We start from the raw sequence: 55,749 nt of genomic DNA, 5'->3' as shown, positions 1-55,749 counted from the left end.
GCAGCTGATCTGCCAGGCGCTCGTTGCGCGACAGAATCGGCGACGCGATATCAATCGTTTTCTCAGCCATACTTAGCGCTCCTTACTTTGGCCCCTTTATACCCCATCACCAGATGGCTAGCGGGCTAATCGTCGGGGGTTTCGATTTCGATACTCGCGATATCGAGCTCGCGGCCGTGCAGTAGGCGCACGTTGGCACCACCACACTGGGGACAGCGACAGTGGAAGCGATCGTGGTCGAAGACCTCGCCGCAGTCCAGGCATTCACTTTGTGGGTGAATCTCCTCAACCGCGAGCTCGCAGCCCCGCGTGAGCGGGTCCTCATCGCGAAATGTCTCCCACGCAAAGTCGAGCGCCTCGCGCACAACTTCGGTCATATCCCCGATACGCAGCGTTACCAAAACGGCGCGCGAGGCCCCCGCCCCACGCGCCGCGCGAATCACTGTATCGAGTATGCCGTTGACAATGCCAACCTCGTGCATACCGATTTACTCCTCGTCGTCCTCATCGTCCGAGAACAGGTCCAGACGGCTCACAAACAAGCCCTCCTTGCCCTCGCGCGCGGTAATGACCACGCGGGCAATGGCGAGCGAAATCTCGTAGAGCGAGAGCAGGGCACCATACATGAGGCCCAGCGTAACGGGCGAGCCGTCGGGCGTAATCACAGCCGAGCCCACAAGCAGGCCCACGTACACGTAGCGCCAGGCGCCGCGGAAGGCCGCGTAGGACACGATGTGGAAGACGGACAGGTAGAAGATGATGAGCGGCAGCTCAAACGCCACGCCAAAGCCGATCATAAAGAGCAGCTCCATGTTGACGTAGTTCTCCAGGTCGGGCAGCGCCGTGGCGACGGCCGAGGTCTCGCCGATAAGCCACTCAAAGCCCGCCGGGATGATGATGAAATAGCAGAAGATGGCGCCCAGGAAGAACAGCACCGTCGAGGCGAGCACCGTGGGCACGACCCATTTGCGCTCGTTGGGACGCAGTGCCGGCAGGAAAAATGCCAGAATCTGCCAGATGATCATGGGCGTGCACATGACCACGGCCATCTTGATGGCCAGAGAGAAGCGCAGGCCAAAGCCGCCGAGCGTGGTGGTGATGTAGAACTTACCGTCCGGCACAAAGGAGCGGATGGGGTCTTCCAGGATGTCGAGCACCACGGGCGTGGCGAAATACAGCACGATGGCGGCGGCAAACACCGACACGACCACGATGGTCAGGCGGCGACGGAGCTCGCCCAGGTGATCGAAGAGCGGCATGCGCGCAGGTCCGATAGGCATTACTCATCGCCTCCCTTCGAGGCGTCGGCGGTGGCAGCCTCGGCAACGGCCTCGTCCTCGGCCTCGAGCTCGCGAGCGAGCTGGTCGACGACGGCCTTGCGCTTGCGGGGACGACGGGCGTAGAGGTCAGCCGTCGTGGGCTCTGCCGGCTCGGGCTCGGACTCTGGCTCTGCAGCAGGCTCGGGCTCGACGACAGGCTCGGCGGCAGCGGCAGGCTCGGCGCCCTCGGCCTCGGACTCCTCAGCAGCACCCTCGCCCTCGGCGGCAGCCTCGCTCGCGGCCTTCTCGGCGGCAAGGCGGGCACGGCGCTCGGCAAAGGTCTCCTTCTTTGCGGGCGCAGCCGTCTCGACGGCATCCTCGTCTGCATCGGAATCGTCATCGACGGCAGTCTTCTTGGGCTTGACCGGTGCCGAAGCGGCCTCACTTACCGGATCGATAATCTCGGACTGAACAACGGCCGTCATCTTTTCCTGCGTCTCGCGGAACTGACGGATGGCACGGCCGATCGTGCGGCCCATCTGTGGGAGCTTATCCGGGCCAAACAGCAAAAAGCCGAAGACCACGATGATCGCGAGCTCACCCTCTCCAATACCAAACACACATACCTCCAAGGCTCGATGTGAGTCGAGCCCGCACCGCGCCATTCGGCCGGAACTCGTCTATTCATTCGGTCAAGTATAGCGCCCGGACGCCAAAACGTCCGAGCGCATCACAAACATATGCCAAACGGCACGCCCTTTTGGGGGCAAAGATTATGCAGCGGTGATCGAAATCTCCTGGTCGACACCCAACAGCTGGACCACGCGCATCACCGGGGGCTGCACATTGGTGCAGCTAAAGCGCTTGCCGTGGTCGACCGCGTGGTGCGCGGCGCCCACGAGCACGCCAATGCCCGTCGAATCGATGTAGCTCACCTGGGCAAAATCGAGCTCAACGGCCTCAGTGGGCTGCTCGAGCGCCAGGTCGATGGCATTACGCAGGCTATCGGCGTTAGAGATATCGATCTCGCCGGTTACCTTAATGGTGTAGAGCTCTGGCGTGGGGTTGGTGGAAATACCCAAATCCATGTATACGCTCCTTTACGTATCGAAAGTGCGGATAGTACGGGAAGCCGCGCGTTAGGCGCGCTCGGCACGCGCAAGCTCGGCAGCGACGAGTTTGACGGCCAGCACCAGCACATCGAGCGCGGCCTCCAGGTCCTCGACCGTGGGATAGCTCGGCGCGATGCGGATGTTGGTGTCGCGCGGATCCTTGCCATAAGGCCAGGTGGCACCAGCCGGCGTGAGCTTGACGCCCAAGTCGGCGCAAAGCGCGGCGACCTTCTGGGCCGAGCCCTCGGGACCATCGAAGCTCACAAAATAGCCGCCGCGGGGATGCGTCCAGGTGGCGCAACTCGTGTCGCCCAGGCCCTCGGTGAGCTTGCGCTCGACGGCCTCAAAGCGCGGGCGCAGGAACTCGGCATGCTTTTTCATGTGCTCCTTGACCGCCTCGATGGTGGGAAGGAAACGCACGTGACGCAGCTGGTTGAGCTTGTCGGCGCTGATGAGGCCGGCCTTCAGGCGCTTGGAGAACTCGGCGATGACCGCGGGGCTCGCACCGATAAAGCCGATGCCGGCGCCCGGGAAGGTGATCTTGGACGTCGAGGCAAAGGCCACCACGCGGTCCTCGGTGCCCGCCGCGCGGGCAAGATCGAAGATGTTGGCGAGCTCGTCGGTCTCGTCGTACAGGTCGTGCACGCAGTAGGCGTTGTCCCAGAAGATGCGGAAATCGGGCGCGGCCGTGGGCATCTCGACCAGGCGGCGCACAGTGTCCTCGCTAAAGGTGATGCCCGTGGGGTTGGAATACTTGGGCACGCACCAGATACCCTTGATGGAGTCGTCGGCGGCAACCAAGCGCTCGATCTCGTCCATGTCGGGGCCGTTGTCGGTCATCGCGACGGGGACGTTCTCGATGCCCAGGTCGGCGGTGATGCCAAAGTGGCGGTCGTAGCCGGGAACCGGGCACAGGAACTTGACCTTCTTGCCGTCGTGCGCGGCCTCGTAAGCCTCCCAAGGTTCGCTGCCGCACGAGCCGCAACGCCAGAACATACCGGCGATGTCATGCTCGATCAAAAGGCTCGACGAGCCCAGCACGAGCGTCTGCTCGGCGGGGCAACCCAGGAACTCCCCTGCCAGCTTGCGCGCCGAGGGAATACCCTCAAAGCAGCCGTAGTTGGAACAGTCGACGTTGCCGTCGTGCAGATCGGCATCGGCATTGAGGATGTCGAGCATGGGTCGAGAGATGTCCACCTGGGAGGGCGACGGCTTGCCGCGGGCCATGTCGAGCGCCAGGCCCTTGGCCTTGACCTCGGCGACTTCGGCTTTGAGCGCCTCGATGGCGGCATCGAGTTCGGTGGTTTCCATCTTCTGGTAGATCGTCTGCATGGGTGCGACCTTTCACGAAGCGGTACGTTGCAGTTCGTCTAAGTATAGACCGCCACCGCCGCAACGGTATGAAGCCGTGATAGATTAAGTCCATCGCAATGAATTACAAATCGCCGCGCATGCCGGCGTGGAGCGCCCAAGGAGGCACTATGGAGTACGGATCGTTCCAGGCCGAGGAATTCGGCGACCTGCAGCGCCTGGTCGACGGGCTGTTTTACGACCGCCACGCCATCGACCGCCTGGATCTGATCGTACAGGCCGAAATCTTGGACCTGGCACCCGATCTCATGGAAATCGTGAACCTTTTGCCGCCCGGCTATTACGACCGCCAGTCACTTTGCGACCAGCTCAACTCCGCCTTGGCCGCCCACGGCTGGGGCGCCATCTACGGCACCGTGGAATAAACCCAGTCATTTAAGAACGCCCCCAATGACTAAAACGCCGCCTGTGATGGTGTTCACAGGCGGCGTTTTCAAACTTGTATATGCTCTTACTCGTCCTTGGGCGCGGGATGCTTGCAGATCACACTCATGTAGATCATGCCAAGTACGGCCGCGGTGACAGAGCCAGCGAGAATGGCGGCCTTGGCGGCCAGAACCTCAAACTCAGCCGTCGGGAAGGCAAGGCCGCTGATGAGAATCGACATGGTAAAGCCGATGCCGCCCAGAATGCCCACACCAGCAATCATGTGCCAGTTGACATTACGCGGCAACTGGCAAGCCTTGAGCTTGACCAGGGCAAACGTCATGCCAAAGATACCGATCGGCTTGCCCAGCAGCATGCCAAAGTACACGCCGAGCGTCACCGGGTCGGTGAGTAGCGTGCTCATGTCCACGCCCACTAGGCGAACCTGTGCGTTCACGAACGCAAAGATCGGCAGGATCACAAAGTTGACCGGCGTGGAGATCAGACGCTCTATGCGGATGAGCGGCGGAGTCACGCGGTGCATGACGCGCTCGACCTTGGTGGTCGAGACGGTAAAGTCATGCTGGCCCAGGATGTGTGCCTCGTCATCGTAGCGATCATCGAGCAGCGGCAGGCACTCGCCCAACCAATCGGTAAGGCTGTCGAGCTTGACGCCGCACTTGGCCGGGATGGTAAAGGCCAAGATGACGCCAGCAAGCGTAGCATGTACGCCGCTCTTGAACATGCAGAACCACAACAGCAGACCCAGTACCGAATACGGGGCAAGGCGGTAATGCTGAGTCTTGTTGAGCCACACGAGCGCGCAGGTCACAAGCGCGGCGGCGCCCAACCAAAACGGATTGGGGCTCTGACCGTAGAAGATAGCGATGGCGGCGATGGAGATGAGGTCGTCGGCGATGGCGAGCGTCGAGAAGAACACGCGCACGCCGTTGGGCACGCGATTACCCAAAAGCGACAGCACGCCCAGCGCAAAGGCAATATCGGTTGCCATGGGAATGGCCCAGCCGTTGTGCGCGCCGGCATGGTTAAAGATCAGATAGATGCAGGCGGGAACGACGACACCGCCCACGGCCGCCAGCATGGGAAGCATAGCCTGGCGCGGGTTTTTGAGCTCGCCGACCGTCATCTCGTACTTAAGCTCAATGCCCACCAGCAAAAAGAAAATCGCCATGAGGAAGTCGTTGACGAAAAGCTCAACGGTGAGACCGGCCGTAAGGTTGCCCAGGCCCACATACAGCGGGGTCTCCAAAAAGTGATGGATGGCCTCGTAGGCATCGGTATTGGCGCAAATGACGGCGGCGATGGCGGCGAAGACCATGACGGCGGCGGAAATCGTGCCGTTCTCGGCGATGCGCTCCCAGATGTCGTGGCGCTCAAAACGCTTGCGCTCACGAACGTTGAACAGCTGCTCAGTTGCTGCCATGGGCGGCTCCTTTCACGGGAAAGCTCCCGTCTTAAAAAAGCACGGCCCGCCCAAGTGGCGGCGCCGCGCTCTAACGTATTACGCTTGCATCTAGCCTACCCTGCACGACAAGCACGCAGGCGTGACCGAAAAGCGGAACCACAGGTTGAACATTATTTGCTCAACGGCACGGGCACGCCTGTCCAGGAGACGACGCGGCGACGTGCACAAAAAACGACCGGAGCGCGGGGCGTCCGCGATCCGGTCGTGGCGTTTGGTCAACTAAACCTAGCAGGCGGCCATGATGGGGGCTGCGACCTGCTTCTTACGGGAGAGGACGCCCGGCATCCAGACGCCGTCGTGCTCGTCGGCAATGCCCAGGCCCTTCTGAGCGGCCTCGGTCTCGCCCTCGAGCAAAACCTGCGAGCCCTCCTCCATGATGTCGGTAATGCACAGGACGATGCCGTCGGCACCCTTCTCGGCGGCGTAGGCGCGCATGGCCTCGCGAATCTCGTCGATCATGCCGAGTGCGCGGGTCTTGTCGACAGTCTCGTACTGGCCGATGAGCAGCTTCTTGCCGGCAGGCTCGAACATCTTGATGTCGTTGCCGACCATCTCGGCTGCGGTGAAGGAGCCGGACGGACGGGTGAGGAAGACTTCCATGCCAAACTTGACCGGGTCGACGCCCACCTGCTCGCCGAGCTTGGCGGCGACGGCGCGGTCGACATCGGTGGTGGTGGGGCTCTTGAGCATGAGCGTGTCGGTCATCATGGCCGAGAGCAGCAGCTTGGCCTGAACGTCGGAAAGCTCAACGCCGAGCACGCCGGCGAGCTTGGTGACGATGGTGCAGCTGGAGCCCCAGGGCAGGCAGATGTAGTGCAGCGGGCCGGCGGTCTCGAAGTCGCCGATGCGGTGATGGTCGACGACACCAAAGACTGTGGCGTCCTTAAGACCGGCAACGGACTGGGCGGACTCGTTGTGGTCAGTGAGGACGACGAGCTGACCGGCCTCGACGGACTCGATCACGCGGGGCTCGGCGATGCCGGCGTCGGCGAGCAGCTTGGCGGACTCGGCCGGAAGCTGGCCCAGGGCGCAGGCCTCATAGGTGTTGCCGGCATACTCAACCTGGTTGAGCAGCTGGGACAGAACGACGGCGCTCATGATGGCGTCGTTATCGGGGTTCTGGTGACCAAAGACAAGAACGTTTGCCATGGATATCCTCCACTTGATATGTGTACTTAGACGTAGCTATGGTAGCACGCCGATGCCGAGCCTTCGCAGACGGAAGAGCCACGGCATATTTTGGGGCAGGTATGGGGGCCAAGGCTGTCCCTTTTGCACCATGTTGGTGCAAAGTAACCCGCCCCCCTGCACCAGCTATTTGCCAGCGGCGCGCAGAGCTACGTAGGCGGCGCCGATGATGCCGGCGTCGTTGCCGAGCGAAGCGACCTTAATGGGCGTCTCGCGCGAGGCGGAAAGCGCGTAGCGCTGGAAGTACTCGCGAGCCTTGTCGAGGTAGACATCGGCCGAGGCGGAGGCGCCGCCGCCGATCAGGAACATCTCGGGGTCGACCACGTTGGCGATAAGCGCCAGGGCGCGACCGAGATAGTCGGCCATGGTATCGGCCGCGGCCAGCGCAAGCTTGTCGCCCTCGCGGCAGGCCTGGAACACGTCCTTGGAATCTGAGGGGCCGGTGAGCTCGATGGGCTCGACGCCCGCCTTCTTGCACTCGGCAAGGTAGTTGCTCACCACACCGGTGGCGCTGGAATACTGCTCCAGGTGGCCATGGCCGCCGCAGCCGCAGGTGCGCTCCTCAGCCGGATTCAGGCACATGTGGCCGATCTCGCCGCCGGCACCCACAACGCCCGACACCACGTCGCCGTTGACGATAACGCCGCCGCCCACGCCGGTACCGATGGTGACCATCACCACGTTCTGTACACCCTTGGCAGAGCCGAGCCAGGCCTCGCCCATGGCGGCGGCGTTGGCATCGTTCTCGTACTTAACGACCGCGTCGGGGCAGTGCTCCTGAATGGCGACTCTCAGCTCGGGCAGGTTAATGGCAATGTTGGCCTTGACCTTGGCATCGCCCGATGCCGGGATGGGGCACGGAACGGCCAGGCCAATACCCGCCACAAAGGCGCGCGGAATCTGGGCCTTGGCGACCACCTGGTCGATAGCCTCGGTCACCGCGGCAAAGCCCGCAGCGTCAACGATGGGAGGCGTGGGAACGCTGGCCTTGGCCAGCAGGTTGCCGTCCTCGTCGAACAGACCCTCCTTAACCGAAGTGCCGCCGACGTCAATGCCGATGTAGTACTGCTTAGGTTCCATGGGAGCCCACCTTTCTCGTTTAAACATTGCCTGTATGGTACCGCTCCCAAGGCAAAAACTTACCAAAAAGGGACAGGTTTGTTTTGGCAGGTTTTAACTGGGGAAACGCAAATGGCCGCTCAACAGGCCGCGCAAGACCATCCCCAAAAATAAAGGCGCCGGGAGGCGGAGACTCCCGGCGCCCGTCAAAGGGACTATGTTGTCTGTCGGACCGCACGGTCCTTCGCGGCGATAACGCCGACTAGGCCTTAAGTGCCTGCAGCTGCTTGTGAACCTCGATGAGCTCCGTCGCCATGACGCGCATGGTCTCGGTACCGGCCATCTGGTCCTCGGCATGCAGCAGAATCAACGGGGCCTCGCCGTTACGCTCGCCGTTGGCCTCTTTCTTCAGAAGCCCCATGTGAACATCGTGGCCACCGTTATAGGCCTCGTCGCCCTGCTTGATAAGCTCCTCGGCGGCGTCAAAATCGCCCTCCTTGGCCTTTTGCACGGCATTGATGTACATGCTCTTGGCGGTACCGACGTAGCTGATGATCTCGAAGCAGGTCATCTGCAGTTCGTTCATATCCTCCATGCGGAGCACCTAGCCCATCACGCTGACGCAGTGGTCAATGATGCCGGCAGCGTTCATGCGGCCGTAGTCGACCATGTTGATGACCTCGACCGGAAAACGGCCGGCGGCCTCCTTCTCAAAGTCACCCTTGGTGTAGCCGATCTGCGGGCCAAGCAGCAACATGTCGCACTCGTCCAGGTGATCGTGGGCCTCGTTCATGGGACGAGCCTCGATCTCGATATCCAGACCACGGTTTGCAACCTCGGCCTGCATCTTCTGGACCAGCAGGCTCGTGGACATACCGGCATTGCAGCAGAGCATGATCTTCTTCATGGTTTCCTCCTTATAACTGCGCGGCGCGCAGACGACGACTGGTTGTATTCCTTGCGGTTATTGTGCCCTCTTTCTGCGCCCTTACGCAGAAGAGAGATGCGGGCACTGACACCACGTACCGGTGCCCGCAAAGGTGAAAGGGACGAACGTTAGGCGTTCTACTCGGCGAGAGCCTCCTGCTTGGCGATTGCCTTCTCGGAAATCTTCATAAAGGGCAGGTAGACGGCCATGCCAATGACAATCTCGAGAGCCTGCCACACGCCGGCGCGCCAGTCAAAGCCCGTAGCGAGCAGGGCATTGATGACGGGAGGCATGGTCCAGGGCACCTGGGCGATGCAGGGGCTGATGATGCCTGCGCAGGTAAGGCCATAGGTGATGCCGATGAACAGGTCGGGAAGAAGAACAAACGGGATCATGAGCGGCAGGTTGTACACGATGGGGTAACCGTAGATAACCGGCTCGTTGATGTTGAACAGACCAGGCAGGATAGCCATCTTGGAAACGGTCTCGGAAGCCTTGTTCTTGGAGAACAGGAGCGTGTCGAGCAGAAGCATGAGGGTGCAGCCCGAGCCGCCGATGAGGGCGAAGCTGTTAACGATCTGCATGTTCATGTAGTGATCGGGCTGGATGGTGCCACCGGCGGCAAAGGTAGCCATGTTGTCGACGATGAGCATGGTCAGGATCGGCTCGACGGTAGCGCCAGAGATGGTGGACTGGTGAATACCGACGCAGAACAGCAGGTTGGCAAGGGTGTAGATGAGGATAACAGCCCACGGACCGGCGTTCATGATGTTCTTGAGCGGGTTGGAGATGCACGTGGAGATGATGGCGCACAGATCGGTGCCGGCGCACACGGCGAGCAGGGCTGCGGCAAGAGCGAAGATCGCGAGGTTGAGCAGCATCGGGATCATGACGTTGAAGGAGTTGGAGACCGCGGGAGGCACGCCCTCGCCCAGCTTAACCTTGAGCTTCTCGACGCCAGAGATCTTGATGAAGAGCGAGACGGAGAGCAGAGCGATGATAATGGCCGAGAACAGACCGTTAGTGCCGGTGTTGGCAGTCGAAAGGGCGCCCGTAACCTCGGCGGAGGTGATCTTGTCGGTGAGCAGCGGGCTCGTGGCGGCAAGCGAGGCGGTAATCTGCTGCGGCATCATGATGACGAAGGCAGAGATGGCGACGACCACGCAAGCGAGCGGGTTATCGAAACGCTTGTTCTTGGCGAGGCTGTAGCCAATCAATCCGGCCAAGATAATGGCAGAGACGTTGAGGGTGCCCAGCGTAATTGCCGAGCCCCACGTCTGAAGGTTGGCAAGGCCCGCCGCATCGAGCGGGAACAGAGGGAACACGACGTTGTTAATAAGAACCGCGATACCCGCAAGGATATAGAGCGGCGTGATGGTCGCGAAGGCGTCTCGCAGGGAACGCAGGTGAACCTGGTTTCCCACCTTCGCAGAGACCTCGGCAAACTTGTCGAGGAAGCTCTTTCCGTTGTCACTGGCCATGATTGCTCCTAACTTTCAAATCCGGCCTTTTCCTATGCGCACGGTGGTCTGTCGCCCTCTGCCACCAGATGTGCCATGTGTTGCGCGCGGCGGCGCGCGGTCTGGGCGTTCGCCCGGTCGCTAATCAACCACGTGGGTCGTGGCGACCTGTTTGAGCCAGGCCGCCGACTTCTTAAGACGGCGCTTGTAGCCATCCATCAGATCGACCTCGACAAAGCCATAGCGATTCTTAAAGGCATTGGCCCAAGACCAGTTATCGATGACGGCCCAATAATGGTATCCGCGACACTTGGCGCCCTCGGCGATTGCCTTGGCAACCCACTCCAGGTGCTGGCGTACAAAGTCGACGCGGTAGTCGTCCTGGATGGTTCCTTCGGCGTCACGGTTCTTGTATTCGTCCATGATGCCAATGCCGTTCTCGGAAACGAACCACTCAAGATCGGGGTAGTTCTTGGCGCAGTCCATGCCAAAGTCGTAGAGGCCCTGCGGGTAGATCTCCCAGCCGCGGCTCTCGTTCATAACGGCGTCGGGCCACACGTACTCGTCGGCAAAGTGCGGCAGGCCGTACTGGTCGACCTTGCTCGCCGGCGCCTGAACACGCGTGGGGTGGTAGTAGTTGCAGCCGAGCCAGTCGACAACACCCTGCTTGAGAATCTCTTGGTCGCCGGCACGGAACGGGAGCTTAACGCCGCCCTCGGCCAGGCTGTCGAGCACGTCGGCGGGAAGCTCGCCCTTGGTAATAAGGTCGAGCCACCAGCGATTGTTGATGCCGCTGGTCATACGCACGGCCTCGAGGTCTGCCTCGCTGGGGTTCTGTTTGGTGTAGACCGGGGTAAAGCAGTTGATCATGCCGATCTTGGCATCGGCGCGAATAGCGCCCTCGTCATAGGCGCGACGATAGTTGGCCACGGCCAGCGCGTGTGCCAGCGAGATGTGATACTGCACGGTGCGAGCGCGGTTGAAGTCGTGGAGTTGCGGGAACCACACGCCCTCTTGATAGCGCTGCTCGGGCTCGACGATGGGCTCGTTAAAGGTGAACCAGTACTTAATCTCCTGGCCAAACTCGTGGAAGGCGACGTCAGCGTAATGCGCGTAAGCCTCGACGACCTCACGGCTCTCCCAGCCGCCACGGTTAAAGAGATAGGTGGGCATGTCAAAGTGGTACAAGTTGACAAACGGCTCCAGGCCGGCCTCGCGAGAGGCGCGGAACAGCTCGTGATACCACGCAGCGCCCTCCTCATTAAGGTTGCCGTCGGCATCGAGCAGACGGCTCCACTGGATGGAAGTGCGATAGGTATTCAGGCCCAAGTCCTTCAAAATGCGAAAGTCTTCCTGGTACTTGGCCATAAAGTCATTGCCGGCATAAGAGCCAACACAGTTGTAGAACGAACCCAGATCCTGGATGGACCAGGTGTCCCACAGGTTCTCGAGCTTGCCGCCCTGGTTCCACTGACCCTCAGTCTGCGGGCCGGACATAGCAGCGCCAAAGAAGAAGTCGTTGGGCAGCTGATACTGTGCCATCAAAGTCCTCGCTTTCGTGTTCTAGAGCTTTCGGTTGGAGACGGGTTTGCTTTGGCAGGTTATCCGGCGCGGGCGCGCACCGGTCATACCGATATCCAACCCGCCAAAACAAAACCGTCCCCAAACGGTCGATCCTGTTCTGCGGAAGGATTCCGTTCGTTGCTTAAACTATAGCGCTCTAATTTTAAAAGTAAAGCGTCTTTTTCTTTTTTCTTTCTCGAACTTCTTAGATAAAAGTAATATGGGTGCCCTGTTGAGGGTTATACTTACTTTTGTATTCATATAAGTCGGAAAGGAGGTTCCATGATTCCCAAATACGAGGCGATAGCTGCAGATATTCGTCGAAGTATTGAGGATGGCGCTCTTAAACCGGGCGACAAGCTTCCCACCGTCGTTGAGTTCTGCGAGCTCTATAGCGTTTCAAAAATCACCGTCAAACGAGCTATTGAACAAATCACCGAGGAAGGTCTTATTACCAGCCGACGCGGATCGGGTACCTACGTTAAGGACACGGCGGGGCTTCCCGGCCAGGCGTTTTTCCAGGGCAAAAACGACCGTGCCCAAGGCTTTTCATATGAGCACCGCGGGGAGAAGGTGACCTCGGTGGTCTACGATTTCTCGATCGTTAATCCACCAGCGGACATCGCAGCCCAGCTGGGAATTGCCGAGGATGACTTTGCCTATCACGTCGTGCGCGTGCGTCAGGCCGATGAGAAGCCCATCGTTATCGAGTACACCTACATGCCCCTCGAGCTGATTCCAGGCCTTAAAAAGAAGGACCTGTACGGATCGGTCTACCGCTTCATCCGCGAGCAATGTGGGCTGAAGATTTCGAGCTTCCACCGTACCATTCGCGCCGTGGCAGCAACCGAGGAAGAAGCCGAGCGTCTGGACACCAAACCTGGCTCTCCCCTGCTCGAACTCACCCAGATTGGCTTTTTGGACAGCGGCGCCGCCTTTGAGTATTCGGTCTCGCGCAACGTTGGCGACCGCTTTGAGTTGCACAACGTAACGTTGGCATAGGTTTTTGTAGTCACGCGGGCGCTCGTTTTGAGCTGTTTTGTGCAACGCCCGCGCAACATAATGGGGGTATGAATATGTCCGATTTGATTAAACTGACGCCGATCTTCCACGAGAAGATCTGGGGTGGCCGCCAGCTCGAAACCGTATTTGGTTACGACATTCCCGAAGGTCCCATCGGTGAGTGCTGGGCCATCTCGGCCCATCCCAACGGTGACTGCCAGATTGCGGAGGGCCCGTATGCCGGCCACACGCTTTCATGGCTGTGGGCCGAGCGCCGCGAGCTCTTTGGCAATTGCGAGGGCAAGGAGTTCCCGCTGCTCATTAAGATTCTGGATGCCAAGGACGACCTTTCGATCCAGATTCATCCCAACGACGAGTACGCCGCCGAGCACGAGAACGGCAGCCTGGGCAAAACCGAGTGCTGGTATGTACTGGACTGCGAGCCCGGTGCCACGATCATCGTCGGCCAGCGCGCCAAGGACCGCGTCGAGGCCGCACAGATGATCGAGGAAGGCCGTTGGGACGACATGCTCAACGTGCTGCCGATCCACAAGGGCGACTTTTTCCAGATTGATTCCGGTACCGTGCACGCCATCAAGACCGGCACGCTCATTTTGGAGACGCAGCAGTCGAGCGACGTGACGTATCGCCTGTACGACTACGACCGCCCCGGCACCGACGGCAAGCTGCGCCCGCTGCACATTGAGCAGAGCCTCGACTGCATCGATTTTGATGCTCAGGCTCCGGTCGACGGTACCGTGACCGCGCCCGAAGTCGACGGCGTGACCGAGCTCGAGTCTAACTCCTGCTACACCGTCGATCGCGTGCGCGTCAACGGCAGCAAGACCCTCGACCAGCGCTGGCCCTTCATGTGCCTGTCGGTCATCGACGGCGAAGGCACCGTCTGTGGCGATCCCGTCCACAAGGGAAGTCACCTGCTGGCCCCGAGCACCGTCAGCTCCATCGACCTCGAAGGCAAAATGGAACTGATCATCAGCCACCTCTAGGTCACAACAACAACCCAAACGCAACAAGGGGCTCCCCCGTCCATGTACGGGAGAGCCCCTTGCTATATCTATTTATCAGCCCACCCGGCTCTCCAGACCCAAAAGCGAACGGGCAAAGCAACGCTCGTCCAGCGACGTTACCCAAGGACCTGGGCGGGCGTATGGGGCAACATCGATCGCGAGTTCCGCACGCAAAGGAGGCCACTTAATGTGGCCTCCGTCTTGCGCAGGACTGCCCGAGCAGGCGATGTTGCCCCATACGCCCGCCCAGGTCCGCCGGGATTATGACAGCTTAACGATCGGCGCGAAGCCCTTCATTAGCTTTTTGGTCTGGCCGGTCTTTTCGAACTGGACCTCGATCATGTCTCCGGCGACCGAGATCACGGTACCCGTGCCAAAGGTCTTATGGCTCACGGTATCGCCCGCGGCAAAGTCCTGCGATGCGCTGGCGCGATCGACCTTGCGCTCCACCGTCGGGGATACCTTGGATGACGACTTTTTGGCTCGCGGCGCGCCCGAGCCAAAGGTCGAGGCAACACGGCCGGCGTCGGGCGAAACCCCACGATGGCGCTCGGTACCATAAGTGCTGCCGCCAAAGAAGTCATCGAAGCTCGAGCCGCTGCGCGATCCAGAGCCGCCGGTCGAGCGCGTATGCGAGCCAAACACCTTGCCGCCATACATGTCCGAGCCCATACCCGAGCCAAACGTGCCGTGACGGTCGCCGCGCTTCTCCCAGCCCGTGCCCTCAAAACCGGCAGAACCGATACCGCTAAACTCGATGTCCTCAAACGGAATCTCGTTGAGGAAGCGCGAGCGCGGGTTGGCAGAGGTCGAGCCGTAGGTGCGACGCGTGGCCGCATAGGTCAGGAACAGGCGCTTGCGAGCACGCGTGATGGCGACGTAGGCCAAGCGGCGCTCCTCCTCGAGCTTGCCCGGATCGTCACTACCGCCAAAGTCGTGCACGTGCGGGAAGATACCCTCCTCCATGCCGGCCACGAACACCGCCGGGAACTCCAGGCCCTTGGCGGAGTGGATGGTCATCATGGTAATGGCATGCGTCTCGCCGGCCAGGGAATCCAAGTCGGAGCGCAGGGCCAGCCACTCCATGAGTGCCGGCAGCGCCTTACAGGTGAGCGGACCGTAGGTGCGCTCGATCTCGTCGGCATGCACGGCGCCCGCCGGCAGCTCAGTCGGCGCGGCATAGGCGTTACCCGCGATGGCGGCGGCCAGGGCATCCTGCGGCGAGAGCGCCGGGGCGGCTAGGCTATCGAGCGGATTGGAACCTGCGGCATCGCGCGCGCCGACGAGTGCCTCAAACGAGGATGCCGGGGCGGACGGCCCCGGCTCGGGCGCGGGCGCACTCACCACGACGGGCTCGGGCTCGGCACCGGCAGGCACGCCGGCAACACCGGCCGCGCGCAACTCTTCTAGGCTCTCGAGCGTACCCTCGATATCCTCGTGCGTCTCCTCAAATTCGGCGGCAACGCCCAGGAATTCCTGGATGTTCTCGGCGCGGCTCTCGGACTCCATGGTGCCCTCGGCGCGGAAAGCCTGCAGCAGGCCCGTCTTATCGACAATCATCTCGACGACGTCCTTGAGCTCGCCGTCCATGCGGCGACCCTCGCGCACCAGCGACACAAAGCTCGACAGGCCATTGCGCACCTTGGCGCTAAACATGCCCGTCTCGGCTGTTGCGATCTCGCAGGCCTGGAAGAACGAGCAACGGTTGTCGCGCGCCAGCCGCTCGATCTTTTGGATCGAGGTGGAGCCGATGCCGCGGCGCGGCGTGTTGATGACGCGCTTGACGCTCATCTCGTCGGCCGGGTTCACAATCATCTTGAGGTAAGCCATGACGTCGCGGATCTCGGCACGGTCGAAGAATCGCGTGCCGCCCACGATCTTGTAGGGCACGCCCGCGCGCAGAAACATATCTTCGAGAATACGCGACTGGGCGTTGGTGCGGTAGAACACGGCGATGTCGTCGTAACTCGTACCCTTGGAGTGCAGCTTTTCGATCTCGCCGGCAATCCAGCGACCCTCGTCGCGCTCATCGCTTGCCTGGAAGGCCTGGATCTTCTCGCCGTCGCCCTCGGCCGTAAACAGGCGCTTGTCCTTGCGCTGCGAGTTGTGACGCACCACGGCGTTGGCGGCGCTCAGGATATGGCCCGTAGAGCGATAGTTCTGCTCCAGCTTGACGGTCTTGCAGTCTTTAAAGTCCTTCTCAAAGTCCAGGATATTGGTGATGTCGGCGCCACGCCAGCTATAAATGGACTGGTCGTCATCGCCCACGACCATGAGGTTTTGGTACTTGGCGGCCAGCAGGTTGGCGATCTCGTACTGGACGTGGTTGGTGTCCTGGTACTCGTCGACGCTAATGTAGCGGAAGCGCTCCTGGTACTTGTCGAGCACCTCGGGGCGGGTGCGCAGCAGCTCGAGCGTGCGCACGAGCAGGTCGTCGAAGTCCATCGCGTTGGCGGCGCGCAGGCGGCGCTCCAGCTCCAGGTAGACCTGCGCGGCCTTTTTGTCATTAGGGCTGTCGGCGGATTTGAGCATGTCCTCGGGGCCGATCATGGCGTTTTTGGCCGAACTGATCTTGCTGCGGATCATATTGATGGGGAATTGCTTTTGCTCGATACCGAGCGCCTGCATAATATCGCGCACCATGCGCTTGGAATCGTCGTCATCGTAGATGGTGAACTGACCGGTGTAGCCCAGCAGGTCGGCGTCCTCACGCAGCATGCGCACGCACATGGCATGGAACGTGCACACCCACATGCCACGGGTGCCGCTGGGAATGAGTGCCGCCAGACGCTCACGCATCTCGGCCGCAGCCTTGTTGGTAAACGTGATGGCAAGGATCTGCCAGGGCTTAACGCCCAGGTCGCCGAGCATATGTGCGATTCGGAAGGTCAAGACGCGGGTCTTGCCCGAGCCGGCGCCGGCGAGCACCAGCAGCGGGCCCTCAGTGGTCAGGACCGCCTCGCGCTGGGCGGGATTCAGGCTGTCGATGTCGACGATCGGCTTGGCAGGCTTGGGTGCCGGCGCGGGAGCGTCGTAGATGTCGAGCGGAACGAGCTCGGGCTCCGGCGCAGCAGGGGCGGTGTATGCATCGAGCGGCACGGGTTCCGGCGCGGGCGGCACGGATACCGCGGCGTTCTTTTCCCAGGGCAAGGGCTGGGTCATGGGCGACTCCTCATCTGACGGACGGCGCGCCTGCGGGCGGCGCCATAGTTTGAGCCGTACCAGTATACCGAGCCGCGCGGACACCGACGCAAATCACACCACGACTCCGTGCGTCACCGTCAGGCCCACCCCATTGCGCCAATCACAGAGCCAGCGATGTCACGGCAGCAGCAGCGAGCGACGGTCAGGGCGAACAAATTGGCATGAAAAGGAGGCGGCATAGACCTTTTGGTCATGCCACCCCCTTTGAATGACAAGTTGTCGCCCTGGCCGCCGCGCAGCGTCGACTAAGTTAGAGGCCGAGCATCGGCTCCAAGACGAAGAAGTACGCAAGCACCACGATGCCCAGAATGATGCGGTAGACGCCGAAGCACTTGAAGTCGTGACGGCGGACGAAGCCCATAAGCCACTTGATAGCGATGAGCGAAACCACAAAGGCCACAACGCAGCCCACGCCCAGGATGGCGACCTCGTTGGCACCGAACGTACCGCCCTTGATGAAATACTTGACGAGCTTGAGCGCACTCGCGCCAAACATGACAGGAATGGCCAGGAAGAACGTAAACTTGGACGCCAGCGAACGCGTGCAGCCCAAAAGCAGGCCGCCGATGATGGTGGAACCGGAGCGCGACGTGCCCGGCACCAGCGAGAGGATCTGGAAGCAGCCAATGCCCAGTGCAGTCTTCCAGCTCAGGTCCTCGAGCGTGGCGATGGAGCCAAAGTCCAGATTCTCGTCATCGTCCTCATCCTCAGCGGTAGCCGCGGCGGGCGCCGCAAAGTGCGCACCGGCGGGACGTCCACCCGACACCACAGCACGCGAACCAAACGAACCGGCAACGGCCATTTCCTCGCGCTTGCTCGCGCGCCAGTTCTCGATCACGATAAACAACACGCCGTACACAATGAGCGCCAGCGCCACGACGGGAGCATTGTAGAAATGCTCCTCCATCCAGTCGTTGAGCGGCAGACCGATCGCCGCCGCAGGAATGCAGCCGAGCACAATCTTGCCCCACAGCACCCAGGTGTCGCGACGGCCCTCCTTGCCCTTGCTGGGCGAGAACGGATTGAGCTCATGGAAGAACAGCACGCAGACGGCCAGAATGGCGCCGAGCTGAATCACGACCAGGAACATATTCCAGAACGTCTCGCTCACGTTCATCTTGACGAACTCGTCCACCAAGATCATGTGACCGGTCGACGAAACAGGCAGCCATTCGGTGATGCCCTCGACCAGGCCCATGAAGGCAGATTTTAGAAGCTCGATGATATCCAAAGGGACCCCCCTCGTTAGACACCCGCCGATATTGTTCTGCGGACGGTGCGGGCGATGTCCCATTATCAACCGTTCGGGCGCGTCTGCGCCTACCCTTACCAAAAAACTCGTCCGTTCACAGAATTGCGAGCGGTCAAACCGAAATCCTTGGGTATAACTGCAACAAGATAAAGTGTCCGGCGGCCAACGCGCCCGCGCCCGCCCGATGCACGAGCCCCGCGCCCGTGCGATAGACCAAGGAGGAAACCATGAACGAGGGCTACACCAAGGTATTTGTTTCACTCGATGGTACTGAGCAGCAGGATTTTGTGCTCGCACGCGCCATCAAGGTCGCCGCGAACAACGACGCCAAGCTAATCATCGGCCACGTTATCGATTCCACGGCGCTCGAGAGCGCCGGTTCCTATCCGGTCGATCTGGTCAACGGCCTAGAGGAGGCATTTAAGAACTCCATCGCCAAGCAGCTCGAAGAGGCCAAGGCCAATCCCGACATTCCCGAGGTCGAGGTCATGATTCGCGCCGGCCGCATTCGCGAGACGCTCAAGGACGAGATGCTCGACGTGGTCAAGCCCGACCTGGTGCTCTGCGGCGCCCGCGGCCTTTCCTCGATCAAGTATGCGCTGCTGGGCTCGATTTCGACGTTCCTGCTGCGCAATACGGACTGCGATATTTTGGTCGTGAAGTAGCGTTGCGCCCACCAGCCGCGGGGCCTGCGGGGTTTCCACGGGCACGTCCTCGCCGCGTTGCGGCTGCGGGATGTGCCCTTAGGAAACCCCTCCCGGCCCCGCGGCCTTCGCAGCCTTACTTCAACGAGTTGTCTGATAGAAAAATGGCGTGCCGCCCCGTTTGGGGCGGCACGTTTTTGTTATAAGGCGATCCTGCTTAGACGAGCTTGCACTTCTGGAATGATCTTCTCGAACATTGCCTCCGCCTCGGGAAAACCCTCTTCTTTGAGACCGCGCGCGGCGTCTCTTAGCGCGTCTGGAACCTCATTGCAGGTATCAGCAATCATTCCGGCAACAATTCCTCCGGGCAAACCCGCCCCAATCATTTGGCTCATCACCGACCCGCGCGTTACGTCGTCAATCTTGCGACTCCCACCAAACGAGACGCCCATCTCGCGAACGAGACTGGGGTAAACCGTTGTGCACAGCACGTCATAGAGCGGCGCCAACCTCACCTGCTTCCAACTTTCGTCCCACACGAGCGACCAGTTCTTTAGATGGTTATCGCAGTTACCTGCGGCATAGTCAAAAAGCTGGTTATAGCCGACAAGGAACCTGTCCTCCATTTGATTCGTCGATGCTCTTCGCACCGCATCGACGATAAGTCCCAGGTAATTGACACCCGTCGGCTCATATTTAAGCTCACGCGAGATGCCCTTGGCCTGACAAACATCTTCCTGGTGCAAACGGTATGGAATTGGCAATCCGTCAACCGAGCGTCCGGCATCAGGCATTGCTCGGTCAAAGCGCTTCACGGCGATAATTGGCTCAGCATCTTCAACTCGGATAAGAAAACACTCTTCGGCCGATAGGTCCATCAGAGAGGCGGCTCTCACGCACATTGCTTCGCACACCGTCTCACCCGGGAACGTTTTGGACCCCGCCTTGAGAATGTGCGTAGATGGAGCCGCTCCATGAGGCAGGTACCATCCGCCACATGGGTCATCGCCCGTATGGTAGAGACCAACCTTCGCCTGAGCACCTGCTAGGGAGATTCGGCTCTCTAGCGCTAAATCAAAAGCAACCTCCGCCGGTGCGTATGCCAGCCCGCTTAGCTGTTCCTCACCTATCTCTTCATAGCCCATTTCGAGACTGTCGCCCGAAGGCTCTCGCGTCAAAACCAGAGCGCCGACGGGTTCATCGCGGACCAAATCGAGTACCTTAAAGTAATCTCCGCGTTCCGCTCGCGCCCTTTTCTCAAGGTCCCTGTTGAGCTGCCCCTCCGGAATGATGCCGGAGAAAAAGGAGCCCGTTGCGTCCGGACTAAATGCCTCAGCCGTCAACGGCAGCGAGATCGAAATCGGGGCCGCATCACCGCTCTGGAGATATTTGGGGCTATAGGTGAATATCGGAAGCCCCACGTTTTCCTCCAATATGCCAACCAGCTGGTAAGACCCATTAAACTCACGGTGAACGAACAGCGTACCGTCCATTATTTCCCCCTCACCTTCAGAATAAAATCGATATCCACGATGGAGGCGTAATCGAAAATGACACCAATTTCGACCGTTGTCCGTCCCCGCTCGATATCACCAATCACACGAAGGCTGCGACCCGTCATAGTCGCGACGTCACGTTGAGTCAAGCCAAGCTCACGCCTTCTGAGCCTAAGGGCCTTCCCTATCTCGGCGGGATCGAAAACCGTGCGCTCCGAGAAAGCGACTTCCGACGGTTTGAGCTTGATGCGCCCATCTAGCTTTTTAATCGTTGTCACCGTTCTCATGATGCCTCCAGCTATATTCCTGTTCGTGAACATAGTATAAACCTGTAGCACTATGTTCATGTACGGGAATATAGCGTTGACTACATTAGCAATGTTCCTGTTCAGGAATATAGCTGCCGAAAAGCCTGATTTCTTCTTAAATGGGAAAATTCTGAACGGCTACGCCATACGAGCTGGCTACTCAAAGTACTGGAACTTGTTGGTTGAGAAGGCGAACGTGACGACGAAGCCTTCGCCCGGCTCCGATGCCGCGGTGACGTCGATGCCCATCTTGGAGCACAGACGCGCCACCAGGTAGAGGCCGATGCCCGTCGCACGCTTGGTGGTGCGGCCGTTGTCGCCGGTAAAGCCCTTCTCGAACACGCGGGGCAGATCTGCCGCACACACGCCGCAGCCGTTGTCCGCGACGGTAAGCTCGATGCGCTCGCTTGCCAGGCCCTCGTCCAGCAACGCGCCCGAAAACGTGATCTTCGCACCGTCCTCACACGCATATTTAATGCTGTTCTGAATGAGCTGGCCCAGAATAAACTCGAGCCACTTCTCGTCGGTAAAGACCTCAAAGCCGAGGTTCTCGCACACCGGAGCAACGTGCGCCGCGATAAGCTCGCGCGCGTTGGCTTTAATCGCGCCCGTCACCAAGGTCTTGAGATCCCAGCGGCGAATCAGGTAGTCGCGCTCCACGACTTCCGAGCGCGCATAGTACAGAGCTTGGTCGATATAGCGCTCCACGCGGGCAAGCTCGCGTGCCAGGTCATCCACGCGCGACAGGTCGTCTTCGCTGCCATCCAGGTTTTCCAAAATTAGATGGGCCGCCGCCAGGGGCAGCTTGGCCTCGTGGACCCAGCTCTCGATATAGTCGCGATAGTCATCGGTCTGACGCCTGCCTTCGGCAACCTCGTCGCAAGCGGCTTTGCCCACCCGGCGCAAGACCTCGTACTCGAGCTCGCCCTCGGCATAGGTCGGGCATTGCACCATCTCCTGCACCCATGCAGGACTCTCGAGCTCCTCTGCCGCACGCTCCAGCTGGCGCAGAAAACGACGACGGCGCGCGTACTCGATCACGATGCCGAGCATACCAAAGATATAGGACACGCCGACCGCCACGACCACGATAGAAACGGGTGCGCCGGCGACCGTCAGCACAAAGCAGCTCAGTAGCACGCCGCACGTCCACACGACGACGGGAAGCAGCGCGTCTTTAAAGAACTTGGCAAACGACATAGCCGGCCCCTAGACCGAATAGCCCTGGCCGCGGTGCGTGGTCAAATACCCCTTGATGCCGATTTTTTCGAGCGTGGTGCGCAGGCGGTTGATGTTAACGGTAAGCGTATTGTCGTCCACGAAGGCGTCGGAGTCCCACAGGTCCTGCATGATGGCCGAACGCGAAACGATCTTGCCCGCGCGGCTCAGAAGCAGCGAGAGGATACGCAGCTCGTTTTTGGTGAGCTCGGTACTGGTGCCGGTTTGCGTGTTGGTGACCATGGAGCGTGCGAGGTCGAGCTCCAGTCCCTTGTGTACGAGCGTGCTGCGCTCGCCCGCCGCCGCGGTGCGACGCAGCAAGGCATTGATGCGGGCCACGAGCACGCGCGCGCTGTAGGGCTTGGGAACAAAGTCGTCCGCGCCGAGCGTCATGGCCATGACCTCGTCAATCTCGGTCGTGCGCGAGGTGAGGACGATGATGGGAACCTCGGATTCGCGGCGAACCTCGTGGCAGATATGCTGGCCGTCCTTGACGGGAAGCGTCAGGTCGAGCAGCACCAGGTCGGGCGCGGCGGCGAGAATATCGCGCGAGACATGCTCAAACGATTCGCAGGCCTCGATTTCAAACCCGGCGCGGGCAAGGATGTCGATAAGCTCACGACGAATGGGCTCGTCGTCCTCAACGACATAGATCAGCGCCATGTGTCCTCCCATTTCGCGTAACTTGCACCTTTCACACCATTATGCCCACAGCGTCGCAGCGATACGACCCCGTGGGCACCTAATATGACAAAAGTGTTCGGTAGCCTTGAGAGAAAATAGGAGCCCTCGGGCCTGAGCCGATCGGCCCCATCACTTCGACCTCGAGTCTCTACTCGAGCGTACGCATGTACGCGGAGATGGCATCCAGGCCCTTCTGCAGGTCGTCGGTGTTATCGGAGTATGCATAGCCGATGCGCATGCTCTTGGGCTCCTCGAAGCAATCGCCCGGGGTGACGAGCGCGCCGGACTTCTTAATCATGTCGATGCAGAACGTCCTGGAGTCGATGTCGTAGTCGTAATACACGAGCGCGGTGGTACCCGCCTCGGGCTTAACGAACGACAGGTGCGGCTCGCTCTCGACCCACTTCTCCAGAACAGCAAGGTTCTGACGGACGATGCGACGGCTGCGCTCAAGGATCACGGAAGCGTTGCCCAGAATCAGCTCCGCCACCGACTCGCTGAATATGCCGGCAGAAATCAGGTTGTAGTCGCGATGCGAGAGCAGCGCGCGACGGAGCTCCGGGCTCTTGGTGACCGCCCAGCCCAGACGCAGGCCGGCGAACGACCAGACCTTGGACATGGATGCGGTAACGACGGCCTTGTCGTACAGGTCAATCACGGACTCGCAGTACTCATCCGTCTGAGTAAGCAGACGGTAGACCTCGTCGCAGAGCAGCCACGCGTCGTGTTTGCGCGCGACCTCGACAATCGCCCTGAGCGTATCGGTGTCGAGCAGGGCGCCCGTGGGGTTGTCCGGGTTATTGATGCAGATGAGCTTGGTATCGTCGGTCACCAGAGCATCGAGCGCGTCGACGTCGACGTGGTAGCCGTTCTTGCGATCGAGCTGAAGGATATCGACCTTCGCACCGCACATCTCGGGAATCGAGTAAAGCTGCTGGTAGGTAGGCTTGACGGAGACTACGTGATCGCCCGGTTCGACGAGCGTGGAAATAACCAGGGAGTTGGCACCGGTCGCGCCGTGCGTGGGCACGATATGCCCGGGCTCGACCGTCTTATAGAGACGCGCGACCCCCTCGAGGAAGCCGGGCTGCCCCTCGATGTCTCCGTAGGTGAACCGGCGCGAGCACAGGCTATCGAGCCACGCCTTCTTGTCGGTGTTCGTAAGCTCGAACAGCTGGTCGAGCGTAAGGGAGTAGACGCACGTCTCCGCAACGTTGTGGGTGCACTTGGTCTCCCACTCGTTCATCCACTGCTCGACGGCGAAATCCTTGATCTGCATTGTCGTTTCCTTTCCTTGACTTTCTTACAGTTCCACCACGGTGCCCAGCCCCGCCTCGACGGCGCGGTCGTAGGCGATTTTCGATGCCGAAAGGTCCTGAACGGCGATGCCCGACGTATCGAACACCGTCACTTGCTCGTCATCCGAACGCCCCGCAGCCGTGCCGGCGATGACTTCGCCGAGCTCCGCTTTGATGTCCTCAGGCGTGATGGCACCCTCGGCAACCGGAATCTCCAGCTCACCGGACGCAACCGATTGTTCGCGGTCGTCGACGTAAACAGCGGCACGGGCGACAAGCGCCGAGGCGAGCTCCTGCTTGCCAGGCATGTCGGCACCGACGCAGGAGACATGCGTACCGGGGCGCACCCATGCATCGGGGATGATGGGCTTGGTCGCCGGCGTGATCGTCACGATGATGTCGGCCTCTGCCGCGGCACCTTGGCCGTCGGCCGTCGCCTCGATGGAATAGGTGGATGCCTCGCGAGCATGCTCGCAGGCGCCCAAGATATGGGCGACTTCGTCTCGCATGCGCTCGACGCGGGCCTCGGGCGCGGCATCGGAAACCGGCTCCCACACCTTGACCTCACTCACTTTGGGACAGGCGGCGAGCACGCCCGCCACCATATAGGTGCTCATATGGCCGGCACCCGCAACAAGCAGTTTGGACGCATCCGCCCGAGCCAACCACTTGGCACCGAGCGCAGCGGCGGCACCGGTGCGAAGTCCAGTGACGGCGGAGGCATTGAGCAGTGCCAACGGCTCGCCCGTCGCGTTGTCGCACAGCAGCGTGGTGCCAAAGATCTCGGGCAGCCCCTTTTTGGGATTCTGAGAGAACCAAGCAGTGAGCTTGAGACCGAAGAGGCCGCTTCCCGCCAACTCGCCCGAACGGATATCCATATCGGCCACGCCGGGTTCGAACTGCTCATATACCATCGGCCACGCAACACCCTTGCCCGTTGCCTTCTGGCGATATGCCTCCTCCACGGCAGCGATTGCATCCTCGATCGTCAGCACCTTGGAAACTTCCTCGGCCGAAAGCACCACCATCTGCCCCATCATCGCTCCTCTCAGCGAAAGCTTTACGTTGCTCCACTGTACGGTTTAGTTACGATGCCGCCAAGGATCATTTCTTGTTGGAATCTACAACGATTCTCAATCTAATTTTTCGTTCTATCAGCAGATATTTGAACTATTTCTCGCATCAATGGCATACAGATGTGCGATTATCCTATTTATACCGGTATTAATTGTAGTGATTTACAGGATGATGTTGATGCTATACACCGTCTCGGACTTCTCACGGGAATATGAGGGGTCGGTCCGCCTAATCGCCGGCAGCGATGGCGTCTCGCGTGCCGTCTCCGGCGTCGGAATTCTCGATTATGAGCTCATGCCCGGCCTCAAGAACAAGTACCAGCGCGTCAACTTCACCTCAGACGAAATCGTCCTCAGCACCTTCCTCTATGCGAAGGACGACCCGTACCTCATCACTGAAGCCGTGAAATACCTCGTCGCCAAGGGAACGAGCGGTCTCATCATCAAAAACGTCCTGCACATCCCGATTCCCGACCAAGCCATCCGCTACGCCAACGCGCGGCACTACCCGGTCTTTCTCACGACCGACGACTCACTATTCTTTGACAGCGTCATCTATGAGGTCAAACGGCATATCGAGCAGCTCGCGTCCATCGACTTCGCACAGCGCGAGATCGATGCCCTGAGGACAGACGCATCGCCCGAGTCCATCTGCCGACGCATCCGAAGCCTCAACCCGTCATTTCTGGACGAAGCGGTCGCCCTGTTCGCATCGTTTGCAGAGCCCCTCGACCCGCGTGCGTTTTTGCAAATCGAACGTCTCTGTGCAAAATCGACCCTCGCCGGATGCCACAACATGCTGGCACCCTATGACGGAGGTTTGTTATTCGTAGCGACAAGCGACTCGGAACAGACGCTCGATGTGGAGCGAATCGTGCAGGCGCTCACGGAGCTCATCGAGGCTAGCAGTATCGATGGCGGAGCGGAAGGGCTCGGCATCAGCGATATTCTGTTTGGAGACGAGGCAGTGGTGCAGGCGATCTCGCAGGCGATTTACGCACAGCGCCTATCTTGTCAACGAGCCGAGGGGCCCGTCCGCTATACGCAGCTCGGCATCCTGAGAACCGTGATGCCTTTTGCGGAAACCCCGGAGATGCGATCGTTCTCGGAGGCGATTCTCTCGCCGATACGCGAGCACGACAGTGAGCATGGCAGCGAACTGGAATCCACGCTCGCTGCATTCATCGAGAACGACCGGCGTATCGAGCAAACCGCCAAGCAGACGAGCCAGCACCCGAACACGATTCGATATCGCCTCGATAAGGTGACAGCTCTCACCGGACTGAGCTACAAATGCGCCCCGGAGATGGAGCAGCTGTCGCTCGCCTACGCCATCGAACGCGCTCGCTCGCTTCAGTAAGCCCACCCCGCCTTGAGGTTAGGAGCGGCGGGCACGGAGCTTTTCGTAGCCGTCGGCAAAGAAGGCGACCGTGGCGGCGTCGGCCTCGGCGGCGTCCGTCTCGGTTGCGGGAACCACGCCGTGCTCGTCGCTCACCAGGAACAGGGCGCCCTTAAGCTGCGCGGGAATGTCTACGCGCGTGACCGGGATGCCCTTGGTCTGGGCCAACTGCTCAATAAGGGTCGCCGTGCCACACAGGCACTCGTCCGCCGGCGCCACAAAGGCAAGCTCGCCGTTGTTGACGGCGGCGAGCAGCTCGGGCGCCACGCCGGTCTCGTCGGCTTCGGAGCGAGCCTCGGCAGAACGGGCACGCAGCGCCTTGGCCGACGTGTCGGCCAGCGGCTCGTACTCCCCCACCGTCATGGCGGCGTTGCCGTTAACGTCGATCACCAGCATGAGCACGCCGTCGCGTGCGGTGTAATCGCCCTCGGCAAGCGACCACTCAACGTGCTGTTTGGCCCAGCTGAGCATGTTATGGGTAAGCGGCTCGCCCTGCACCAGGCGCTCGGACAGCGCACGAATGTGGCGGTTGAGCATGGGCACCTTTTTGTTGGACATGCGCCAGCGGCAGATAAGCGCAGGCTTGTCGAGCGTGAACTTCTCGACCGCCTCCTGATTTGCGCAAAAATCCTCGTACGCACGCTGATCCTCGGCATTGCCAAACAACTCGGCATCATCAATCTTGGGCATGGTTGTACCTTTCGTGTTAGTCATTCCGTCCTCTTATACCAAAAAGACGGCCCTCCAAACGGAGCGACCGTCTTTTGCAGAGATTATTTTGACGATATGGTCAGGCGACCGATCAGCTTAATGGGATAGAACAACATCCCATTAAGGGTTTTCCAAGTGCCCGAGATTGCCCCGAAAGAGGAGCGCCGCGTACTAAATGTACGCAAGCGACGGTTTGAGGGGCAAGGTCGGGTGCTTGGGAAAGCCCCTAGTGCCTAAAATGCCTGGCACCCGTAAAGACCATCGCGATGCCATGCTCATTGCAGGCCTGGATGCTCTCATCGTCGCGCTTGGAGCCACCGGGCTGGATGATGCAGGTCACACCGTGCGCGGCGAGCACGTCAACATTGTCGCGGAACGGGAAGAACGCGTCGCTTGCACAGGCAAAGCCGCCCTTCTCCACGCCCTCGCGCTCGCAGAAGTCCTCGGCACGCTCGCAGGCAAGCAGCGCAGAGTCAACGCGGTTAGGCTGACCCGGGCCCATGCCAATGCCGGCCTTGCCCTTGGAAACCAAGATGGCGTTGGACTTAACGCCCTTGCAGACCTTCCAGGCAAACTCGAGCTCGGCCATCTCGGCGTCGGTGGGCTTGCGGTCGGTGGGGAACGTAAAGGTCGCGGGATCCTCGGTCACGTGGTCGACTTCCTGCACCAGCATGCCGCCGTCGATGGAGCGCAGCTCCACCTGGGCGCCGTGGTCCACGCCGCCGGTGGCCAGCACGCGCAGGTTGGGGCGTTTGACCATGCGCTCGAGCGCCTCGGCAGTGTAGCTCGGGGCGATGATAACCTCGACGAACTGCTTGTTCTGATCGGCAAAGTGCTCGACCAGCTCATAGGGAACCTCGCGGTTGCAGGCGATGATGCCGCCAAAGGCGCTCTTGGGATCGCAGGCGAAGGCGCGGTCGTAGGCAGCCGTGATGTCCTCGGCAACAGCAGAACCGCAAGGGTTCTGGTGCTTGAGGATCACGCAGGCCGGCTCGTCGAACTCGCGGACCAGGTTCCAAGCGGCATCGGCATCCAGATAGTTGTTGTAGCTGAGCGGCTTGCCCTGGATCTGCTCGGAGCCAACGAGCGGGAACTGCGAGCTCGCGGTGTTCTCGCAGCCCTCGGCAAAGCGGTAGACCGTAGCCTTCTGCTGAGGATTCTCGCCATAGCGCAGGTCGTCGACCTTCTCCAGCGAAATCTCGAGCTTGGCAGAGGTGTCCGCCACGTCGCTTGCCTGGGCGGCAAGCCAACGGGAGATAGCCGTATCGTAGGCGGCGGTGGTCTGGTAGACCTTCACCTGCAGGCGACGACGGGTGGAAAGCGTGGTGCAGCCACCGGTCTCGTGCATCTCGGCCAGGACGGCATCATAGTCGGCAGGGTCGGAAATGACGGTAACGCTCGCGGCGTTCTTGGCGGCAGAGCGCAGCATGGAGGGGCCACCGATGTCGATGTGCTCGATGGCGTCCGCGAAGGTGACCTCGGGGTTGGCGACGGTCTTCTCGAACTCGTACAGGTTGACGACGACCAGGTCGATCAGCTTAATGCCGTGCTGAGCGGCCTCCTGCATGTGCTGCTCGGAATCGCGGCGGGCCAGCAGCGCGCCGTGAACCTTGGGGTGCAGGGTCTTAACACGGCCGTCCATCATCTCGGGATAGCCCGTGAACTCCTCGATGGGGGTTACGGGAACGCCCGCGTCCTCGATGGCACGAGCCGTGCCGCCCGTAGAGATGATCTCGACGCCAAAGTCATCGACCAGCGTCCGTGCGAAATCGACGACACCCGTTTTATCGGTAACCGAGATCAACGCGCGTGCGATCTTCACATCAGATCCCATGCAGTCCTCCTGTCTGGTACGCCGCCGTGCTCTGTGAGTCGGTGATACGTCGATCTGCAGCGCTCGCGCAGCGGCATTGAAAATACTGATTTAATGTAGCGCATCGAGCGCATCGATGCACCCCGCAACGGGCGCATGTGCAGAAAAAGTTTGCGAGCAGAGGGGATGGGCACGGCACCGGGCACGGTGAGTTCATGGAACACAGGGGCACCATAATTTGATGCCAATGGCGTGGTAGAACTGTGCTCGATATGCATCCGCAAAAGAAAGAGGCACCATGGTCTCGCGGGTTCTCTACCGACCGTTTGATACCGAAGACTTCGACGCCATCGCGCTGATTCTGCAGCAGCTTTGGCATAATAATTCGGATAACGATGAGTACAACCGCCTTGAGGCCGCGTGCGACCTCGCCTATTGCCTTTCGTCATCGACGTTTTCACAGGTTGCGGTGATTGACGGTCAGGCGCGTGGCATTTCGCTCGCGCGTGCGGGACAGAGCTCCGGCGCCACCGTCAAGGAACATTGGATGGATACCGAACGCGCGCTGCTATCGCAGATGCGCGAGCTGGAGCCCGATGCCTGCGCCGAGTATCTCTCGTTTGTGCGCGCAACCATCCGAACCAACAACCGCCTGCTCGAGAGCAGCCCGTTGCCGCACGACAACGAGGTCACGCTGCTTGCCGTGGATCGCGATGTCCATGGCCTGGGCGTTGGCACGGTTCTGCTCGATGCCGCCGTCTCGCACCTGTCCTCGCTTGGAGCGACGAGGGCGCACCTGTACACCGACTCCAACTGCTCGTGGAAGTTCTACGAGCTGCACGGCTTTAAGCGCACGGCCACGCACCGCGCCAACCGCGAAGAGCGCCGTCACGACATGCCGCGCGAAAGCTTCCTCTACGAACTCGATCTAACAGCCTAAACCCGGCAGTTAGGGACGTTCCTTTTGTGCCGGCACCCCGGGACACTCCTTGGCAGCAACCGCACCTAGTCGTTGGGGACGTTCTTAAATGATTAGTCGCTGGGGACAGTCTTCGTAGGTAGCGCGTAAAAAGGGGATGGGCTTTCCCCGACGGCTGTCGAGAAAAGCCCATCCCATAATTTACGACCGTTAGAACGTTCCGCCGCCGCCTCCGCCGACGCCGCCACCACCGCCGCCAGAGAAGCCGCCGCCGCTGCCGCCGCTCGAGCTATCGGAACTCGAAGCCAGCTCGCGGATGGTCTCGTGATACACATCGTTGAACGAATCGAGCGGAGACTCGATACCGTAATGATGGTAGTACCACCAGTAGCAGGGATAATTGTCATAGAAGCCGTCGGCCTCGCGCACCTCGGGCGGCACGGCCTCGGCAAGCTGACGCAGCACTTCCTTGGAAACACCCAGCGCCACGCCCATCACCAGCAGCTTGTTCCACAGCACCAGATCGCCCGGGACGGCTTCCTTTAGACGCGTGAAGTCCTCGAGCCAATGCTTAAGTGCCTTGCAGCGAGCCGCCACCTCGGCGCCCTCCGGCGTAAAGCGGCGAAACGTAAGGCCCACGCCGATACCCACCAGCACAATCGGCACCGAGATAACCGCGGCGGTAATGTTCGCCTGTGCGCCATCGGTAAAGAAAATGGATCCCACGGGAACAAAGGCAATCAGGATACCAAGAACCAGGCAAAACACCATTGCAACAATGCCGTCCGAGGCAACGTACTCGCTATCGGCCAGCTTGCCCTTAACGGTGTTCTGATAGTCCTCGAGCTTATCACCCACGGGTGTAGCGTGCTGCTTGACGTAGTGCTGCAGCTCGTCGAACGTGCGCGAACGGTCACCGTTCTCGTCAGGCTTAGCACCGGCAAAGAAGACCTTGAGCACCATGTGGTCAATGCCCTTGGCCGACTTCCAGCCCGCATCACTCACCGTCACGCGATACGTCTGCTCTTCTTTTTCACGCCCCAACAGACCCTTCTTGGCCTTGGTCACGGTCGCCTGCTCCAGCTTGATCACACGGTCGTCAGTGAGCTTCATGAGCGTGGCGATATATGCCTGGTCGGGCACCTCGTTCCAGCTCATGAGGGCCGAAAGCACGGCGGGATGGTCGGCCGAAGGCACATCGCGGAAATATTCGTCCTGGAAAAGCGGCTTGGGCTTGCGCTTGCGCAGCTTGAGCATAACGATTGTGCCGGTAAAGACCACCGCCGCAACAACACTTAGCACGGCAAGTGCATTGGCAATCATGCGAGCGTGAGCGCGGCGGGCGTTAGCTTCGTCGGCCCATTCCTTCTCTTCGCTCAGGATCGTTGACATGCGCTCTTCGCCCGAAGCGGCAAGCTGCGGCACCCAGTCGCTAGGGAAGGCGATGCGTGCCTCGGCGAATTCGCCCTGATGCACGCAGGGAATGGTATAGGTGACCATGGGTTCGTCCGCATCGAGCGATACATCGCCCGTCAGCGGGCCGTGGCCCCATGCGCGGAAGTTATCGCCTTTGACGGCCGCCGTCCCGGCAGCGGCATTTGCGAAGCGCACTTCCATCTCGACATCGTCGGAATCCGCAGACCAGCCGTCACCCACGAACTTCCAGTAGAGCTCGGCGGTATCGGCCCAGTTCATGACCGCACCGGTCATGGTGTAGCTCACGTAATAGATCGCGCTGTCGCCGCTCTCGTGAGGGCTGAACACCTTAATCCTTACGCCGTCACCGGTCTGCTCGACCGTATAGACGCCAGAGTCGCCCTTGTTCGCGCTATCGACTTTGTTAAACGCGGTGTCCTCTTCCTCGACACTCAGCACATCGACGCCCGCCGTGCCGCCCTGTTGGTTGGTACCCGTATTGATCTCCCAAAACACGCCGTTGATGTCGTCGTCGAAATCAAACTGGCGTCCCTCGACAACGGTCAGCGATCCATCGGCCTCGACCGTGGCACCGATATAGGTTTGGGTCATGGAATAACCGTCGGCGTGTGCGGCGGCGGGCAGTAGCAGCAATGCAAGCGCGACGAGTGCGCAGACGGAAGCAAATCGCGCAAACGGGCGGCGCTGCCGACAGGTTTTGGCAACGGGGGCGTTCATAGGCACATCCTTTGTCTGTGATACCAGCAACGCCATTGTCCCACGTTTACGGGCGCACATGACGAACATCTAGGCCAGCGGAGTATCAAACGGGACGAAAGTCACGCCCGCGGCCGGCACCTGGGGACGTTCCTTATCTGCCGGCAATCTGGGACACTCCTTGGCATGGCCCGCTCCGGCAATAGATACCACTTCACAGCTCTGTCACAGGTGTAGCGGCTTTGTGTGGGTGCGGCACGCGCTGATTGAGCCGCCAGCCGAGGGGCATAAAGCAGTTGAGCGAAAACGGTTTGCCCCTTTGCCGTTCGCTCGAGGATCATGTCCCCCTTTTCCGCGGAAACCCCGGCAGTTGCGAAGAGCTGCCGGGGTTTCTGTCGTTTGTGAGGCTAAGTCGGTACGCAGCGATCGAGACCTTGAGCCGCAAACCCACCGTGCGCAATGCGCACCGCCGCCAACTTGTGAGCGCAGCAACGCCTTCCCTGCCAAGCCCCGCGCTATACTCGTCCGCATGGATATCAACGCACGCAACATAGCAACACACGCCGCGGACGCACCAGCAACGGCAGCGCCCACCCCCGTCGTGGGCCGCTTTGCCCCGTCGCCCTCGGGCCGCATGCACTTGGGCAACGTGTTCAGCTGCCTGTGCTCGTGGCTTTCGGCCCGCAGCCAAGGCGGCAGCATCGTGCTGCGCATCGAGGACCTGGACGATCGCTGCAAGCGCCCGGAACTTGCCACTCAATTGATTGACGACCTGGCCTGGCTGGGACTGGAGTGGGACGAAGGCCCCTACTACCAGCACGATCGCCTGGATCTGTACGAGGACGCCCTGCGTCAGCTGCAAGACGCCGGCCTCACCTATCCCTGTTTTTGCACGCGTGCCGAACTCCACGCCGCGAGCGCGCCGCACGCGAGCGACGGCACGCCCATCTACCACGGCGCCTGCCGAGACCTTTCTGCCGAGGAGGTTGCCCGCCGCAGCATCCTGCGTGCTCCGGCCACGCGCCTGCGCGTGCCCGCCGTCGACGACCTCGCAGACGATGTGGTCGAATTCGTGGACCGCACGTATGGAGCCCAATGCGAAGCACTCGCCACCGAATGCGGCGACTTTTTGGTGCGCCGCAGCGACGGCGTGTTTGCCTATCAGCTGGCCGTGGTGGTCGACGACGCTGCCATGGGCGTCACCGAGGTCGTGCGCGGATGCGATCTGCTGGGCTCCACGCCGCGCCAAATCTACCTGCAGCATTTGCTGGAACTTCCCACGCCGCACTACGCGCACATTCCGCTGCTCATGTCGCCGGATGGCCGCCGCCTTTCCAAGCGCGACCGCGACCTGGACCTGGGCGAGCTCCGCACCCGCTTTGGCGCGCCCGAGGCACTGCTGGGCTGGCTCGCCGGGCAAACAGGCATCGCGCCGGACGCCACACCGCGCTCTGCCGAGCAGCTGGTCGAGCACTTTAGCTGGGATGTTATCCGCACGCATCGGGAAAACATCACTGTAACGGTCGAGTAGCCAGCCACCCCGCCCCTACGCGACATCCCAGGGCTGGAGTTCGTCGCCCAGGCGGACAATACAGTCGTAGAGCACGGTGTGGCACTCGGCTGGGTTGGCGTCACGATAAAAATGCCCGTAGTACCAGCGCTTGTAGTCCAGGTGGTCCTCCAGCTCGTCGAAAAACGTGGTGAGTCGATCGACATCGGGATAATTCCAGCCAGGTGCCGGGTAAAGCGTGGGCGAAAGCATGCGCGTGGAGCAGGTATGGGTGATCGCATAGTCGACCTTCCAACCCACGCTGTCGAGCTTTGCCCGCGCCTCCTCAAAGTTGCGCTCGTCCGGCAGCTCCTGCGGCCACCAGCTGGAATACGGAATGCGGTATTCCTTATCCACGCTCGTGGCGCCGCCCATGGTAGAGATCGTTGAGCCGTCGAGCTCAAAAACCTCGCCGCGCGTCAGGCGTCGGATGGGCGAGGTGTCCGACAGGCGCTGCGTCAGGCCGCCGTGCCACAGTTCCATGGGACGCTCCGCCCAGTGATCGAAACGTTCGTGGTTGCCGTCGGCGAACAGCACGGTATAGGGGCGCGACTCCAGCCAGGCGATGTCGGCACATTCCTCGGCAGAGAAATCCCACGGAAAGCCAAAGTCGCCCGCGATGATGAGATAGTCGTCACTCGTCAGACCATCCCCAAGATCCCAGTCGCGAAGCTTTTGCATGTCGACGCCGCCGTGAATATCGCCCGTCACATAGACCGTCATCGGATCACCACTTCCCTGTAAGTCGCTAGCCCACATTCTGCACGATCACTAAGCCAACCGTTCCAGCCCTTCCATCCTTTGGGACCTACCCCTCGTTCTTCCATCCAAACGGGTCAAGCACCCAAAAAATCAGATCGAGCACGCCGCCGGTCATCATGGCGCCGGCAAGGGCCATGCAAACGTGCAGGGAACTGGCACTTCGGAGCACGTCGAATGGCCCCAGAACAGCCAGCAGCGCGACCGCTGCGCCGGCTACGCACAGCGCGAGGCACGGCCCCGCGTCCTTAACGCACTTCTTTGCGAGATGCTTTGCGTTGTCACTCATCGGTATCGAACTCCTTAGAGGGTCGTTGTTCAGACGCATGCCGCCGCGGCAGAGCGGGGCGGCAGGGTAAGTGTCACATGCTGTGCGGACATCAATGGAGAAACCGCCTGCTCGACCAACCTTTGACGCCGTTTTGCACCGGCACCCCATCTCCCGCTATCGAGGTCTAATACTTTTCCCACTGCCACCCAAAAACTCATCCAACATTAATCTTGGCTCAAGAATCGCTTAATCTATAACCTGCACTATAGAGTTCGACCAAGGGCGGGGCGGCGCCGCGCAACGCAGGCCGCCGAACGCAGCACTCGCGCCCGGGCAGACCGCCCGGCGTCGCGCCCATCGAACGAAAGGACAGGTCATGGACGACCTCGAAAAAGTTGAAACCATCCGCACCAAGTGCAACGTGAGCTACACCGATGCCAAGGCGGCGCTCGACGCTGCCGACGGCAACGTTTTGGATGCCATCATTTGGCTCGAGTCGCAGGGCAAGACCCAGACCACGTCGGCGCATGCCGCCACCGAGTCCGCGCCAGTCGATGAGCCCTCTGCCGAGATGGTCGCCGCGCAGGCAGCCTACGAAAAGTCGAGCGAAAAGACCGACTTCTCCAAGAAGATGGACAGCGTGTGGGAGTACCTCAAAAAGCTCTTCCGCCTGAGTCTGGACACCAAGTTTATCGCCACGCGCCGCGATGCGATCATCCTCAACATCCCCATCCTGATCCCCATCGTCGCGCTGTTTGCCTGGGGCGCCACGATATGGCTGATGCTGATTGGCCTGTTCTTTGGCATGCGCTACCGCATCGATAGCGACGGCGACGTGCCCGGCAGCATCAACAACCTGATGGACAGCGCTGCCAATGCCGCGGACGACATCAAGCAAAATCTGAACGACGACAAGTAATCGCAGACGGGGGCACGTATGGCACGAATCCTGATCGTAGAGGACGAGGAGAAAATCGCCCGCTTTGTGACGCTCGAGCTGGAGCACGAGGGCTACCAGGTGGAGCACGCCGCCGATGGCCGCACCGCCGTTGACCTAGCGCTGGAGCGCGACTACGATCTGATTCTGCTCGATGTGCTGTTGCCGCAGCTCAACGGCATGGAGGTGCTGCGGCGCGTCCGCAAGCACAAGGATGTGCCGGTGATCATGGTCACCGCGCGCGATGCCGTGATGGACAAGGTGGCCGGGCTCGACGCCGGTGCTGACGATTACCTGACCAAGCCGTTTGCCATTGAGGAGCTGTTCGCACGGATCCGCGTGGCGTTGAAGCGCGCTGAGGCCGTGCGGGCGGCTTCGGGCGCGGTCGGCACCGGTGCCGGGGCGGGCGCTACGGGTGCCGGTACCGCCACGACGTCCCCGGCTGGCGACTCGGCCAAGACCTCTGCCTCGCCCTCCCCCGCCACGCTCGCCGTGGGCTCGGTTGCGCTCGACCCCGACCGCCGCGAAGTTACGGTCGGTGGCTCGCCCATCGCGCTCACGGCTCGCGAGTTCGATGTCCTCGCCCTGCTTATGGCACACGCCGGCACCGTGCTCACGCGCGAGCGCATCGCGCACGAGGCGCTGGGCTACGAATACGTGGGCGACACCAACAACGTCGATGTGCACATCGCGCACCTGCGTGCCAAGATCGAAGACGCCGGCGGTGCCCGCATCATCCAGACCGTGCGCGGGGTGGGCTATGTCTGCCGCGCGTAACGCCGAGGCCAAGCGCGTCACCTCCATCGCCCGCGCCATCAACTGGAGCTATATGTGGCGCCGCTTGATGAGCCACATCTGGCTCGATCTGTTACTGTTGGTTATTGCGGCGGCGATCCTCGTCTATGGATACAACCAGACGCTGCCCGATGGCGCGTTTACCGCGGGATGGATCCCCGGCGCCGCCGTTCGCAGCATGTCGCTGACGCCCGCGCGCGGCTGGGACCTGACAACGCTCACCTATACCGTCGAGCTTGCGCGTACCACCAAGACTTTCCCCCTCGCGCAGGACCTCGTCGCGCTATGGCCTCTCTACCTTGTCGTTGTGAGTTGGCAGGTCATCAGCGTGCTCAACATGCTCGGCGGCGCCCGCCGCGTGCGCCGCACCATGGCGCCGCTCAACGATCTGGCCCTGCGCGTGGACGAACTCGGCCGCATGCAGCTCTCCGGCGGCAAGATGGAAACACTGGAGCAGGCCATCGAGCGCGCAAGCGTCGACTCGCCGAGCGTCACTACCGGCGACGCCGACCTGGCAAGCATCGAGGTTGCACTCAACCGCCTACTGCGCCAGATGCAAGAGGCCAAGCTGCAGCAGATGCGCTTTGTCAACGACGCGAGCCACGAGCTGCGCACGCCCATCGCGGTGATTCAGGGCTACGTGAACATGCTCGACCGCTGGGGCAAAGACGACCCGGACGTGCTGGCAGAGTCCATTGCCTCGCTCAAGGCCGAAAGCGAGCATATGCAGGAGCTCGTGGAGCAGCTGCTGTTTTTGGCGCGCGGCGATGCCGGGCGCACGGTCCTGCGGCGTGCGAATACTAACCTGGCCGCACTGGTCGGCGAGGTATGCGAGGAATCGCAGATGATCGATGCCGCGCACACATATCGACTGGCGTACGATGCCGCACTTACCAGCGACCCGCGCTGCGACGCGCCCGTTGACGTGGCGCTCGTGAAGCAGGCTCTGCGCGTGATCGTGCAGAACGCCGCCAAGTATTCGGACGCGGGCACATCCATCTCGTTTGGCGTGACGCCGGATGCGGGCGCGGGCACGATCGACATAAGTGTTGAGGACGAGGGCATCGGCATGAACCAGGAATCCGCAGCCCACGCGTTTGAACGGTTCTACCGCGCCGACAACGCGCGCGATGCCGGCGCGCAGGGCTCGGGTCTGGGGCTTGCCATTGCCAAGTGGATCGTCGATAGCCATGGCGGTGTCATTGGCGTGACTTCAGTCGAAGGCGTCGGCAGCCGCTTTACGATTCGCCTGCCACGATAGAAAGCCCCTCGGCATAAATAAAGGGATAAGGCCATGCGGCCCTATCCCTTTTTGCTAGCTATAGCAGCCTGTGCGCTACTCGCGGCACAGGTGCACGGCGAAGCCAGCGAACTCGCGCTTAAAGTACACGAGCTTGGTGCCGCCGTCGGGCAGCAGCGCGCGCGACTCTTCGTTGACCTCGAGGCCGCGCTCGGCAAACCACTTCTCGGCAGCATCGATATCGTTGACGGCAAAGCCGATGTGACCCTTGGTGCCGCGACCGTTCTGCTTCATGACCTCGACCAGCGAATCGTTAAAGTACGAAACCGGGGTCTCGATAACGGGCAGGCCCATCATCGTCGAGAACAGCTCCGCGATCTCCAGGGCATCGGCCGGGTCGGTAGCATTGATGCCCACGTGGGCAACGCGCATGCCAAAGAGCACTACCGGGTTGGCGTTCTGCTCACTCATACAGACGGCGCCTACTGAGCCATGACGTCGAGGACGGCCTTCTCGGCGGCGACGCGGTTCATGCCGGTCATGAAAGGCACGCCGCTCACGTACGGGCAGGTGAGGCCCTCGGGGGCAACGGTGGTGGCGATCAGCAGGTCAGCGCCCTCGTCGCAGGCGTCCTTGGCCTCGGAGATGGCGCACTGCACGATCTCGTACTTGTCGGCATAACCGTTGGCGTCGAGCAGGGTGGCGACCTTCTGGGCAACGAGCGTGGAAGTAGCAGCGCCAGCACCGCAAGCCAAAACGATCTTCTTCATAGGTAATGTCTCCCTTCGAGGTTTACTTTAGGTAAGTGTACCGCAGCGAGCGATGGCACTCAGCCTCGATGAGCTTTTATGCCAGTTTGCTTGCACGCTGCGTATAATACATCTAGTACGTGTTGTCATACCGCTCGCTTTAAGAGCGACTAAGGACTCTGAAATGCCCGATTCCCGCACCCTCTGGACCGCCGTCGTTATCATCTGCATCGCCGTGTCGGTGTTCTTTAGCGTCAAAAAACGCACCACGTTCAAGCGTCTGCAGCAGTTGATGGCCGCCAAGCAGTGGGACGAGTTCGATCGTTTGCTCGACGGCAAACTCACCAGCATGCTGTACCCACGCTACAACCGCGACTACCTGCGCCTGAACTCCTATCTGCTGCGCGAGGACCACGAGCGTGCCAGCGAGATGTTCGACCTGCTGCTGGGGCTCAACCTCCCCAAGATGCAGCGCGTCGACCTGGTGATCAAAGCCTTTAACTACTATGTTGGCCAGGAGGACCGCAAAAAGTCCAAGGAGTTGCTGCACGAGATCAAGGGCTTTGAGGGCGGTCAGGCCGAGGCAGTTGCGCACGAGTGCCAGCTGATGTACGACACGATGATCCTCAAGCGCCACAACGACATTCCCGAGCTGGAGCGCATGCTCGAGGATGTCGGTGACGACCCGGTCAAGCGCTGCCGCTTGGAGTACCTGCTGGCCCTGCAGTACCAGAACAAGGGCGACGAAGCCAAGTTCCAGGAGTTCCTGGAGAAGTCGGGCCAACACTCGATGGCCGTCAACGCGTAACGGACGGCTTGTGCTAGACTTCTAGTCTCACGGGGGCGTGGCGGAATTGGCATACGCAGGAGACTTAAAATCTCTCGCCGCAAGGATTGTGGGTTCGAGTCCCACCGCCCCTACCATATGGAGCTTTCGAGCCCGTGTCCCCAAGGGATGCGGGCTCGTTTCTTTTGGATGCCGTCAACCGCAGAACAGTTAATTTGGGACGGGGCTTTTGTGACTGCTCATATCAACCCAAGGACTGTCCCCCAAGTGCCGGCAGAAAAGGAACGTCCCCAGGTGCCGGCTGTTGAGTTGCGGTGGAATAGGGACTGTTTGGTGCCCGAAAGGGCGATTTTAGTCCGTATTTCACCGCAACTTATTGGAGGGTGCTGAGGCTGGGAGTCCAGGCGATGGTGGGAGTCGCACCGTCGAGAGTCTCGTTGATGGTGGCGGCCATACCGGCGAGGAGGCTGTTCTCACTTACGGTGAGCGTGTCGTAGCCGCCGGCTCGCATGAGCTCGCGAATCACCACGGCGCCAGCGAGAATCACGCCTGCACGCTTGGACTGCACGCCCGGTAGCGCGGCGATACCCTCCACATCCAGCGTAGACATACGATCGATGGCGGCCGAGATCTGCTCCATCGTAAGCTCGCGCAGGTGCACAAAGTTCGAGTCGTACGGCTCCAGTTCGTGGACCAGCGCCACGAGCGTGGTGACGGTACCGCCCACCGCAACGAGGCGCTCGGCACGCTCAAAGTCGCTGGGCAGGCCCTCAAAATAGGCGGAGAACTGCTCGCCTGCCCACGCGGCGGCAGCCGCAAGCTCGTTCGCCGACGGCGGCAGTGCAGAGAAAAACCGCTCCGTCACACGACGGCAACCAATGTCCAGCGAACGCGTTCCCTCCAGCGCGAAGACCCCGCGCTCCGGCGCGTATACGCCCGTAGCGAGCTCCGTGGAGCCGCCGCCCGAATCGGCAACAATGATGCGCTCGCCGGCAAAGTCGTGCGCCACGCCAAAAAACGTCAGGCGCGCCTCGACCTCGCCCGGAATCACCTGCGGCTCAAGCCCCAGCTCGTGCAGGCCGTCCAGCAGCAGGGCGGCGTTGGACGCATCGCGCGCGGCGCTCGTGCACGTGGTGCAGATGCACGCGGCGCCAAAGGCACGTGCCTCGTCCACAAACATGCGGCACGCAGCGAGTACACGCTCGACAGCCGCCTCGCAAAAGCGACCCGTCGCGTCCACGCCCTCGCCCAGGTCGGTAATCTCGGTATGCTTGGACGATTCCACAATCGCCCCGGCCTCGACCTGCGCCAACACCAGTCGCGACGACACCGTTCCCAGGTCGATCGCGGCCACCTTATAGCGTTTGCAATTTGTCATTGCGGGCTCCCCTCCGGGCGCTATTTGCCGTTGGACACGACCGTCTGGCCCTCGACGCCGTTAAACCCAAACAGCATGTCGAGCGCTTGGATGTACCACGGCGCGTCCTTACCGACTTCTTCGATTTCCTTGGCAACTTCGCTGGCCTTCTTGGCGTTCGACGACTTCTGGCTCGACGAGGCATCCGAATCGCCGTCCAGGCCCTGCACTTCAATCCTCTTCTCGCCGGGCATCACCAAGCCCAGGTCCTCGGATGCCGCATCCTTGATACCCTCCTCCGAGAGCAGCTTGTCGACACTTTTTTGCAGCCCATCATTGTATTGCTGGCGAATCTCGACCTGCTTGGCCAAGATATCGCTCGAACGCTTTGCCACGTACAGGTCGCGCACGGGGAAATACAGGCTCACGAGCACCAGGGCAACGACGATGCCGATGAATAGCCCTCGCTGAGGACCGTGGGTAAAGTCGTAGATCGCCTTGACCACCGCGTTGTCGTTGGCGTAGTGCATAAAGTCCGAGCCCGAAAAACGGTTCGAGGGTCTGCTCGACCTATCGTGCGTTTGAGCCGACGAGCGCTGAGCATGCGACGAACGTGCCGGGCGCACCGGTCCATCTGACGAAGTATTCACATGAGCATTGGGGCGCGAGGTACTTGTCGGGCGCTGCGTGGAGCGGTCGGCGCCGGCGTAGGCGGACCCACCGAGCTGCACTGTGCGCGCACGGCGAGGCGACGGCTCACGCGAACCGGCGGAATAGTACCTGTTGTCGTAAATCTGATCCATGTGCGCCTTGTGCGGTTGAGGTTTGTTTGCGCTAAGTATTCTAGTTATAGCACGAGCGCCCGCGCCGCCTTCGCCAGCCTTTGCTCGACATAAAAAAGGCGCTGAGCCATATGGCCCAGCGCCCAATGGTGCTCAACAGCGCCCGGCGGAAGCGAGGCGAATCCGAGTCAGCCCCGCCGCCGCACACGCCGCTGCCTAGCGAATGTTGTAGAACGCGGCCTTGCCGGCGTAGCGCGCGCTGCCCTCGAGCTCGTCCTCGATACGGATGAGCTGGTTGTACTTGGCGATACGGTCGCTGCGGCACGGGGCGCCCGACTTGATCTGACCGGCGTTGACGCCCACGACCAGGTCGGCGATCGTGGAGTCCTCGGTCTCGCCGGAGCGGTGGCTCACGATGCAAGCGTAGCCGGCCTCCTTGGCGGTTTCGATGGCCTCGAGCGACTCGGTGAGCGTGCCGATCTGGTTGACCTTGACCAGGATCGCGTTGGCGGCGCCCAGCTCGATGCCCTTCTTGAGGCGCTCGGTGTTGGTGACGAACAGATCGTCGCCTACGAGCTGCACCTTATTGCCAATGCGGCGGGTGAGCTCGACCCAGCCGTCCCAGTCCTCCTCGGCCATGCCGTCCTCGATGGAGATGATGGGATAGGTGTCGACGAGCTTCTCCCAGTAGTCGACCATCTGGGCGCTCGTGTACTCCACACCCTCGCCCTTGAGCTCGTACATGCCGGTCTCGGCGTTGTAGAACTCGGTGGACGCCGGATCCATGGCGTACATGAAGTCGACGCCGGGCTTAAAGCCAGCCTTCTCGACGGCCTTGGTAATGTACTCGAACGGCTCGGCATTGGTCTTGAGGTTGGGCGCGAAGCCACCCTCGTCGCCCACGCCGCCGCCAAGGCCGGCCTCGTGCAGCACGCCCTTGAGGGTGTGGTAGACCTCGGCGCACCAGCGCAAGCCCTCGGCAAAGCTCGGGGCGCCCACCGGCATGATCATGAACTCCTGGAAGTCGACGTTATTGTCGGCATGCACGCCGCCGTTGAGGATGTTCATCATGGGCGTGGGCAGCAGATGAGCGTTGACGCCGCCCAGGTACTGGTACAGCGACAGGCCCGCCGACTCGGCAGCGGCGCGGGCGGTGGCCAGCGACACGCCCAGGATGGCGTTGGCACCGAGCTTGGTCTTGTTAGGGGTACCGTCCGCGGCAATCAGCGCGGCATCGATGGCGCGCTGGTCGAAGGCATCGAGGCCCACGACGGCGTTAGCGCACTCGTTGTTGACATGCTCGACGGCCTGCGAAACACCCTTGCCCAGATAGCGACCCTTGTCGCCGTCGCGCAGCTCACATGCCTCAAAGGCGCCGGTCGAAGCGCCCGAAGGCACCATCGCGCGGCCGAAGCTACCGTCCTCGAGCACGACCTCGACCTCGACGGTGGGGTTGCCGCGGCTGTCGAGCACCTCACGACCATAGACGTCCAAAATGTCACTCATGTTGTCTCCCTCTCACTTGGAAACGTAGTGGATGCAAGCGACCGGCTGACCGCGCACCGTCGGTGCGCCTCCGTAAGTTAGCCATGTCGCACTTTTTGCATTATGCCCTAAGTTAGCCGAGGGATACACTTGATTTTCGAAAAATTTAGCGAGAACGATGAGGCGTGTCAGCCCGTCGTTCCCGCAGTCTTACTCCTCCGCCTTTGCGGCATCCCACAGGTCGTTGAGGCCGTGGGTCGAAAGCTCGGCAAGATCCACGTGGGCATCGGCCGCCATCTGCTCCATCGCAGCCCAGCGACGGCGAAACTTGGCCGTGCTCGCGCGCAGGGCGCTCTCGGCGTCGATACCCTCCTTGCGCGCGACGTTGACCAGGGCAAAGAGCAGATCGCCAAACTCCATTTCGTGCTCGGGCGAGCCAGGGGCCTCGGCCTCAAACTCGGCACGCTCCTCGGCGACCTCGTCCCACACATCCTGGACCGTCTCCCACTCAAAGCCCACGGCAGCCGCCTTGCGCGACACCTTCTGAGCCTGCATCAGCGCCGGCAGATGCGTGGGCACGCCGTCGAGCAGACCCTCGGGCGCGGCCTCGCCCGCCGCCACGGCCTTGTCCTTGGCAGCCCTCTCGGCAAGCTTGACCTCATCCCAAATCTTGAGCACTTCGTCGGAGCTCTCGGCATCCACATCGCCAAACACGTGCGGATGGCGTCGGATGAGCTTGGCGTCGATATCGCGCGCCACGTCGGCCAGCGTAAACTCGCCGGCGTCCGCCGCAATCTGCGCATGCAGCACGACCTGCATGAGCACGTCGCCCAGCTCCTCGCGTAGGTGAACCGCGTCGTCCGCCTCGATGCAGTCGAGTGCCTCGTAGGCCTCCTCGATCATGTTCTTGCCGATGCTGTGGTGCGTCTGCTCACGGTCCCACGGGCAGCCATCGGGCTGACGCAGGCGCCAGATGGTCTGCACCAGATGCTGCAGCTCGGCCGACGCGTCGACCAGCGTGGACAGGTCGCGCGAACCCTCGGCATTTTGCTGATCCATGTGCTGCGCCATGGTTACTCCTCCTCCAGGATCACGTGACGGAACGCGCCGCCCTCGTAGATGCCGTAGCTGTGCGTGCCGTCCTTGGGAATGCTCACGCTGCCGGGGTTGAAGAGCCACAGGCCCGGGTGCGCCTCGCTTGCCTCGTTAACCTTGGTGTGCGTGTGACCGTAGACGAGCGCGGAGCCCTCGGGCAGCGCGGGCGCGTGGTCGACGCTGTTGTGCATGCCGGCGCCAAAGACATGGCCGTGCGTCAGGAACAGCTCGCGGCCGGTCTCGTCGAACAGCGTGGCGTAGTCGGCCATGACGGGAAAGTCGAGGACCATCTGGTCGACCTCGGCGTCACAGTTGCCGCGCACCGCGATGATGCGGTCGGCCAGGGCGTTGAGCAGCGGGATCACGCGCTTGGGGGCGTAATCGCGCGGCAGGTCGTTGCGCGGACCGTGGTAGAGCAGGTCGCCCAGCAGCACGATGCGGTCGGGCTGCTCGGACTCGATGGCGGCGACCAGGCGTTCGGTCCAATATGCCGAGCCGTGAATGTCGGAAGCGATGAGGTATTTCATGGGGAGTCCTTTCGGGTGGGGTTGATATGACTGGGCGCGGGAAGTCGCCGGCCGCGCTATTCAAATCGCAGTGCCGCGCTCTGGGCCGCCTGCATCACGCGTTGGAGCGGCACGTTGTGCTCGCGAGCGAGGCGGGAGCAGTCCTCGTACTCGGGCGCCGCACGCTCACTGCCGTCGGGCAGGATGGCTACTTTAACGGCCACCTCGCCCCAAGGCGTCGCCACCTGCTCAAAACGACGCGGCAGACAGACGCGCTCCATAACCTGGCGGCGGATGCCGTTGGTCGTGGTTTCCAAAAAGATGATCATCTGCAGACGGTCAATGTCCTCGCGGGCGCAGATTACCTGCAGCCGCCAGCCGGGACGACCTTTTTTGCAGTAGAGAGGCAGCCAGTGCACTTCGCGGGCGCCCGCCTCGCGCAAGCGGTCGGCGGCATAGGCGAGCACCTCGGGCGACGCATCGTCGATGTCGCACTCCAGCTTGACGATGGTTTCGGGTGCATCGGTCTCGCGGGACAGCGGAGATTTGCTATCGCATTGCATACGGTCCGGATCCTTTCCGCGCGGGCTCGTTTTGTTCATCCAAACGCTAGCACATCGCGGGCGGCGCAAGTGTGGCGGCGCGCGATGAGCGCGATTTTCCTTGTCCGCAAGAAACCGACACTCCACCGCCTCAGCCAAACGTGTACGTCAGCCTCCAAACATGTCATTTTTTGCAGCTTTTGGAGGCTGATGTACATGTTTTGAGAGCACAAGCGAGGCCGCACCGCGCGCCGCGCAGCCTTTCCAATCGATTTCGACCCCCCGCGTGCCCGGCGTGTTGAGAGCTGCGCCATTACAATGAAGCGGATTCGCTTGACGCTAAGGAGCCGCCATGTCTGCCTGCCCGCTGATCGATTGCCACACCCACACTTCGTTTTCGGACGGCCATGCCACGTTTGAGGAGAACATCCGCGCCGCCGCGGCCACCGGCTGCCGCATTATGGTCTCGACCGACCACCTCACCCTGCCCGCCAGCATGGACGCCAACTGCGAAGTGCAAGTTGTCGAGGGCGACCTGACGGCGCATCGCCTAGCATTTGAGGACGCCCGCAAGCTCGCCGCGCAGATCGCGCCGGAGCTCGAGCTTATCTATGGCTTTGAATGCGACTGGTACGAAGGTTGCGAGCCTTTGGTTGAACGCTGGTCCGCGGGTGCCATAGTGCGCTTGGGCAGTGTGCACTGGATTGGCGATCCGGGCGATATCATGGCCGGCGCCGCGGGCACGGCGGGAACGGAGGACGTCGCTCGCCCCGATACATCCGATTCGCGCTGCGGCTGGATCGACGACGACACTAACCTGCATGTTTGGGAAAACCTGGGGGTACACGGCGTGTGGGAGCGCTATGTCGATGACTGGTGCCGCGCCTGCGAGAGCCCGCTTAACTTTGATGTAATGGCCCACCCCGATCTGGTCATGCGCTTTTCGAAGGAAGGCTTTGCGCCCGATTTTGACGCGGCGCCGTTTTGGGAGCAGATGGCCGAATGCGCCCACGATACGGGTCGCCGTGTCGAAGTCTCGACCGCCGCGCCGCGCAAGGGCCTCGACGACTATTACCCCTCGACGGGACTGTTGCGTTGCTTCGCCCACGCCGAGGTACCCATCGCCTTTGGCTCGGACGCGCACCGCGCCTGCGACATCTGCTGGAATATCCGCGAAGCGCAAGCCCACGCCTACGACTGCGGCTATCGAACCTTCGACATCCCCCACCCTACCGGCGAATGGGAGTCCACGCCCCTCGCCTAAGACTAGTGACGGCGGGCGTTGAGTTCGCCGGCCAGTTCGTCGAGGGTGATGCCGTAGCGCTCGAGCGTCACGAGCAGGTGGTAGATCAGGTCGCCGGCCTCGTAGCGGATGTGATCGTGATCGTTATCCTTGCAGGCCATGATCACCTCGCTCGCCTCCTCGGCAAGCTTCTTGAGCAGCTCGTCCTCGACGTCGGTCAGCAGACGCGCGGTATAGCTCTCCTGCGGCGATGCATCACGACGACCGTGAATCACCTCGGCCAGACTTGTCAGCGTCTCTCCGATATTTCCATCCTGAACGTTTGCGGTGCGCACACCCATAGTTCAATCCTTTCTGGTGGCCGAGCGTCTAATCGAGCGCCCGCCCTACGCGAGTTTCTTAAAGAAGCAGGTACGGTTGCCGGTATGGCAGGCCGGACCCGGCGAGTCGACCTTGACCAGCAGCGTATCGCTATCGCAGTCGGCCCAGAGCTCCTTGACCTCCTGCATATTGCCGCTCGTCGCGCCCTTGTTCCAGAGCTCCTGACGGCTACGGCTCCAAAACCACGTGGTACCGGTCTTGAGCGTCAGCCCCACCGATTCCTCATTCATCCAGGCAACCATAAGCACCTCGCCGGTGTCATACTGCTGAACCACACAAGGAATCAACCCGCGGGCGTCGTATTTAAGATCAGACGCTTCTATTACCTCAGTCATCATTTCTCCCAAGTCATAAACGAAACCCCACAGGTCGGCGAGGGTTGTCCAGGTGCCGCAGGTTGCCGCGAAAGAGGAGCGACGCGTACTTTGGTACGCGAGCGACGGTTTGAGCGGCAAGATGCGGTACCTGGACAAGCCGCAGCATTAGAAGTCCAATCTCACGGGAATACCCTGCGATGCCATATACTCCTTCACCTGGCGAATGCTGAACGTCCCAAAGTGAAAGACGCTCGCCGCCAGCACGGCATCGGCCTCGCCCTCAATCACACCCTCGGCAAAATGCTCGAGCGTGCCCACGCCGCCGCTCGCAATAACGGGAATCGGCACCGCGCGCGCCACGGCACGGGTGAGTGCCAGGTCAAAGCCGGCCTTGGTGCCGTCGCGATCCATGCTGGTCAGCAAGATCTCGCCGGCGCCGCGACGAGCCGCTTCCTCGGCCCACGCCACCGCGTCGATACCCGTGGCGTTGCGGCCTCCCGCGGTAAAGACCTCCCACTTATCGGCGCCCGGCTCCCCGGGCAGCCCCACGCGCTTGGCATCGATCGCCACGACCACGGCCTGACTGCCAAACGCCGCGGCAGCCTGGCTGACCAGCGACGGGTCGCGCACGGCCGCCGAGTTGAGCGATACCTTGTCGGCACCGGCAGCCACCATGGTGCGCATGCCCGCCAGGTCGCGAAAGCCACCGCCCACGGTATAGGGAATAGCGAGCTCCTCGGCCGCATGCGCCGCCATCTCGATGGTCGTCGCGCGGTTGTCGCTCGTGGCGGTAATGTCCAGGAAGACAACCTCGTCCGCACCCTCGCGGTCGTAGGCGCGGGCTAGCTCCACCGGGTCGCCCGCATCGCGCAGGCTCACAAAGTTGACGCCCTTGACCACGCGGCCGTCCTTGACGTCCAAGCAGGGAATCACGCGTTTGGTAAGCATGGGCTACTCCTCCCCTCGGGCGGCGGCCAGCGCCTGGGCCAGCGTAAAGTTGCCCTCATAGAGCGCACGACCGGTAATGGCGCCTTCAATCGCGCCCTCACCCACCGCGGCCAGCGCGCGGATGTCGTCGAGCGTCGAGATGCCGCCCGAAGCCACGACGGGAAAGCCCGCGACCTCGGCCACATGACGATACGCTGCCACATCGATGCCCGTCTGCATGCCATCGCGCGCGATGTCGGTATACACCAGATGCTTAAAGCCCAGCTCGGTAAGCTGCGCCACGGCATCGTCGAGCACCACGCCCGCGCCGTCACGCCAGCCGTTCACCTTGACCTGACCGTCGCGCGCGGCGATGTCTGCCACCAGCAGCTCGCCAAAGCCTTGGGCTGCCACCTCGGCAAAACCCGGCTCGGTCACCAGCACGGTGCCCAGCGCAATGCGGCGTGCGCCGTAGCCGGCCAGCTCGTCGATGCGTGCGAGCGAGCGGACGCCGCCGCCCACGTCCACGGACAGACCGTCGACGCCGCAGATGGCCTTAATCGCCGCCGAGTTGGCAGCGCATGTGTCCTCGTCCTCGCCAAAGGCAGCGGATAGGTCGACGACGTGCACCCAGCTCGCACCCTGCTCGGCAAACGAGCGGGCGACTGCCACGGGGTCGTCGGAATATACCTTGCAGCGGCTGCGGTCGCCGCGCTCCAGGCGCACGACCTTGCCGCCGATCAGATCGATTGCGGGAAACAGGATCATCGGCCAACCTCCTCGACGATGTTGACGAAGTTCTTAAGGATGCGCTGCCCCAGCGCCGAGGACTTCTCGGGATGGAACTGACAACCCCACACGTTGCCGTGGCGCACGATGCACGGGAAGCTCCGCGTATAGTGCGTGCGCGCCAGCACATCGGCGGCATCGGCGTCGTCGGCCACCGCGTAGCTGTGGGTGAAATACATGTTGGCACCCTCGGCAAAACCGGCAAGCAGCGGATCGGCCGCACCGGCGGGCGTCATGTGTACCTGGTCCCAGCCCACGTGCGGCACCTTCAGGCGACTCGATTCCAAGCGCGTGCACGAGCCACGCATAATACCCAGGCCATCGACCCAGGGACCGCCAGCCTGCTCGGGGGTGTTGCCATCGGCAACCGCGCCCTCGTCCGCAGGCACGCCCTCGTTGCCACGCTCAAAAAATAGCTGAAGGCCCAGGCAGATGCCGAGCAGCGGAGTTCCGGCGGCGACGGCATCGAGCACCGCGTCCGCCTCGCCGCTCTGGCGCATAAAGGCGATCGCGTCATAGAACGCGCCCACGCCCGGGATGACCAGGCCGTCGGCGCGGCGGATCTGCTCCGGGTCGTCCGACGTACAGGCGGCGGCACCGGCGCGCGCAAGCCCGCGCGCAACGCTCGACAAGTTGCCCTTGTGGTAGTCAACCACCACGATCTTCGGTTCGCCCACGCGACCCCTCCACTTCTCATCATCCAAAACCACCACAAAGGTGCCTGTCCCCTTTGTGGTGGTTTTACCCTTGTGACGGTTACAGCGATCCCTTGGTGCTGGGGATGCCCTGCACGCGGGGATCGAGCTCGCAGGCGTGGCGCATCGTGCGGCCCACGGCCTTAAAGGCGGCCTCGATAATGTGATGCGAGTTGCTGCCCGCCAGCTCGCGCACGTGCAGCGTGAGCTTGGCGTCGCGCGCAAAGGCATAGAAGAACTCAACGGCCAGCTCGGTATCGAAGCCGCCCACGCGCTCGGTCGGCACGGGCAGCTCGCAATAGGCCTGCCCGCGGCCCGAAATGTCCACGGCGGCCATCACGAGCGTCTCGTCCATGGCGATCGCCGCGTCGGCAAAGCGCGTAATACCCGCTTTATCGCCCAGCGCCTGGCAAAACGCCTCGCCCAGTACAATACCCGTGTCCTCAACGGTATGGTGCGCGTCGACTTCCACGTCGCCTACCGCATGTACTGTCAAATCGAACAGGCCATGGCGACCAAAGGCGTTGAGCATATGGTCGAAAAACGGCACGCCGGTCGAGATATCGCACACGCCGCTCCCGTCCAGGTCGAGCTTGACGACAATGTCGGTCTCCCCCGTCTTACGGGTCACCTCGGCATAACGGCCCATCTACATCTCCTCCTTCACCAGCGTGGCAAACGCAGCCAGCACCTCATCGTTTTCTTGCGGGGTGCCCACGGTAATGCGCAGGCAGTCCGCGAGCCCCAGTGCGTAGCTAAAGTCGCGCACCAAAATCGAGTACTCGTCGCGCAGGCGCTCGCGCACGCGCGTGGCATGCGGCGTACGTACGAGTACAAAGTTCGCCGCACTCGGCCATGCCTCCACTGGCAGGCCCTCGGCAGCCATTGCGCGCAGGGCGCACAGCTCGCGCTCGCGCTCGGATGTGACCTGTGCCACCACGGGCGCGTATGCGTCGCGGGCACGCACACAGGCAAGTGCCGCGGCTTGGCTCAGCACATTGACCGAGTAGATCTGGCGAATCGCCGCGAACACGTCGATAACCTCGGGTGCCGCGATCACGTAGCCCAGCCGCGTTCCGGCAGCGCCAAACGCCTTGGACAGCGTATGCAGAATCACCAGGTTGGGATGCTCGGCGATAAGCCCCTGCGCCGTGGTGGCCGCGCCAAACGAATCGTCAGCAAACTCAACGTAGGCCTCGTCGACCATCACCATGCCGGGGCACGCATCGCACAGGGCCGCGACAAAGTTGAGCGGCGCCACGTCGCCCGTGGGGTTATTGGGCGAGGTCACGATCGCCAGGTTGCACTCGGGCGCCGCCGCAAGCACGGCTGCCTGGTCGAGCTCAAAGGTCGCGGGGTCTCGCCACACGTCGCGCACCTCGGTCTGGCAGAGCGACGCAAAGAACGCATACTCGCTAAAGCACGGCGGGCAGTTGAGCAGGGTCCGCCCCGCGCCGCCAAACGCCAGCAGGTAGTTATAGAGCAGCTCGTCGCCGCCGTTTCCCACGCAAATATTCTCACGCGCCACGCCATGCCAGGCAGCAAGCTCATCGCGCAGGTCGTTGGACATGGGGTCGGGATAGCGGTTGAGCGGCGTGGCGGCCAGGGCCGCGTCGACCGCCTTGCGCACGCCAGCCGGCACGGGATAGGTGTTCTCGTTGGCCGAAAGATTGATGCGCGTAGGCGTAAAGTTGGGATCATAGGGCTCGATGCCGGCCAGGTAGGGCTGGACGAGCTCCTTCATGCGCGGCGTCAGCTCGGCCATATTAGGCCTCCTCGCCGGTCGCGCCAGCGCCATCCGCGCCTGCAGCCGCCAGGTCCACACCCTCGGCGACCGTCGCCACGGCGTCGCCCGGCCAGGCAACCTTGGTCAGGTCGGCCGCGGCGAGCGACTCGGCACTCACGGCATCCTCGCCCTGTTCCAGCACGCGGCGACGCAGGGCGGCGGATAGCGCGTGCGCCCACAGTCCCTCGGCCTCGGCCAGGCGCTGCGTAGCGGGAGCGTCGGAGAGCAGGCCCTCGGGTGTATAGCAAATGACGCTCGAGCGCTTGACGAACTCTTCGACCGAAAGCGGGTTGGAGAACATGGCCGTACCGCCGGTCGGCAGCGTGTGGTTGGGGCCGGCAACGTAATCGCCGAGCGGCTCGGAGCTCCAAGCGCCCACAAAGATGGCGCCGGCGTTGCGAATGCCGCCAAGCAGGCCCATCGCGTCCCTGCAGTGCAGCTCAAGGTGCTCGGGCGCCACGGTGTTCACCGCCTCGACGGCGGCAGCCATGTCGGCGGCCACCACGATGGTGCCCTCGTTATCGAGCGAGGCACGCGTGATCTCGGCACGCGGCGACTGCGCCACCAGGATGTCGATGCCGGCCTCGACCTCGCGCGCAAACTGCTCGTCACAAGTCACCAGATAGCAGGCTGCCAGCGGATCGTGTTCGGCCTGGGCCATCAGGTCGGCCGCGACCACCATGGGCTTGGCCGTGGCATCGGCCAGCACACAGACCTCGGAGGGACCGGCGACCATATCGATACCCACGTCGCCCGAGACAATCTGCTTGGCCGCGGCAACAAAGGCGTTGCCCGGACCAGTGATTTTGTCGACGCGCGGAATGGTCTCGGTGCCGTACGCTAGCGCGGCCACAGCCTGAGCTCCGCCCACCATATAGATCTCGTCCACGCCGCCGAGCTTTGCCGCCGCGAGCGTGTAGGGGCTGATCAGGCCATCCTTTTGCGGCGGAGTCACCATAACCACGCGCTTGACGCCGGCAACCTTGGCGGGAATGGCATTCATGAGCACCGTGGAGGGATACTGCGCGCGACCGCCCGGCACGTAGATGCCGGCCGCCGCGAGCGGGGTCACCTTAACGCCGAGCATCGTGCCGTCCGCACGCGTGGTAAACCAGCTCTGCTCGACCTCGCGCTGGTGGAACGCGCGAATCTGGCGCGCGGCCTTCTCGAGCGCGGCGACAAAAGCCGGGTCGAGACCTTCGAGCGCGGCATCGATCTGCTCCTGCGGCAGACGGAAGCTCTGCAGCTCGACACCGTCAAAACGCTGACAGTAATCGCGCACCGCGGCATCGCCGTTGGCGCGCACGTTAGCCACGATATCGCGGGCGGCGTCGACGATGCTTTGCGGCAGCACACCCTTGCGGTTGAGCTGGTTGGTAACGAGGCGCTCACCGGGAGCAAGCTTGATGGTCTTCATATCGGAATCCCCTATCGGTCGAGGTTGAGTTCGAAAAACGAGAGGCCGGGCGGCGGCGCCAATCGGCCCGCAGCCCAGACGTTGGGACGCCCGTGCGTGCTCGCGCTATTGTGCCGAGCCCGCAACGGGCTCAAAATGCTTGTCCTTCACGGCCGCTGCCAAGCGATCTGCCAGATTACGCACGCGCGGATCCAGGCGCGCAGCACCCGGGTTGACGAAGAAGCGGGCCGTACAGTCCATAATGCGACCGGTGATGACCAGGTCGTTGTCGCGCAGCGTGGCGCCCGTGGCAGTAATATCCACGATGCGATCAGTCATGCCGACGATGGGGCCCAACTCGATGTTGCCGTGCAGCGAAACGATGTCGGCGTTCACGCCGCGCTCGGCATACCATGCACCCGCGATGCGCGGATACTTGGTGGCCACGCGAAGCGACCCGCGGCGGGCATAGTTGCGCTCGGCCCGGCCAGCGCGCCATGCGGGCTCCGCCTCGATAAACGTGCACAGGCCATAGCCCAGGTCGACCAGCTGCAGCAGGTTGAGGTCTGCCTCGATGAGCGAGTCCCAACCGCAGATGCCGCAATCGGCACCACCGCAGCCCACAAAGGCAGGCGCATCGCTGGGACGCACGATGACAAACTCGATATCGCCGACCGCGCCCTCGCCGGCACGCGTGTCGCGGCCGCGCACGATCAGGTGACGGCCGGGGTCACGCAGCTCGGAGACGTCCAGGCCCGCGATCTCAAGCACGTCGAGCGTGTCGGCCTTAAGCGAGCCCTTGGGCACGGCAATGCGCAGCGGGCCCTCGGCGCCACGGCCCACGGCGTGGTCGCCATCGGAAGCGGCATCCTCGGCCGAGGTGCGCGCGGCCTCCAGGCGCTCGAGCGAAAAGGCGAAGCCCGCCGCCGGCACCTCGATACCGTCGCCAAATGCGCCGGTAAAGATGGAGTCGTAGCGACCGCCCGAGCCCACCGGATCGGGCAGGCCGCCGGCATAGGCCTTAAAGACCAGGCCCGTGTAGTAATCGAAAGAGTTCATGATGGAGAAGTCGAATGACAGCACCTGGGCGTCCTCGGGTGCCAGGCCCTCGACCAGGGCACGCAGCTCGCGCGTCAGCGGCGCGACGATACCGGCGGCCTCCAGCAGCGCGTCCACGCGGTCGAGCACCTCGGCACCGCCGTGCAGACGCGGCAGCTCGCAAATGGCGGCCTTGACGGCATCGGACTCGGTGCTTGCCGCCACGCGGGCATCGAGGCCCACAAAGTCGTTGGCGTGCACGCAGCGCAGGGCCTCGGCGGCCAGTTCGCGATCCTCGCACGCCGCGAGCAGTTCCTTAAACGGACGCACGCTGCCCGCGATAATGCGCGCATCGGGCAGTGCCAGCTTACGCACGGCCTCGGCCACGAGCGAGACGATCTCGACATCGCCCGCAGTGTCGCCCACACCGATAAGCTCAAAACCCAGTTGCGTAAACTGACGCGAGCCGCCGGCATTGCGCTGGCACTCACGAACCACCGGCGCCTCGTAGCGAAGACGTAGAGGCAGGTCGGCCGCGCGCATGCGAGTCGAAACCAGGCGAACGATCGGCAGCGTGTTGTCGGGACGGACCACCAGCAGGCGACCGTCGTCATCAAAGAGCTTAAACGGCGTATCCGCAATGCGGCCGCCTTCCTCGAGCGAACCCTTGTCCTCGAGCAGCGGTGTCTCGACCGGAAGGTAATGATGCCCCCTGAAGCAGCCCTTCACCGTACATGCGATCTCCTCGCGCGCCTGAGCCTCCTCGGGCAATATGTCCCGGAATCCCCACGGTGTGGCCGTCATCTGGTGAGCCTCCTCATGCTGTGTTTCATATAGAGCAGAAGACCGGCAGAGCTCCGCCGGTCTTCTGGGTACTTTAGCATACTAGAGTGTTTGCGGGGAAAATCCGTCGCAACGGCTCACACCGTATTCATTTGGAAACATAGGGGAAAGCGCGTCCCGCCCGCCAGCCAAAAACTGGGATGCGGTTTCCGGTTGAGGTCCTCAGCGGAAAGTGTGTCCCATTCTGAGCGCCTGTTCTGGGACGTGCTTTCCGCCAGAAGCCTCAAGCGGAAAGCACGTCCCGTTTCTCAAAAAGCGTCAAACGCCAACTCGACGCCCTGTCCCACTTAGGCGCCAATCGCGCGTCGGTACTCCGCCATAACCTGCGCATCGGCTGCCGCGGGATTGGCGAAATAGCGCCAATCATAGGTCTCGGCCGAAACAACTCCGCGATAGCCGCGCGCCACCAGCCTATCCAGGTCGGCGCGCATATCGCGGTCGCCGTCACCCCAGGCAAGATGCGTCGTGCCATCTGCCGCAACATCGACAAAATGCACGTGGGCGACATCATCGCCAAGCAGATCGAAATAATCGTCGATGGTATCCCCCGCCACCGCCATAGCGCCCAAATCCAGACACGCCTTAAGTGCCGGATGATCAACTGCCTCGATCATGCGCTTCGTATCGGCCGCCGAGTTCACGATCATCGACTCAACCGGTTGTAGGGCCTCGAGCACCAGTCGCACGCCGCGCTCTCCCGCATGCTCGGCAATCGCACGCAGCATCGAGGCGCTGCGACCCCACGCGTCCTCGATCGGCTCGTTCAAAAATGCCCAGCCGCTCGAGACCATGACCTGCTCGGCTCCAAGTTCCGCCGCGATATCTACAACGTTCTTAAAGTACGCGAGCGTGCGGGCACGCGCCTCATTCCCGCGCGCCGCGATATTCCACGGCTTGGGGTTGTTCTGTTCGGGACAAAGCCCCACAATCCGAACCCCATACCGCTGTGATAGCTCCCGCACCTGCTCGAGCGAATCGTATCCATGGCAATCGACATACAGATGCATCGACCCGGTCCAAAGCTCGCAACACGTGTAGCCCGAAGCCGACGCCGAAGAAAAGAACTCCTCAAGGTCAAAATAACGATGGCTGATATTCATGACGGCAAGCTGGGGATAGCTCATAATTACTCTCCAACCCAAGCGAGGCCCCGTTCCATATAGGAGCGGGGCCCAATTACACAAACGTTATTTGCTCTTAGTAGTCGAACTGGTGATAGTAGCGACGGTAGTTGAGGTTGTGCTTGGTGACCGTCTCGTAGTAAGCGGCAAGGCGATCGGTGATCAGCGAGGAGAGGATCCACGGAGACACGATGACGCGGAACTCGTCGTCAAGGCCGGGGATCGCGAACTCGGCGGTGTCGATGACGTTGATGTCGGTGTCGCCGGTCACGCCGCGGGTCAGGAACGCGCGGACGCGCTCATCGAGCTTGCGGTTCTCGTCCTCGCCCATGAACAGGAACACGGGGACGCCGGGCTCCACGAGCTCGAGGGTGCCGTGGAA

Annotated in this window: 56 protein-coding genes, 1 tRNA gene and 1 pseudogene (1 of these 58 only partly in view); 13 read left to right on the top strand and 45 right to left on the bottom strand. The window is 61.8% G+C overall.

Annotated features, from left to right (window positions below):
* From hypB to GPK42_RS02460, 6 genes are all read right to left on the bottom strand, one after another.
* On the bottom strand, positions 1–70 hold the beginning of the coding sequence (gene hypB, locus GPK42_RS02485) for a hydrogenase nickel incorporation protein HypB (protein ID WP_006235936.1). It extends 614 nt beyond the left edge of the window; the window shows 70 of its 684 coding nt (coding positions 1–70); the start codon lies at positions 68–70; its stop codon lies off the left edge, out of view.
* A gap of 55 nt (positions 71–125) precedes the next feature.
* Positions 126–482 carry a hydrogenase maturation nickel metallochaperone HypA gene (gene hypA, locus GPK42_RS02480; protein WP_215693295.1) on the bottom strand — a complete coding sequence of 119 codons (357 nt, stop codon included), beginning with the start codon at positions 480–482 and terminating at the stop codon, positions 126–128.
* 6 nt (positions 483–488) lie between these two features.
* A complete protein-coding gene (tatC, locus tag GPK42_RS02475; RefSeq protein ID WP_022093860.1) occupies positions 489–1,280 on the bottom strand; it encodes a twin-arginine translocase subunit TatC in 792 nt (263 codons plus the stop codon).
* Entirely contained in the window at positions 1,280–1,879 is a 600-nt protein-coding gene (locus GPK42_RS02470) for a twin-arginine translocase TatA/TatE family subunit (protein ID WP_215693293.1), read from the bottom strand. Before GPK42_RS02470 ends, tatC begins: the two co-directional genes overlap by 1 nt.
* A 153-nt stretch (positions 1,880–2,032) precedes the next feature.
* Positions 2,033–2,347, bottom strand: a complete 315-nt coding sequence (locus GPK42_RS02465) for an STAS domain-containing protein (protein ID WP_035137695.1) — start codon at positions 2,345–2,347, stop codon at positions 2,033–2,035.
* Positions 2,348–2,398: 51 nt separating this feature from the next.
* Entirely contained in the window at positions 2,399–3,703 is a 1,305-nt protein-coding gene (locus GPK42_RS02460) for an aspartate aminotransferase type Ic (RefSeq protein WP_215693291.1), read from the bottom strand.
* Between the two features lie 149 nt (positions 3,704–3,852).
* Here GPK42_RS02460 and GPK42_RS02455 point away from each other — a divergent pair, with 149 nt between their 5' ends.
* Entirely contained in the window at positions 3,853–4,107 is a 255-nt protein-coding gene (locus GPK42_RS02455; RefSeq protein WP_055285533.1) for a hypothetical protein, read from the top strand.
* 86 nt (positions 4,108–4,193) lie between these two features.
* Here GPK42_RS02455 and nhaA read toward each other — a convergent pair whose 3' ends face one another.
* The 7 genes from nhaA to GPK42_RS02420 all read right to left on the bottom strand — a co-directional run bounded on the left by nhaA (position 4,194) and on the right by GPK42_RS02420 (position 11,771).
* Positions 4,194–5,552, bottom strand: coding sequence for a Na+/H+ antiporter NhaA (nhaA, locus tag GPK42_RS02450; RefSeq protein ID WP_215693290.1), 1,359 nt, complete (start codon positions 5,550–5,552; stop codon positions 4,194–4,196).
* A 267-nt stretch (positions 5,553–5,819) separates the two neighbouring features.
* A complete protein-coding gene (locus tag GPK42_RS02445) occupies positions 5,820–6,743 on the bottom strand; it encodes a manganese-dependent inorganic pyrophosphatase (protein ID WP_118226883.1) in 924 nt (307 codons plus the stop codon).
* A 165-nt stretch (positions 6,744–6,908) separates the two neighbouring features.
* Positions 6,909–7,862 carry an ROK family protein gene (locus tag GPK42_RS02440; protein ID WP_252200046.1) on the bottom strand — a complete coding sequence of 318 codons (954 nt, stop codon included), beginning with the start codon at positions 7,860–7,862 and terminating at the stop codon, positions 6,909–6,911.
* A gap of 241 nt (positions 7,863–8,103) precedes the next feature.
* Positions 8,104–8,436, bottom strand: a complete 333-nt coding sequence (locus GPK42_RS02435) for a PTS sugar transporter subunit IIA (RefSeq protein ID WP_199407153.1) — start codon at positions 8,434–8,436, stop codon at positions 8,104–8,106.
* Between the two features lie 9 nt (positions 8,437–8,445).
* The gene (locus GPK42_RS02430; RefSeq protein WP_055285538.1) at positions 8,446–8,748 is read right to left on the bottom strand and encodes a PTS sugar transporter subunit IIB; all 303 of its coding nucleotides are present in this window, start codon (positions 8,746–8,748) and stop codon (positions 8,446–8,448) included.
* Positions 8,749–8,906: 158 nt separating this feature from the next.
* The gene (locus GPK42_RS02425; RefSeq protein ID WP_055285540.1) at positions 8,907–10,250 is read right to left on the bottom strand and encodes a PTS sugar transporter subunit IIC; all 1,344 of its coding nucleotides are present in this window, start codon (positions 10,248–10,250) and stop codon (positions 8,907–8,909) included.
* Between the two features lie 120 nt (positions 10,251–10,370).
* Entirely contained in the window at positions 10,371–11,771 is a 1,401-nt protein-coding gene (locus GPK42_RS02420; protein WP_195520983.1) for a glycoside hydrolase family 1 protein, read from the bottom strand.
* A gap of 303 nt (positions 11,772–12,074) precedes the next feature.
* Here GPK42_RS02420 and GPK42_RS02415 point away from each other — a divergent pair, with 303 nt between their 5' ends.
* Positions 12,075–12,794, top strand: coding sequence for a GntR family transcriptional regulator (locus GPK42_RS02415; protein WP_195520984.1), 720 nt, complete (start codon positions 12,075–12,077; stop codon positions 12,792–12,794).
* Positions 12,795–12,862: 68 nt separating this feature from the next.
* A complete protein-coding gene (locus GPK42_RS02410; protein ID WP_215693287.1) occupies positions 12,863–13,801 on the top strand; it encodes a type I phosphomannose isomerase catalytic subunit in 939 nt (312 codons plus the stop codon).
* Positions 13,802–14,083: 282 nt separating this feature from the next.
* Here the strand turns inward: GPK42_RS02410 and GPK42_RS02405 are convergent, their stop codons facing one another.
* Together GPK42_RS02405 and GPK42_RS02400 are read right to left on the bottom strand one after the other, a co-directional pair.
* On the bottom strand, positions 14,084–16,984 hold the full coding sequence (locus GPK42_RS02405) for a UvrD-helicase domain-containing protein (protein ID WP_215693285.1): 2,901 nt from the start codon (positions 16,982–16,984) through the stop codon (positions 14,084–14,086).
* A 292-nt stretch (positions 16,985–17,276) separates the two neighbouring features.
* Entirely contained in the window at positions 17,277–18,257 is a 981-nt protein-coding gene (locus tag GPK42_RS02400) for an undecaprenyl-diphosphate phosphatase (protein WP_215693282.1), read from the bottom strand.
* Positions 18,258–18,505: 248 nt separating this feature from the next.
* Here GPK42_RS02400 and GPK42_RS02395 point away from each other — a divergent pair, with 248 nt between their 5' ends.
* Entirely contained in the window at positions 18,506–18,943 is a 438-nt protein-coding gene (locus GPK42_RS02395; RefSeq protein WP_215693280.1) for a universal stress protein, read from the top strand.
* A 179-nt stretch (positions 18,944–19,122) separates the two neighbouring features.
* Here GPK42_RS02395 and GPK42_RS02390 read toward each other — a convergent pair whose 3' ends face one another.
* The 6 genes from GPK42_RS02390 to GPK42_RS02365 form a co-directional block, all read right to left on the bottom strand.
* Positions 19,123–20,415 (bottom strand): HipA domain-containing protein, encoded by a 1,293-nt coding sequence (locus GPK42_RS02390; protein WP_215693278.1) that lies wholly within the window; start codon positions 20,413–20,415, stop codon positions 19,123–19,125.
* Entirely contained in the window at positions 20,415–20,705 is a 291-nt protein-coding gene (locus GPK42_RS02385; RefSeq protein ID WP_215693271.1) for a helix-turn-helix domain-containing protein, read from the bottom strand. Before GPK42_RS02385 ends, GPK42_RS02390 begins: the two co-directional genes overlap by 1 nt.
* Before the next feature lie 177 nt (positions 20,706–20,882).
* Positions 20,883–21,926, bottom strand: coding sequence for a sensor histidine kinase (locus GPK42_RS02380; RefSeq protein ID WP_215693269.1), 1,044 nt, complete (start codon positions 21,924–21,926; stop codon positions 20,883–20,885).
* 9 nt (positions 21,927–21,935) lie between these two features.
* Positions 21,936–22,607, bottom strand: a complete 672-nt coding sequence (locus tag GPK42_RS02375) for a response regulator transcription factor (RefSeq protein ID WP_215693267.1) — start codon at positions 22,605–22,607, stop codon at positions 21,936–21,938.
* A 169-nt stretch (positions 22,608–22,776) separates the two neighbouring features.
* Positions 22,777–23,907, bottom strand: coding sequence for an aminotransferase (locus GPK42_RS02370; protein ID WP_215693265.1), 1,131 nt, complete (start codon positions 23,905–23,907; stop codon positions 22,777–22,779).
* A 24-nt stretch (positions 23,908–23,931) separates the two neighbouring features.
* A complete protein-coding gene (locus GPK42_RS02365; protein ID WP_215693263.1) occupies positions 23,932–24,963 on the bottom strand; it encodes an ornithine cyclodeaminase family protein in 1,032 nt (343 codons plus the stop codon).
* Between the two features lie 217 nt (positions 24,964–25,180).
* Between GPK42_RS02365 and GPK42_RS02360 the strand changes: the two genes are divergently transcribed.
* Entirely contained in the window at positions 25,181–26,362 is a 1,182-nt protein-coding gene (locus GPK42_RS02360; RefSeq protein ID WP_215693261.1) for a PucR family transcriptional regulator, read from the top strand.
* A gap of 18 nt (positions 26,363–26,380) precedes the next feature.
* On the opposite strand, the gene GPK42_RS02355 is transcribed toward GPK42_RS02360, so the two are convergent.
* Together GPK42_RS02355 and purH are read right to left on the bottom strand one after the other, a co-directional pair.
* Complete coding sequence (locus GPK42_RS02355) at positions 26,381–27,091, bottom strand: hypothetical protein (protein WP_252200044.1); 711 nt, start codon at positions 27,089–27,091, stop codon at positions 26,381–26,383.
* 247 nt (positions 27,092–27,338) lie between these two features.
* Complete coding sequence (purH, locus tag GPK42_RS02350) at positions 27,339–28,946, bottom strand: bifunctional phosphoribosylaminoimidazolecarboxamide formyltransferase/IMP cyclohydrolase (protein ID WP_215693257.1); 1,608 nt, start codon at positions 28,944–28,946, stop codon at positions 27,339–27,341.
* Between the two features lie 277 nt (positions 28,947–29,223).
* Here purH and GPK42_RS02345 point away from each other — a divergent pair, with 277 nt between their 5' ends.
* Complete coding sequence (locus GPK42_RS02345; RefSeq protein ID WP_117746832.1) at positions 29,224–29,865, top strand: GNAT family N-acetyltransferase; 642 nt, start codon at positions 29,224–29,226, stop codon at positions 29,863–29,865.
* 189 nt (positions 29,866–30,054) lie between these two features.
* Here the strand turns inward: GPK42_RS02345 and GPK42_RS02340 are convergent, their stop codons facing one another.
* On the bottom strand, positions 30,055–31,998 hold the full coding sequence (locus GPK42_RS02340) for a DUF2207 domain-containing protein (RefSeq protein ID WP_215693255.1): 1,944 nt from the start codon (positions 31,996–31,998) through the stop codon (positions 30,055–30,057).
* A gap of 508 nt (positions 31,999–32,506) precedes the next feature.
* Here GPK42_RS02340 and gluQRS point away from each other — a divergent pair.
* Positions 32,507–33,508: a tRNA glutamyl-Q(34) synthetase GluQRS gene (gene gluQRS / locus GPK42_RS02335; RefSeq protein WP_275950422.1), complete on the top strand. Its 1,002-nt coding sequence runs from the start codon at positions 32,507–32,509 to the stop codon at positions 33,506–33,508.
* A gap of 15 nt (positions 33,509–33,523) precedes the next feature.
* Here gluQRS and GPK42_RS02330 read toward each other — a convergent pair whose 3' ends face one another.
* Entirely contained in the window at positions 33,524–34,249 is a 726-nt protein-coding gene (locus tag GPK42_RS02330; RefSeq protein ID WP_215693253.1) for a metallophosphoesterase, read from the bottom strand.
* An 85-nt stretch (positions 34,250–34,334) separates the two neighbouring features.
* Positions 34,335–34,574 (bottom strand): hypothetical protein, encoded by a 240-nt coding sequence (locus tag GPK42_RS02325; RefSeq protein ID WP_215693251.1) that lies wholly within the window; start codon positions 34,572–34,574, stop codon positions 34,335–34,337.
* Between the two features lie 358 nt (positions 34,575–34,932).
* Between GPK42_RS02325 and GPK42_RS02320 the strand changes: the two genes are divergently transcribed.
* The 3 genes from GPK42_RS02320 to GPK42_RS02310 are packed head-to-tail and all read left to right on the top strand — an operon-like array spanning position 34,933 to position 37,549.
* Positions 34,933–35,475, top strand: coding sequence for a UBA domain-containing protein (locus tag GPK42_RS02320; RefSeq protein ID WP_089573575.1), 543 nt, complete (start codon positions 34,933–34,935; stop codon positions 35,473–35,475).
* Positions 35,476–35,493: 18 nt separating this feature from the next.
* Positions 35,494–36,270, top strand: a complete 777-nt coding sequence (locus tag GPK42_RS02315; RefSeq protein WP_215693249.1) for a response regulator transcription factor — start codon at positions 35,494–35,496, stop codon at positions 36,268–36,270.
* A complete protein-coding gene (locus GPK42_RS02310) occupies positions 36,254–37,549 on the top strand; it encodes a sensor histidine kinase (protein WP_215693247.1) in 1,296 nt (431 codons plus the stop codon). Before GPK42_RS02315 ends, GPK42_RS02310 begins: the two co-directional genes overlap by 17 nt.
* 75 nt (positions 37,550–37,624) lie before the next feature.
* Here GPK42_RS02310 and GPK42_RS02305 read toward each other — a convergent pair whose 3' ends face one another.
* Together GPK42_RS02305 and GPK42_RS02300 are read right to left on the bottom strand one after the other, a co-directional pair.
* Positions 37,625–37,999, bottom strand: coding sequence for a VOC family protein (locus GPK42_RS02305; protein WP_215693245.1), 375 nt, complete (start codon positions 37,997–37,999; stop codon positions 37,625–37,627).
* Positions 38,000–38,010: 11 nt separating this feature from the next.
* Positions 38,011–38,298, bottom strand: a complete 288-nt coding sequence (locus GPK42_RS02300; protein WP_117640417.1) for a PTS sugar transporter subunit IIB — start codon at positions 38,296–38,298, stop codon at positions 38,011–38,013.
* Positions 38,299–38,461: 163 nt separating this feature from the next.
* Between GPK42_RS02300 and GPK42_RS02295 the strand changes: the two genes are divergently transcribed.
* Positions 38,462–39,085 carry a hypothetical protein gene (locus tag GPK42_RS02295; protein WP_006235902.1) on the top strand — a complete coding sequence of 208 codons (624 nt, stop codon included), beginning with the start codon at positions 38,462–38,464 and terminating at the stop codon, positions 39,083–39,085.
* Positions 39,086–39,116: 31 nt separating this feature from the next.
* Positions 39,117–39,201, top strand: a tRNA-Leu gene (locus GPK42_RS02290).
* 236 nt (positions 39,202–39,437) lie between these two features.
* On the opposite strand, the gene GPK42_RS02285 is transcribed toward GPK42_RS02290, so the two are convergent.
* From GPK42_RS02285 to larC2, 6 genes are all read right to left on the bottom strand, one after another.
* On the bottom strand, positions 39,438–40,442 hold the full coding sequence (locus GPK42_RS02285; RefSeq protein ID WP_215693244.1) for a Ppx/GppA phosphatase family protein: 1,005 nt from the start codon (positions 40,440–40,442) through the stop codon (positions 39,438–39,440).
* A gap of 20 nt (positions 40,443–40,462) precedes the next feature.
* Positions 40,463–41,224, bottom strand: a complete 762-nt coding sequence (locus GPK42_RS10015; protein ID WP_252200043.1) for a hypothetical protein — start codon at positions 41,222–41,224, stop codon at positions 40,463–40,465.
* 195 nt (positions 41,225–41,419) lie between these two features.
* Entirely contained in the window at positions 41,420–42,709 is a 1,290-nt protein-coding gene (gene eno / locus GPK42_RS02275; protein WP_215693243.1) for a phosphopyruvate hydratase, read from the bottom strand.
* Between the two features lie 189 nt (positions 42,710–42,898).
* Positions 42,899–43,759, bottom strand: a complete 861-nt coding sequence (gene mazG / locus GPK42_RS02270) for a nucleoside triphosphate pyrophosphohydrolase (protein WP_215693242.1) — start codon at positions 43,757–43,759, stop codon at positions 42,899–42,901.
* Between the two features lie 2 nt (positions 43,760–43,761).
* Complete coding sequence (yfcE, locus tag GPK42_RS02265) at positions 43,762–44,310, bottom strand: phosphodiesterase (protein WP_215693241.1); 549 nt, start codon at positions 44,308–44,310, stop codon at positions 43,762–43,764.
* Positions 44,311–44,366: 56 nt separating this feature from the next.
* Positions 44,367–44,852, bottom strand: coding sequence for a nickel pincer cofactor biosynthesis protein LarC2 (gene larC2 / locus GPK42_RS02260; RefSeq protein ID WP_252200041.1), 486 nt, complete (start codon positions 44,850–44,852; stop codon positions 44,367–44,369).
* A gap of 331 nt (positions 44,853–45,183) precedes the next feature.
* Here larC2 and GPK42_RS02255 point away from each other — a divergent pair, with 331 nt between their 5' ends.
* Positions 45,184–46,095 carry a PHP domain-containing protein gene (locus GPK42_RS02255; protein ID WP_215693239.1) on the top strand — a complete coding sequence of 304 codons (912 nt, stop codon included), beginning with the start codon at positions 45,184–45,186 and terminating at the stop codon, positions 46,093–46,095.
* Positions 46,096–46,097: 2 nt separating this feature from the next.
* On the opposite strand, the gene hisE is transcribed toward GPK42_RS02255, so the two are convergent.
* From hisE to GPK42_RS02200, 11 genes and pseudogenes are all read right to left on the bottom strand, one after another.
* Entirely contained in the window at positions 46,098–46,415 is a 318-nt protein-coding gene (gene hisE, locus GPK42_RS02250; protein WP_195363443.1) for a phosphoribosyl-ATP diphosphatase, read from the bottom strand.
* A 45-nt stretch (positions 46,416–46,460) separates the two neighbouring features.
* Entirely contained in the window at positions 46,461–46,790 is a 330-nt protein-coding gene (hisI, locus tag GPK42_RS02245) for a phosphoribosyl-AMP cyclohydrolase (RefSeq protein WP_232219762.1), read from the bottom strand.
* A gap of 147 nt (positions 46,791–46,937) precedes the next feature.
* The gene (gene hisF, locus GPK42_RS02240) at positions 46,938–47,720 is read right to left on the bottom strand and encodes an imidazole glycerol phosphate synthase subunit HisF (protein WP_117820939.1); all 783 of its coding nucleotides are present in this window, start codon (positions 47,718–47,720) and stop codon (positions 46,938–46,940) included.
* 3 nt (positions 47,721–47,723) lie between these two features.
* The gene (locus GPK42_RS02235) at positions 47,724–48,467 is read right to left on the bottom strand and encodes a 1-(5-phosphoribosyl)-5-[(5-phosphoribosylamino)methylideneamino]imidazole-4-carboxamide isomerase (protein ID WP_161115907.1); all 744 of its coding nucleotides are present in this window, start codon (positions 48,465–48,467) and stop codon (positions 47,724–47,726) included.
* A complete protein-coding gene (locus tag GPK42_RS02230) occupies positions 48,464–49,165 on the bottom strand; it encodes an imidazole glycerol phosphate synthase subunit HisH (protein WP_215693238.1) in 702 nt (233 codons plus the stop codon). Before GPK42_RS02230 ends, GPK42_RS02235 begins: the two co-directional genes overlap by 4 nt.
* 79 nt (positions 49,166–49,244) lie before the next feature.
* Entirely contained in the window at positions 49,245–49,832 is a 588-nt protein-coding gene (gene hisB, locus GPK42_RS02225; protein ID WP_215693237.1) for an imidazoleglycerol-phosphate dehydratase HisB, read from the bottom strand.
* Positions 49,833–50,948: a histidinol-phosphate transaminase gene (hisC, locus tag GPK42_RS02220; RefSeq protein WP_035137727.1), complete on the bottom strand. Its 1,116-nt coding sequence runs from the start codon at positions 50,946–50,948 to the stop codon at positions 49,833–49,835.
* A gap of 1 nt (position 50,949) precedes the next feature.
* Complete coding sequence (gene hisD, locus GPK42_RS02215; protein ID WP_215693236.1) at positions 50,950–52,386, bottom strand: histidinol dehydrogenase; 1,437 nt, start codon at positions 52,384–52,386, stop codon at positions 50,950–50,952.
* A 105-nt stretch (positions 52,387–52,491) separates the two neighbouring features.
* Positions 52,492–54,207 carry an ATP phosphoribosyltransferase gene (hisG, locus tag GPK42_RS02210; protein ID WP_215693235.1) on the bottom strand — a complete coding sequence of 572 codons (1,716 nt, stop codon included), beginning with the start codon at positions 54,205–54,207 and terminating at the stop codon, positions 52,492–52,494.
* Positions 54,208–54,533: 326 nt separating this feature from the next.
* Complete coding sequence (locus GPK42_RS02205) at positions 54,534–55,370, bottom strand: sugar phosphate isomerase/epimerase family protein (RefSeq protein ID WP_215693234.1); 837 nt, start codon at positions 55,368–55,370, stop codon at positions 54,534–54,536.
* 73 nt (positions 55,371–55,443) lie between these two features.
* Positions 55,444–55,749: pseudogene (locus GPK42_RS02200) on the bottom strand (SIS domain-containing protein); the annotation flags it as partial.

It is taken from the genome of Collinsella aerofaciens (genome assembly GCF_018785265.1).
GTDB classification, from domain to species: Bacteria; Actinomycetota; Coriobacteriia; order Coriobacteriales; family Coriobacteriaceae; genus Collinsella; species Collinsella aerofaciens_AI.
The sequence above is the reverse complement of the archived record's forward strand: the minus strand, read 5'-3'. Positions and strand labels throughout refer to the sequence as shown.

Excerpts from the sequence above, each read along its gene's own strand:
- GPK42_RS02205 (WP_215693234.1), bottom strand. The coding sequence starts at position 55,370 with ATGAGCTATCCCCAGCTTGCCGTCATGAATATCAGCCATCGTTATTTT.
- GPK42_RS02430 (WP_055285538.1), bottom strand. The coding sequence starts at position 8,748 with ATGAAGAAGATCATGCTCTGCTGCAATGCCGGTATGTCCACGAGCCTG.
- GPK42_RS02255 (WP_215693239.1), top strand. The coding sequence starts at position 45,184 with ATGTCTGCCTGCCCGCTGATCGATTGCCACACCCACACTTCGTTTTCG.
- GPK42_RS02455 (WP_055285533.1), top strand. The coding sequence starts at position 3,853 with ATGGAGTACGGATCGTTCCAGGCCGAGGAATTCGGCGACCTGCAGCGC.
- GPK42_RS02235 (WP_161115907.1), bottom strand. The coding sequence starts at position 48,467 with ATGATCCTGTTTCCCGCAATCGATCTGATCGGCGGCAAGGTCGTGCGC.
- GPK42_RS02410 (WP_215693287.1), top strand. The coding sequence starts at position 12,863 with ATGAATATGTCCGATTTGATTAAACTGACGCCGATCTTCCACGAGAAG.
- GPK42_RS10015 (WP_252200043.1), bottom strand. The coding sequence starts at position 41,224 with ATGGATCAGATTTACGACAACAGGTACTATTCCGCCGGTTCGCGTGAG.
- GPK42_RS02385 (WP_215693271.1), bottom strand. The coding sequence starts at position 20,705 with ATGAGAACGGTGACAACGATTAAAAAGCTAGATGGGCGCATCAAGCTC.
- GPK42_RS02365 (WP_215693263.1), bottom strand. The coding sequence starts at position 24,963 with ATGGGGCAGATGGTGGTGCTTTCGGCCGAGGAAGTTTCCAAGGTGCTG.
- GPK42_RS02340 (WP_215693255.1), bottom strand. The coding sequence starts at position 31,998 with ATGAACGCCCCCGTTGCCAAAACCTGTCGGCAGCGCCGCCCGTTTGCG.
- GPK42_RS02415 (WP_195520984.1), top strand. The coding sequence starts at position 12,075 with ATGATTCCCAAATACGAGGCGATAGCTGCAGATATTCGTCGAAGTATT.
- hisE (WP_195363443.1), bottom strand. The coding sequence starts at position 46,415 with ATGGGTGTGCGCACCGCAAACGTTCAGGATGGAAATATCGGAGAGACG.
- GPK42_RS02445 (WP_118226883.1), bottom strand. The coding sequence starts at position 6,743 with ATGGCAAACGTTCTTGTCTTTGGTCACCAGAACCCCGATAACGACGCC.
- GPK42_RS02380 (WP_215693269.1), bottom strand. The coding sequence starts at position 21,926 with ATGTCGTTTGCCAAGTTCTTTAAAGACGCGCTGCTTCCCGTCGTCGTG.
- GPK42_RS02435 (WP_199407153.1), bottom strand. The coding sequence starts at position 8,436 with ATGGAGGATATGAACGAACTGCAGATGACCTGCTTCGAGATCATCAGC.
- GPK42_RS02325 (WP_215693251.1), bottom strand. The coding sequence starts at position 34,574 with ATGAGTGACAACGCAAAGCATCTCGCAAAGAAGTGCGTTAAGGACGCG.
- GPK42_RS02370 (WP_215693265.1), bottom strand. The coding sequence starts at position 23,907 with ATGCAGATCAAGGATTTCGCCGTCGAGCAGTGGATGAACGAGTGGGAG.
- larC2 (WP_252200041.1), bottom strand. The coding sequence starts at position 44,852 with ATGCAATGCGATAGCAAATCTCCGCTGTCCCGCGAGACCGATGCACCC.
- GPK42_RS02460 (WP_215693291.1), bottom strand. The coding sequence starts at position 3,703 with ATGCAGACGATCTACCAGAAGATGGAAACCACCGAACTCGATGCCGCC.
- GPK42_RS02330 (WP_215693253.1), bottom strand. The coding sequence starts at position 34,249 with ATGACGGTCTATGTGACGGGCGATATTCACGGCGGCGTCGACATGCAA.
- yfcE (WP_215693241.1), bottom strand. The coding sequence starts at position 44,310 with ATGAAATACCTCATCGCTTCCGACATTCACGGCTCGGCATATTGGACC.
- GPK42_RS02345 (WP_117746832.1), top strand. The coding sequence starts at position 29,224 with ATGGTCTCGCGGGTTCTCTACCGACCGTTTGATACCGAAGACTTCGAC.
- hisB (WP_215693237.1), bottom strand. The coding sequence starts at position 49,832 with ATGGGCCGTTATGCCGAGGTGACCCGTAAGACGGGGGAGACCGACATT.
- hisG (WP_215693235.1), bottom strand. The coding sequence starts at position 54,207 with ATGACGGCCACACCGTGGGGATTCCGGGACATATTGCCCGAGGAGGCT.
- GPK42_RS02440 (WP_252200046.1), bottom strand. The coding sequence starts at position 7,862 with ATGGAACCTAAGCAGTACTACATCGGCATTGACGTCGGCGGCACTTCG.
- eno (WP_215693243.1), bottom strand. The coding sequence starts at position 42,709 with ATGAGTGACATTTTGGACGTCTATGGTCGTGAGGTGCTCGACAGCCGC.
- nhaA (WP_215693290.1), bottom strand. The coding sequence starts at position 5,552 with ATGGCAGCAACTGAGCAGCTGTTCAACGTTCGTGAGCGCAAGCGTTTT.
- hisI (WP_232219762.1), bottom strand. The coding sequence starts at position 46,790 with ATGACTGAGGTAATAGAAGCGTCTGATCTTAAATACGACGCCCGCGGG.
- hisD (WP_215693236.1), bottom strand. The coding sequence starts at position 52,386 with ATGAAGACCATCAAGCTTGCTCCCGGTGAGCGCCTCGTTACCAACCAG.
- GPK42_RS02355 (WP_252200044.1), bottom strand. The coding sequence starts at position 27,091 with ATGCCCAAGATTGATGATGCCGAGTTGTTTGGCAATGCCGAGGATCAG.
- GPK42_RS02300 (WP_117640417.1), bottom strand. The coding sequence starts at position 38,298 with ATGAAGAAGATCGTTTTGGCTTGCGGTGCTGGCGCTGCTACTTCCACG.
- GPK42_RS02465 (WP_035137695.1), bottom strand. The coding sequence starts at position 2,347 with ATGGATTTGGGTATTTCCACCAACCCCACGCCAGAGCTCTACACCATT.
- mazG (WP_215693242.1), bottom strand. The coding sequence starts at position 43,759 with ATGGCGCAGCACATGGATCAGCAAAATGCCGAGGGTTCGCGCGACCTG.
- GPK42_RS02360 (WP_215693261.1), top strand. The coding sequence starts at position 25,181 with ATGCTATACACCGTCTCGGACTTCTCACGGGAATATGAGGGGTCGGTC.
- GPK42_RS02425 (WP_055285540.1), bottom strand. The coding sequence starts at position 10,250 with ATGGCCAGTGACAACGGAAAGAGCTTCCTCGACAAGTTTGCCGAGGTC.
- GPK42_RS02395 (WP_215693280.1), top strand. The coding sequence starts at position 18,506 with ATGAACGAGGGCTACACCAAGGTATTTGTTTCACTCGATGGTACTGAG.
- GPK42_RS02405 (WP_215693285.1), bottom strand. The coding sequence starts at position 16,984 with ATGACCCAGCCCTTGCCCTGGGAAAAGAACGCCGCGGTATCCGTGCCG.
- GPK42_RS02420 (WP_195520983.1), bottom strand. The coding sequence starts at position 11,771 with ATGGCACAGTATCAGCTGCCCAACGACTTCTTCTTTGGCGCTGCTATG.
- GPK42_RS02285 (WP_215693244.1), bottom strand. The coding sequence starts at position 40,442 with ATGACAAATTGCAAACGCTATAAGGTGGCCGCGATCGACCTGGGAACG.
- GPK42_RS02310 (WP_215693247.1), top strand. The coding sequence starts at position 36,254 with ATGTCTGCCGCGCGTAACGCCGAGGCCAAGCGCGTCACCTCCATCGCC.
- tatC (WP_022093860.1), bottom strand. The coding sequence starts at position 1,280 with ATGCCTATCGGACCTGCGCGCATGCCGCTCTTCGATCACCTGGGCGAG.
- hisF (WP_117820939.1), bottom strand. The coding sequence starts at position 47,720 with ATGCTTACCAAACGCGTGATTCCCTGCTTGGACGTCAAGGACGGCCGC.
- GPK42_RS02320 (WP_089573575.1), top strand. The coding sequence starts at position 34,933 with ATGGACGACCTCGAAAAAGTTGAAACCATCCGCACCAAGTGCAACGTG.
- gluQRS (WP_275950422.1), top strand. The coding sequence starts at position 32,507 with ATGGATATCAACGCACGCAACATAGCAACACACGCCGCGGACGCACCA.
- GPK42_RS02295 (WP_006235902.1), top strand. The coding sequence starts at position 38,462 with ATGCCCGATTCCCGCACCCTCTGGACCGCCGTCGTTATCATCTGCATC.
- GPK42_RS02315 (WP_215693249.1), top strand. The coding sequence starts at position 35,494 with ATGGCACGAATCCTGATCGTAGAGGACGAGGAGAAAATCGCCCGCTTT.
- hypA (WP_215693295.1), bottom strand. The coding sequence starts at position 482 with ATGCACGAGGTTGGCATTGTCAACGGCATACTCGATACAGTGATTCGC.
- GPK42_RS02305 (WP_215693245.1), bottom strand. The coding sequence starts at position 37,999 with ATGAGTGAGCAGAACGCCAACCCGGTAGTGCTCTTTGGCATGCGCGTT.
- purH (WP_215693257.1), bottom strand. The coding sequence starts at position 28,946 with ATGGGATCTGATGTGAAGATCGCACGCGCGTTGATCTCGGTTACCGAT.
- GPK42_RS02390 (WP_215693278.1), bottom strand. The coding sequence starts at position 20,415 with ATGGACGGTACGCTGTTCGTTCACCGTGAGTTTAATGGGTCTTACCAG.
- GPK42_RS02375 (WP_215693267.1), bottom strand. The coding sequence starts at position 22,607 with ATGGCGCTGATCTATGTCGTTGAGGACGACGAGCCCATTCGTCGTGAG.
- hisC (WP_035137727.1), bottom strand. The coding sequence starts at position 50,948 with ATGGCCGAGCTGACGCCGCGCATGAAGGAGCTCGTCCAGCCCTACCTG.